General features: G+C 47.4%; 55 protein-coding genes, 1 tRNA gene and 1 pseudogene (1 of these 57 cut by a window edge). 14 read left to right on the top strand and 43 right to left on the bottom strand.

Annotation, left to right across the window (positions count from 1 at the left end; all coding sequences use genetic code 11):
- Positions 1 to 499, bottom strand: partial view of an SGNH/GDSL hydrolase family protein gene (locus tag KJS63_RS06935; protein ID WP_244862520.1) — the start only. Its footprint begins 524 nt before the window's first position; only the first 499 of its 1,023 coding nucleotides appear in the window; it begins with the start codon at positions 497 to 499; its stop codon lies beyond the left edge, outside the window.
- A gap of 261 nt (positions 500 to 760) precedes the next feature.
- On the opposite strand from KJS63_RS06935, the gene KJS63_RS06930 reads away from it, so the two are divergent.
- Positions 761 to 1,822 (top strand): GntR family transcriptional regulator, encoded by a 1,062-nt coding sequence (locus tag KJS63_RS06930; protein ID WP_213618496.1) that lies wholly within the window; start codon positions 761 to 763, stop codon positions 1,820 to 1,822.
- Positions 1,823 to 1,862: 40 nt separating this feature from the next.
- Positions 1,863 to 2,870, top strand: coding sequence for an SGNH/GDSL hydrolase family protein (locus KJS63_RS06925; protein ID WP_213618495.1), 1,008 nt, complete (start codon positions 1,863 to 1,865; stop codon positions 2,868 to 2,870).
- Between the two features lie 149 nt (positions 2,871 to 3,019).
- Here the strand turns inward: KJS63_RS06925 and KJS63_RS06920 are convergent, their stop codons facing one another.
- Positions 3,020 to 3,379 (bottom strand): winged helix-turn-helix transcriptional regulator, encoded by a 360-nt coding sequence (locus tag KJS63_RS06920; RefSeq protein WP_213618494.1) that lies wholly within the window; start codon positions 3,377 to 3,379, stop codon positions 3,020 to 3,022.
- A 133-nt stretch (positions 3,380 to 3,512) separates the two neighbouring features.
- Here KJS63_RS06920 and KJS63_RS06915 point away from each other — a divergent pair, with 133 nt between their 5' ends.
- Positions 3,513 to 4,145: an FMN-dependent NADH-azoreductase gene (locus KJS63_RS06915; protein WP_213618493.1), complete on the top strand. Its 633-nt coding sequence runs from the start codon at positions 3,513 to 3,515 to the stop codon at positions 4,143 to 4,145.
- A 188-nt stretch (positions 4,146 to 4,333) separates the two neighbouring features.
- Here KJS63_RS06915 and KJS63_RS06910 read toward each other — a convergent pair whose 3' ends face one another.
- From KJS63_RS06910 to KJS63_RS06900, 3 genes are all read right to left on the bottom strand, one after another.
- Positions 4,334 to 5,872: an extracellular solute-binding protein gene (locus KJS63_RS06910; RefSeq protein ID WP_213618492.1), complete on the bottom strand. Its 1,539-nt coding sequence runs from the start codon at positions 5,870 to 5,872 to the stop codon at positions 4,334 to 4,336.
- Between the two features lie 72 nt (positions 5,873 to 5,944).
- Positions 5,945 to 6,856, bottom strand: coding sequence for a carbohydrate ABC transporter permease (locus tag KJS63_RS06905; RefSeq protein ID WP_213618491.1), 912 nt, complete (start codon positions 6,854 to 6,856; stop codon positions 5,945 to 5,947).
- Between the two features lie 45 nt (positions 6,857 to 6,901).
- Complete coding sequence (locus KJS63_RS06900; protein ID WP_374706271.1) at positions 6,902 to 7,807, bottom strand: ABC transporter permease; 906 nt, start codon at positions 7,805 to 7,807, stop codon at positions 6,902 to 6,904.
- 305 nt (positions 7,808 to 8,112) lie between these two features.
- Here KJS63_RS06900 and KJS63_RS06895 point away from each other — a divergent pair, with 305 nt between their 5' ends.
- Positions 8,113 to 10,368, top strand: a complete 2,256-nt coding sequence (locus tag KJS63_RS06895; RefSeq protein ID WP_244862519.1) for an AraC family transcriptional regulator — start codon at positions 8,113 to 8,115, stop codon at positions 10,366 to 10,368.
- A gap of 161 nt (positions 10,369 to 10,529) precedes the next feature.
- On the opposite strand, the gene KJS63_RS06890 is transcribed toward KJS63_RS06895, so the two are convergent.
- The 6 genes from KJS63_RS06890 to KJS63_RS06865 all read right to left on the bottom strand — a co-directional run bounded on the left by KJS63_RS06890 (position 10,530) and on the right by KJS63_RS06865 (position 20,102).
- Complete coding sequence (locus KJS63_RS06890) at positions 10,530 to 12,155, bottom strand: hypothetical protein (protein WP_213618489.1); 1,626 nt, start codon at positions 12,153 to 12,155, stop codon at positions 10,530 to 10,532.
- Between the two features lie 95 nt (positions 12,156 to 12,250).
- Positions 12,251 to 15,316 carry an alpha-mannosidase gene (locus KJS63_RS06885; protein ID WP_213618488.1) on the bottom strand — a complete coding sequence of 1,022 codons (3,066 nt, stop codon included), beginning with the start codon at positions 15,314 to 15,316 and terminating at the stop codon, positions 12,251 to 12,253.
- A 97-nt stretch (positions 15,317 to 15,413) separates the two neighbouring features.
- On the bottom strand, positions 15,414 to 17,036 hold the full coding sequence (locus KJS63_RS06880) for an ABC transporter substrate-binding protein (protein ID WP_213618487.1): 1,623 nt from the start codon (positions 17,034 to 17,036) through the stop codon (positions 15,414 to 15,416).
- A 97-nt stretch (positions 17,037 to 17,133) separates the two neighbouring features.
- Positions 17,134 to 18,030, bottom strand: coding sequence for a carbohydrate ABC transporter permease (locus KJS63_RS06875; protein ID WP_213618924.1), 897 nt, complete (start codon positions 18,028 to 18,030; stop codon positions 17,134 to 17,136).
- Positions 18,031 to 18,041: 11 nt separating this feature from the next.
- Positions 18,042 to 18,956: an ABC transporter permease gene (locus KJS63_RS06870; protein ID WP_068619808.1), complete on the bottom strand. Its 915-nt coding sequence runs from the start codon at positions 18,954 to 18,956 to the stop codon at positions 18,042 to 18,044.
- A gap of 297 nt (positions 18,957 to 19,253) precedes the next feature.
- Positions 19,254 to 20,102, bottom strand: a complete 849-nt coding sequence (locus KJS63_RS06865) for a helix-turn-helix domain-containing protein (protein WP_213618486.1) — start codon at positions 20,100 to 20,102, stop codon at positions 19,254 to 19,256.
- Positions 20,103 to 20,255: 153 nt separating this feature from the next.
- On the opposite strand from KJS63_RS06865, the gene KJS63_RS06860 reads away from it, so the two are divergent.
- Together KJS63_RS06860 and KJS63_RS06855 are read left to right on the top strand one after the other, a co-directional pair.
- Entirely contained in the window at positions 20,256 to 21,197 is a 942-nt protein-coding gene (locus tag KJS63_RS06860; RefSeq protein ID WP_213618485.1) for an MTP-1 family protein, read from the top strand.
- Between the two features lie 348 nt (positions 21,198 to 21,545).
- Positions 21,546 to 22,625 (top strand): substrate-binding domain-containing protein, encoded by a 1,080-nt coding sequence (locus KJS63_RS06855; protein WP_213618484.1) that lies wholly within the window; start codon positions 21,546 to 21,548, stop codon positions 22,623 to 22,625.
- Positions 22,626 to 22,686: 61 nt separating this feature from the next.
- Here KJS63_RS06855 and KJS63_RS06850 read toward each other — a convergent pair whose 3' ends face one another.
- The 8 genes from KJS63_RS06850 to KJS63_RS06815 form a co-directional block, all read right to left on the bottom strand.
- A complete protein-coding gene (locus KJS63_RS06850; protein ID WP_213618483.1) occupies positions 22,687 to 24,729 on the bottom strand; it encodes a GxGYxYP domain-containing protein in 2,043 nt (680 codons plus the stop codon).
- Positions 24,730 to 24,911: 182 nt separating this feature from the next.
- On the bottom strand, positions 24,912 to 26,912 hold the full coding sequence (locus KJS63_RS06845; RefSeq protein ID WP_213618482.1) for a glutaminase family protein: 2,001 nt from the start codon (positions 26,910 to 26,912) through the stop codon (positions 24,912 to 24,914).
- Positions 26,913 to 27,081: 169 nt separating this feature from the next.
- Positions 27,082 to 28,740 carry an extracellular solute-binding protein gene (locus KJS63_RS06840; RefSeq protein WP_213618481.1) on the bottom strand — a complete coding sequence of 553 codons (1,659 nt, stop codon included), beginning with the start codon at positions 28,738 to 28,740 and terminating at the stop codon, positions 27,082 to 27,084.
- 80 nt (positions 28,741 to 28,820) lie between these two features.
- Positions 28,821 to 29,717 (bottom strand): carbohydrate ABC transporter permease, encoded by an 897-nt coding sequence (locus tag KJS63_RS06835; RefSeq protein ID WP_068619817.1) that lies wholly within the window; start codon positions 29,715 to 29,717, stop codon positions 28,821 to 28,823.
- 12 nt (positions 29,718 to 29,729) lie between these two features.
- On the bottom strand, positions 29,730 to 30,644 hold the full coding sequence (locus KJS63_RS06830) for an ABC transporter permease (RefSeq protein WP_213618923.1): 915 nt from the start codon (positions 30,642 to 30,644) through the stop codon (positions 29,730 to 29,732).
- 44 nt (positions 30,645 to 30,688) lie between these two features.
- Positions 30,689 to 33,766: an alpha-mannosidase gene (locus KJS63_RS06825; protein ID WP_213618480.1), complete on the bottom strand. Its 3,078-nt coding sequence runs from the start codon at positions 33,764 to 33,766 to the stop codon at positions 30,689 to 30,691.
- Positions 33,767 to 33,790: 24 nt separating this feature from the next.
- Entirely contained in the window at positions 33,791 to 36,010 is a 2,220-nt protein-coding gene (locus KJS63_RS06820) for a hypothetical protein (RefSeq protein WP_213618479.1), read from the bottom strand.
- Between the two features lie 159 nt (positions 36,011 to 36,169).
- Complete coding sequence (locus KJS63_RS06815) at positions 36,170 to 37,312, bottom strand: GntR family transcriptional regulator (RefSeq protein WP_213618478.1); 1,143 nt, start codon at positions 37,310 to 37,312, stop codon at positions 36,170 to 36,172.
- 303 nt (positions 37,313 to 37,615) lie between these two features.
- Between KJS63_RS06815 and KJS63_RS06810 the strand changes: the two genes are divergently transcribed.
- Positions 37,616 to 38,188 carry a PadR family transcriptional regulator gene (locus KJS63_RS06810; protein ID WP_213618477.1) on the top strand — a complete coding sequence of 191 codons (573 nt, stop codon included), beginning with the start codon at positions 37,616 to 37,618 and terminating at the stop codon, positions 38,186 to 38,188.
- Positions 38,172 to 39,152 (top strand): BtrH N-terminal domain-containing protein, encoded by a 981-nt coding sequence (locus KJS63_RS06805; RefSeq protein WP_213618476.1) that lies wholly within the window; start codon positions 38,172 to 38,174, stop codon positions 39,150 to 39,152. Before KJS63_RS06810 ends, KJS63_RS06805 begins: the two co-directional genes overlap by 17 nt.
- A 243-nt stretch (positions 39,153 to 39,395) precedes the next feature.
- On the opposite strand, the gene KJS63_RS06800 is transcribed toward KJS63_RS06805, so the two are convergent.
- The 18 genes from KJS63_RS06800 to KJS63_RS06715 form a co-directional block, all read right to left on the bottom strand.
- Positions 39,396 to 39,468 (bottom strand) — tRNA-Ala (locus KJS63_RS06800).
- Between the two features lie 632 nt (positions 39,469 to 40,100).
- Positions 40,101 to 40,565, bottom strand: coding sequence for a phBC6A51 family helix-turn-helix protein (locus KJS63_RS06795; RefSeq protein ID WP_213618475.1), 465 nt, complete (start codon positions 40,563 to 40,565; stop codon positions 40,101 to 40,103).
- Positions 40,562 to 41,155 carry a hypothetical protein gene (locus KJS63_RS06790; protein WP_213618474.1) on the bottom strand — a complete coding sequence of 198 codons (594 nt, stop codon included), beginning with the start codon at positions 41,153 to 41,155 and terminating at the stop codon, positions 40,562 to 40,564. The genes KJS63_RS06795 and KJS63_RS06790 overlap by 4 nt, the downstream gene beginning before the upstream one ends.
- Before the next feature lie 61 nt (positions 41,156 to 41,216).
- Positions 41,217 to 41,762 (bottom strand): hypothetical protein, encoded by a 546-nt coding sequence (locus KJS63_RS06785; RefSeq protein WP_213618473.1) that lies wholly within the window; start codon positions 41,760 to 41,762, stop codon positions 41,217 to 41,219.
- A 71-nt stretch (positions 41,763 to 41,833) separates the two neighbouring features.
- Positions 41,834 to 42,907 (bottom strand): hypothetical protein, encoded by a 1,074-nt coding sequence (locus KJS63_RS06780; RefSeq protein WP_213618472.1) that lies wholly within the window; start codon positions 42,905 to 42,907, stop codon positions 41,834 to 41,836.
- 224 nt (positions 42,908 to 43,131) lie between these two features.
- Positions 43,132 to 43,392, bottom strand: a complete 261-nt coding sequence (locus KJS63_RS06775) for a hypothetical protein (protein WP_213618471.1) — start codon at positions 43,390 to 43,392, stop codon at positions 43,132 to 43,134.
- Positions 43,393 to 43,854 (bottom strand): hypothetical protein, encoded by a 462-nt coding sequence (locus KJS63_RS06770; RefSeq protein ID WP_213618470.1) that lies wholly within the window; start codon positions 43,852 to 43,854, stop codon positions 43,393 to 43,395. It abuts the gene before it with no gap.
- The gene (locus tag KJS63_RS06765) at positions 43,851 to 44,483 is read right to left on the bottom strand and encodes a hypothetical protein (RefSeq protein ID WP_213618469.1); all 633 of its coding nucleotides are present in this window, start codon (positions 44,481 to 44,483) and stop codon (positions 43,851 to 43,853) included. The genes KJS63_RS06770 and KJS63_RS06765 overlap by 4 nt, the downstream gene beginning before the upstream one ends.
- Positions 44,484 to 44,538: 55 nt before the next feature.
- Positions 44,539 to 44,910: a hypothetical protein gene (locus tag KJS63_RS06760; protein ID WP_213618468.1), complete on the bottom strand. Its 372-nt coding sequence runs from the start codon at positions 44,908 to 44,910 to the stop codon at positions 44,539 to 44,541.
- Positions 44,907 to 45,233 (bottom strand): cold shock domain-containing protein, encoded by a 327-nt coding sequence (locus KJS63_RS06755; RefSeq protein WP_213618467.1) that lies wholly within the window; start codon positions 45,231 to 45,233, stop codon positions 44,907 to 44,909. The genes KJS63_RS06760 and KJS63_RS06755 overlap by 4 nt, the downstream gene beginning before the upstream one ends.
- A 49-nt stretch (positions 45,234 to 45,282) precedes the next feature.
- Positions 45,283 to 45,420, bottom strand: coding sequence for a hypothetical protein (locus tag KJS63_RS06750; RefSeq protein WP_213618466.1), 138 nt, complete (start codon positions 45,418 to 45,420; stop codon positions 45,283 to 45,285).
- The gene (locus KJS63_RS06745) at positions 45,390 to 45,881 is read right to left on the bottom strand and encodes a hypothetical protein (protein WP_213618465.1); all 492 of its coding nucleotides are present in this window, start codon (positions 45,879 to 45,881) and stop codon (positions 45,390 to 45,392) included. Before KJS63_RS06745 ends, KJS63_RS06750 begins: the two co-directional genes overlap by 31 nt.
- 133 nt (positions 45,882 to 46,014) lie before the next feature.
- Positions 46,015 to 46,233 (bottom strand): hypothetical protein, encoded by a 219-nt coding sequence (locus tag KJS63_RS06740; protein ID WP_213618464.1) that lies wholly within the window; start codon positions 46,231 to 46,233, stop codon positions 46,015 to 46,017.
- Positions 46,234 to 46,335: 102 nt separating this feature from the next.
- Positions 46,336 to 46,560, bottom strand: a complete 225-nt coding sequence (locus KJS63_RS06735) for a helix-turn-helix transcriptional regulator (protein ID WP_213618463.1) — start codon at positions 46,558 to 46,560, stop codon at positions 46,336 to 46,338.
- A 102-nt stretch (positions 46,561 to 46,662) separates the two neighbouring features.
- On the bottom strand, positions 46,663 to 47,091 hold the full coding sequence (locus tag KJS63_RS06730) for a hypothetical protein (RefSeq protein WP_213618462.1): 429 nt from the start codon (positions 47,089 to 47,091) through the stop codon (positions 46,663 to 46,665).
- Between the two features lie 11 nt (positions 47,092 to 47,102).
- On the bottom strand, positions 47,103 to 47,690 hold the full coding sequence (locus tag KJS63_RS06725) for an RNA polymerase sigma factor (RefSeq protein WP_213618461.1): 588 nt from the start codon (positions 47,688 to 47,690) through the stop codon (positions 47,103 to 47,105).
- Between the two features lie 221 nt (positions 47,691 to 47,911).
- A complete protein-coding gene (locus tag KJS63_RS06720) occupies positions 47,912 to 48,088 on the bottom strand; it encodes a DUF5659 domain-containing protein (protein WP_213618460.1) in 177 nt (58 codons plus the stop codon).
- A 441-nt stretch (positions 48,089 to 48,529) separates the two neighbouring features.
- Positions 48,530 to 49,099 carry a hypothetical protein gene (locus KJS63_RS06715; RefSeq protein ID WP_213618459.1) on the bottom strand — a complete coding sequence of 190 codons (570 nt, stop codon included), beginning with the start codon at positions 49,097 to 49,099 and terminating at the stop codon, positions 48,530 to 48,532.
- Positions 49,100 to 49,373: 274 nt separating this feature from the next.
- Here KJS63_RS06715 and KJS63_RS06710 point away from each other — a divergent pair, with 274 nt between their 5' ends.
- The 5 genes from KJS63_RS06710 to KJS63_RS06690 all read left to right on the top strand — a co-directional run bounded on the left by KJS63_RS06710 (position 49,374) and on the right by KJS63_RS06690 (position 52,014).
- Positions 49,374 to 49,598: a helix-turn-helix domain-containing protein gene (locus tag KJS63_RS06710; RefSeq protein WP_213618458.1), complete on the top strand. Its 225-nt coding sequence runs from the start codon at positions 49,374 to 49,376 to the stop codon at positions 49,596 to 49,598.
- Between the two features lie 117 nt (positions 49,599 to 49,715).
- The gene (locus KJS63_RS06705; RefSeq protein WP_213618457.1) at positions 49,716 to 49,859 is read left to right on the top strand and encodes a hypothetical protein; all 144 of its coding nucleotides are present in this window, start codon (positions 49,716 to 49,718) and stop codon (positions 49,857 to 49,859) included.
- Positions 49,860 to 50,511: 652 nt separating this feature from the next.
- Positions 50,512 to 51,198 carry a hypothetical protein gene (locus KJS63_RS06700; RefSeq protein WP_213618456.1) on the top strand — a complete coding sequence of 229 codons (687 nt, stop codon included), beginning with the start codon at positions 50,512 to 50,514 and terminating at the stop codon, positions 51,196 to 51,198.
- Positions 51,199 to 51,259: 61 nt separating this feature from the next.
- Entirely contained in the window at positions 51,260 to 51,454 is a 195-nt protein-coding gene (locus tag KJS63_RS06695; RefSeq protein ID WP_244862518.1) for a hypothetical protein, read from the top strand.
- Positions 51,455 to 51,480: 26 nt separating this feature from the next.
- Positions 51,481 to 52,014: a hypothetical protein gene (locus KJS63_RS06690; RefSeq protein WP_213618455.1), complete on the top strand. Its 534-nt coding sequence runs from the start codon at positions 51,481 to 51,483 to the stop codon at positions 52,012 to 52,014.
- On the opposite strand, the gene KJS63_RS06685 is transcribed toward KJS63_RS06690, so the two are convergent.
- The 3 genes from KJS63_RS06685 to KJS63_RS06675 all read right to left on the bottom strand — a co-directional run bounded on the left by KJS63_RS06685 (position 52,011) and on the right by KJS63_RS06675 (position 54,874).
- Positions 52,011 to 52,874 carry an ATP-dependent DNA ligase gene (locus KJS63_RS06685; protein ID WP_213618454.1) on the bottom strand — a complete coding sequence of 288 codons (864 nt, stop codon included), beginning with the start codon at positions 52,872 to 52,874 and terminating at the stop codon, positions 52,011 to 52,013. The two genes, KJS63_RS06690 and KJS63_RS06685, sit on opposite strands and share 4 nt — an antisense overlap.
- A gap of 67 nt (positions 52,875 to 52,941) precedes the next feature.
- Positions 52,942 to 54,198: a fibronectin type III domain-containing protein gene (locus tag KJS63_RS06680; RefSeq protein WP_213618453.1), complete on the bottom strand. Its 1,257-nt coding sequence runs from the start codon at positions 54,196 to 54,198 to the stop codon at positions 52,942 to 52,944.
- A gap of 190 nt (positions 54,199 to 54,388) precedes the next feature.
- Positions 54,389 to 54,874, bottom strand: coding sequence for a hypothetical protein (locus KJS63_RS06675; RefSeq protein ID WP_213618966.1), 486 nt, complete (start codon positions 54,872 to 54,874; stop codon positions 54,389 to 54,391).
- A gap of 62 nt (positions 54,875 to 54,936) precedes the next feature.
- Here KJS63_RS06675 and KJS63_RS06670 point away from each other — a divergent pair.
- Positions 54,937 to 55,086: pseudogene (locus tag KJS63_RS06670) on the top strand (restriction endonuclease); the annotation flags it as partial.
- Between the two features lie 198 nt (positions 55,087 to 55,284).
- On the opposite strand, the gene KJS63_RS26150 reads toward KJS63_RS06670, so the two are convergent.
- The 3 genes from KJS63_RS26150 to KJS63_RS06660 form a co-directional block, all read right to left on the bottom strand.
- Positions 55,285 to 55,752 (bottom strand): tyrosine-type recombinase/integrase, encoded by a 468-nt coding sequence (locus KJS63_RS26150; protein WP_244862517.1) that lies wholly within the window; start codon positions 55,750 to 55,752, stop codon positions 55,285 to 55,287.
- 10 nt (positions 55,753 to 55,762) lie between these two features.
- Positions 55,763 to 56,191: a phage integrase SAM-like domain-containing protein gene (locus tag KJS63_RS26145; protein ID WP_244862554.1), complete on the bottom strand. Its 429-nt coding sequence runs from the start codon at positions 56,189 to 56,191 to the stop codon at positions 55,763 to 55,765.
- Positions 56,192 to 56,743: 552 nt separating this feature from the next.
- A complete protein-coding gene (locus tag KJS63_RS06660; RefSeq protein WP_068619824.1) occupies positions 56,744 to 57,271 on the bottom strand; it encodes a C40 family peptidase in 528 nt (175 codons plus the stop codon).
- Between the last annotated feature and the right edge of the window lie 400 nt (positions 57,272 to 57,671).

Raw genomic sequence — 57,671 nt, 5'->3', positions numbered from 1 at the left:
CGTTCAACATTCTGGCGCTGATTCCAACATAAGACATGTACCCATCATCCAGATGCGGAGCTTCAGCGAGCTCATGCGGATGGCCGATCCCGGCTCCATCCGTGATAGAATCGCCAAAGTATTCAAGCCTGACGGGCTTTGCGGTTGGAGGGGCAAGGAAGCTTCCGCCGTCAGGCAGAGAAAATTGATGAAACACAACACTGCCGGTCAGAATCCCTGTACGCTTGTGAATCTCCAAAGTATGTTCACCATCCGGCAGCCCCTGTTCAATGATGTATTCATGAACCCCCTTCTTCAGATTGATCCAATTGCGGGCAACACCATCCAATACAATTTCAACGTAATCCTCACCGCCGGAATCCTCGGCCGTCATCGAGATGGCCGTACCCCGGAAGGCAACAAAAACGGCGCTGTTTACCCATCCGCATTTCGGATTTTCCTTCTCGGCGAGATCAAATCTCCCCATCAGCCTGGCATATTTGGCAAAGCTAAACTCCAAAGCAGCTCCTCCTCTCAACTTCTGTAAATAGAATCTTTGAATTCTGTTACATAAATAAAGTATACTTTAATTTGTAAATATTATATATTAATACTATCACCACCTATATATTAGGTCAACAAAACCATGAGTATTCTGTTATACTATTACATAAAGAATAGTTATCGGGTCATATCCTTGAGTCACCCTAAATATTAAAGTATACTTTAATTAATCAATTATAATGCCAGATACTGATTCAAGAGAAAGAGGAGAGTTTTTGTGAACGAGCCGAAGTACGAGACGGTAAAACAAGCGCTGCAGCAGCAGATCCATGCAGGCGAGCTTCGACCCGGCGATAAATTGCCGAGTGAAGAGGATCTGATGAAACAATTTCAGGTAAGCGGAATAACGATTCGAAAAGCGATGACGGAACTGGCCAATGAGGGTGTGATCACGAGAATTAAAAGAAAGGGCTCCTTTGTCAACGGAGCGACAGCCGCAGACCATTCGAGCCGTTTGATCGCATTCATTTTATCGGCAGAGGACAATTACGATGTCTCTTATCTGAAGATCATCAAGGGCGCGCAACAAGCCGCAGCCGAATTTGGTTACTCCTTGATCGTGGAATGGAGCAGCGAAAATTTGGCCGTTGAACAGGCCTCCATTCAGAAAATGCTGGACCGGAAGGTCGACGGCTTCCTGATTTATCCGTTCGATCCGATCCAAAGCAGGGATAACTTCCTGCTCATCGAACAAAACAATATCCCCTACCTATTGGTAGACCGCTACAATGTGGATCATCCGAGCCATTTTTCGGGCTGCAACAACTATGATGGGGCGATCCTGGCCACCCGGGAGCTGATCCGCCTGAAACACACCAAAATAAAATTCGCAAGCTACCATTTCTTCCTTCATTCCGAGCAGGAGCGGTTCGCAGGCTATTGCAGCGCTATGCGCCAGGCAGGACTCACGGTAACCGACGATCATTTGTTGACCCACATGGATTATGATGCATTGGCTGACAGCGTGATAAAGCGGGATGTCACCGCTTTGTTCTGTTCCAACGACAAGCTCGCCATTGAAATGATCGAGCAGTTGACCAGCCGGGACATTAAAGTCCCACAGGATGTTTCCATCATCGGATTTGACGATTGGGATCATGCTGGCAATCTATCGATCGGATTATCCACCGTTCGGCAAGATTTCGAAGAAATCGGCAGAAACGCCGCGAATTTACTGAACCAGGTTATTCAGGGCAGTACCCATGGTGGCAGCACAAAAATATTGTCTGGGGTTTCATTGGTGCTCCGGGATTCTACATGTGAGAACCCTTACGCATAACTTCTTGAACTCAAATAGTTCCATGAGAGGAAGGTGTTTTATGAAATTCGACTTTTTAAACTCAAGTCTGAGACACGGGCTCTTCCGTCAAGAGCAGGATGGGATCTCCTGCTTTCTTCCCGGCAGTGCGATAAGCGTGCGCTTTCAAGGACGGGAAATTAGCGCCGAAATTGAGGACGTCAATGGCGAAGGGAAAAGCTGGGTTAACGTCTATATCGACGATCTCCCGGTACGGGTGATGAGAATCGATCCGGATAACCGGCTGTACCAGCTTGCGGACGACCTGGAGGATGCGCCTCATACTTTAACGCTGCAGAAACGTACGGAGGCGGCATTCGGCAGCATCAAATTTACCGATTTAACAGCGGGAGGCGGTACTTTTCTAAATCCGCCGTCCCCTCTGCCTCACCGGCTGCTCATCATTGGCGATTCGATTACGTGCGGGTTCGGCAATGAGGCACAGATTCCATGCGACTGTGATGCTTCACGGGAAAATATCGCGCTTGCTTACAGCTCGCTGACCGGTGAGCTGCTGAACGCCGAAACTTTAATTGTAGGCGCGTCCGGCACTGGCTGCTATCAGAATTTCGGCGGTGCCAAGGAAGGCCGTATGTCAGATTATTTTATGGAAACCATCTGTCCTTATCTCGATCAAGAAGCCATGGACCCGTTTCATCCTGAAATGATTGTCATTAATCTGGGGACCAATGACTGGTCCGCACCCATCCAGCCTTCGGATTACATTGAACAATACCGCAAATTGACAGGTTTCATACGTCACCGATATCCGTCCGTCCCATTGTTCTGCGCAATCGGTCCGATGACGCTTGATCCCGCTCCCCATTTGAAGGCTCTCGTCCAGCAACTCAACGAGGAAGGCGACGACAACATCCATTTCGTGGAATTCCCACTCATCAGGCGGCCGGAAGACGGTATGGGTGGCTGCGGACATCCCTCCGTCAAGAAGCATCGGCAAATGGCCGAACAATTGGCCGGGACGATCCGTCAGATTTGTTTCAATCCAACCTCATCTACCGGCAGCCGTTAGAGCATAACTAACCCGCAAAAAGGTATCCACGATTTTAGAAGAGAATTCCGCAGAGACCACCTCGTCGGCATGGTGAACGAGGTGGTGCGTGGTGAATCGCATCGGCGGTTCTCGATGCAGAAAGAAACGGACTAGCGTAATGTCAAACGCTAGTCCGTTTCTTTCTGTTCACTACTGGCCTTTTGGAGCTGCTTTCGCTTAACATGGGCCACTCCCCATTGATGTAAGGATTCCAGAATCGGAGACAGGCTCTTGCCGTATTCCGTGATAGAGTATTCTACTTTCGGCGGGATTTGCGGATAGATGACTCGGCTAACAATCCCTTCCTCTTCCAATTCGCGCAGATGAAGCGTAAGCATCCTTTGAGTGATATCGGGCAGCAATCTTCTTAGCTCATTGAACCGTAAAGGTTCACCTTGAAGCAAATGATAAAGGATAATCGGCTTCCATTTGCCGACGATCGAATCCAGTGCCACAACAAATTGACATTGGGCAGGGTTCTTTTCCATACGCTTCCCTCCATTACAGTACCTTTTTTAATACTATAGCACATTTATGTGCGTACTTCTCAAACGAAATATATATTATATGATTAACCCATAAAATAAATTTAATATAACTACAGAAGGGAAGTTTCCATTCATGGCAACCGTATTGTATATCACCGCACATCCCCTGGATTCCAAATCCTCTTACAGTCTCGCGGTAGGGGAAGAATTTATTGAAGCTTATCGCCAAGCCAATCCAACCGACGAAGTGGTTCATTTGGATCTGTATCAAGAGGATATTCCGCAGATTGATGCCGATGTTCTACGTGGTTGGGAGAAGATCCGGTCTGGTTCTTCCTTCGATCAGCTGTCTGATGCCGAAAAATCAAAAATAGCCCGTCATGAAGAAATCCTTGAGCAATTTGTGGCTGCTGATAAGTACGTGTATGTTTCCCCTATGTGGAATTTCTCGATTCCACCGGTTATGAAAGCATATACGGATGCGACTTCAGTTCCGGGCAAAACTTTCAAATATACCGAAAATGGTCCAGTAGGGCTGTTGCCCGGCAAGAAAGCCTTACACATTCAAGCTAGCGGTTCCGTTTATTCGGAAGGTCCTCTTGCTTCGATTGAAATGGGCTACAGCTATCTGAATAAGATCCTGAGTTTCTACGGGATTCAATCGATTGAGGGGATTTTTGTTGAAGGAACGGCCTCCTCGGAGCAAGCTCCGGCTATTAAAGAACAAGCAATCGCCCAAGCGAAGGAAGTTGCCCAGCGATTCTAATAAAGGAAAGGGATTCCCCACCATCCACTAGAAAATAATAATTCAAGAAATCCAAAACCAACAGCGATGGGAGTGGGCGTTTGTTCTCGGAGCCTTCCGAACACAAACCCAACTCCTAAACAAAATCAGGGGCCGTCTTCTAGGACGGCCCCCTTTGTGCGGACTATTATTCTGATGAACAGCAATTTCTATTTTGCCAGGAAGGCATCAACCTGTTTCTGCAGCTCAGTCTGGATTTTACCCAGCACCGCTTCGCCTTCTGTTTTAAACTGGGCGAAATATTGGTCCGGGTCAAGCGCACCGTTGAATAATCCGCTATAATATTTGGCCTGAATGGTCGCGAACTGGGCCACTTCATTCTTCACTGGCGTTGGATCAAAAGTAAAGCCGGTGAGGATGTCCTTGGTGAAGTTGTCGGCCTTCGTAATGAATTGACTGTACTTCTGAGTCTCTTCGTCCGTACCGGCCCATTCCCGCTCTAACGTAGGATTCAGCATGAGCTGGAACGAGACGATCCCGCCATCGTTGTTCAGCGTTTCATACTGATGCTCGCCGGTTGGTTTCCAGTTGACACCTTCGATACCGTGCTCCAGCAAATCATAATTCTCCTGCCGGTTCGCCCAATCGAGGAACATCATCGCACGGTCTTTATGTTTGCTCGTCTTGACAATACAGATGAAGTTATCCATCTTGAAATTGGACAGGTTCTTTCCAGGAGTTAGATCAAACAGACGAACGGCTTCCAGCTTGCCGTCAGGCACAACCTGCTTCAGCTGGTCGTTGAACGATTGGGGAATTCCAAAAGCCATTTGGGGCGTAGCCGCTACTTTATTCTGAAGCTGCATTTCCGCCGGACTGCTCTTATTCGTTAAAACGTCCTGCGACATGACTTTGTCCACAAACAGCTTGCGGACATCCTGGATGCCTGACCATATCTTAGGTTCCTTGGTTTCAAAAAAGTTGTAGACCTTTCCATCGTTGCCCTTGTAATACAGCATCAAACTAGCTCCAGCAAAATTCGTCGGACGAATGTTGACGCTGGTATCGTCCCGGATCAGCCAGTTGACCCAGCTGTAGGTAACGTCATCTGCGCCTGCAAGAAGAGGCGTAATACCGGACTTACCATCACGAACGGCGTAGAGATAAGCTTTCAAATCCTCATACGTTTTGACGGGCGGCAGGTTCAACTGCTCCCTCAGGTCCTTTCGGATGAACACCGATCTCTGCTGGGTATAGGCGCTTCCCAAGGGAACGCCGTAGATGCTGCCGTTAATTTTGTTCGCGTCCCACATTTGCTGCGGCCTTGTCTTCTTCACATTGGGGCCGTATTGGTCCAGAAGTCCGCTTAGTTCTTCGTAATATCCCTGGGAAGCCATCGTGTCCAAATGCAGCCAAGGGGCGTCGAACATCAAATCCACACTCTCTCCCGACGCCAGCATGACGTTGGTCTTTTGATTTAGATCAGCAAAGTCAACGAATGTAAATTTAACCTGCGTATTGATCTCGGCTTTTAATCTCTTGTTGACCTCTGCCAGCACCTTGTCATAGTTAGCCCCCTTCGCCCCTGGAATGACAACCTCCAAGGTGACCGGCTCAAGGGATGAAGCCCCGGTTCCTCCGGAATCGCCCGGCGCGGATGTATCCCCGCCGGCGCCAGCGCAGCCGGATAAAGCTACGGCTAATCCGAGCAGTACCAGCATCAAGAACTTGCGTTTTGATTTGGCCATATCGATTACTCCCTTCAAATCATCATCTTATAATTTAAGCTCAAAATGTCAGGTTTTCAGAAATTCCTACACTCAGCCTTTCACTGAACCGAGGGTCAAACCTTTGACAAAATATTTCTGAACCATCGGATAGACAAGTATAATTGGACCGATCGTCAGACATACCGTTGCCAGCTTGACCCCTTCTGCTGGCGGCAGCGTCAACACATTGCCGTGATTGAGCGACGTAAGCTGCATCTGTGACATGAGCTGCCGAAGAAGCAGCTGGAGCGGGTACATATCGCTGTTATCGATGAACAGAAGCGACAGCCACCAATCGTTCCAATATTGCAGTGCATAGAACAAGCTGATCGTTGCAATAACCGGCGTCGAGATCGGCCGGATAATTTTGAAGAAGATCGTCCACTCCCCAGCGCCGTCAATGTATGCCGATTCGTTCAATTCATAAGGCAGCGAGCGATAGAACGAAACTAAGATAAACGCAAAGAACGGATTCATAACGTAAGGCAGCACAAGCGCCCACAGCGTATCCTTCAAATGCAGCCACTGAACGACCAGAAGATAGAAGCCGACGAGTCCCGAGCCGAAGACCATCGGCACATAGGTCATAAACGAGAGGAAGCCGCCGTATCGGTTCTTCGGATGAGCCAGCACGTAAGCAAACAACGCGGTGACAACGAGGCCGATAACGGTTCCGATGGCCGTTACCACCATGGTGATGCCATAGCTGGCAAACATTTGCTTGCCTTGAAGGAGGAACCGATATGACTCCAGCGTAAAATCATCCGGCCATATGGAATATCCGTTCACCGCCAAGCTTCGGCTGCTTGAGAACGAATTGATGACCATCAGCCAGAAAGGAAACAAACAAACCAGCGCAAATAGAATCAAAAACAGTCCGAACAACCACACCACCATTTTATCGGAGAAACCGCTTGTTCGCCGGACCCCTGCGGGCGGAATCAGAGCAACCGGACGATTCATAAGGAATTCACCTCCCTTTGTATATTGTGAAATTTGAACAGCCTCTTAAAATAATCTGGAGTCCTTATCGATTTTTCGAACTAACGCATTAAACGAAACGACCGCGATAAGCCCCATGATAGACTGGTAGAACACGATAGCCGAGGACATGCTGAAATTGCCAAGCTGCCTTAAAGCCCGATATGAATACGTATCGATGACATCGGTCGTCGGGAATAGAACCCCGTTGTCCCCGATAATTCCATAGATCATGCCAAAGTCTCCATAGAAGATCCGTCCGACTCCCAAGAGGACAAGAATGATAATTTGCGGCTTCAGCAAGGGCAGCGTTATGTATTTCATCTGCTGCAGCCGTGTCGCCCCGTCCAGGCGGGCGCTCTCGTAATATTCGGAAGAGAAACCGGTAATGGCAGCGAGCAGAATAATCGAGTAATAACCGGCGCTCTTCCAGATTCGCGTTAAGGTTAGAATAATCGGCCATACCCATGGGGTCTGGTACCAATCAACGGCTTGAAGTCCGCTCATGCTGAGCACGCGGTTAATCATGCCGTCTGTATTGTTGAATAGAACGAATGTCATATACCCTACAACAACCCAGGAAATGAAATAAGGAAGGAAAACGACGGATTGGATTGTACGTTTAAACCATTTCAAGCGAATCTCATTCAAGAAGAGCGCAATAAGAAGCGCAAAGACCATCTCGAAAATAATAAACAGCGCATTTAAATAAACCGTATTGACTGTCACTTGTATCCAATCCTGATTGGAGAAAAAGAAGCGAAAGTTGTCCAGCCCCACCCAATCACTGCCCCATATGCCTTTGCTGATCTGAAAGTCCTTAAACGCCAGCAGATGTCCGGACAGAGGAATATAGGAGAAGACAACGAGAAAGATGATTCCCGGTATCGCCATCGAATACAAGCCCCGGTTCTTTGCAAGATCCCTAAGCATTCTCAATTTATAGTATCCCCCCATTCTATCTGGTCTGTCCGATGTGGCCATACCTGACAGTGTTCATTATGTACGGAAAGACTAGCTTTGGAATAGTCCTCAATGTGTCACAAGGAGTACTAAAGCGCCTATATCCGGCTTCCGGAGCCATCTTAATTTGTACTTTGTCAAAATGAGGACTTCACACGGAAGTCAGGATATGATTATGTAGAAGAGTGTCCCAGTCCATTTTTTCTATCGAGACAAGCTTAAGGTACACCCATAAACAGTCAGTCCATCAATGAGGCACGGGGTGCAGGTATTATATGAAGAATATGAAGATCAAACCTTTTCTGCAGAAGACCTATTTTCGTACCTTTCTATTACTAACTACCGTTCTGATCTGTTCCATGATTCCCTTCGTTTACTTTCTGTCTGCCGAATTCGCGAAATACACTATGCTGGAGGTGCGCAGCAATTCGCAGAACGAAGTCAACAATCTGGCTTCGAAGGCCGAAATGATTCTCGGTAAATTGAAAGCATACGGGCTCAGCATGTACGCCGATCAGAATATCCAGAACTGGTTCTTCAGTACAAGCAAAGATCCGCTCATCGACCATGCTGCGCTCGTTGCCCAATCCAACTTCATGTCAACCGAGTCGCTCATCCAGCGATCCTATCTAATTAATTTAAAACACAATCTTGTCATCGATTCCAAAGTCGGCATCGTTAGTTTTGAAGCCTTTGCTGACCAGAGCATGCTGGGGCAGGTGAAATCAATCCACCGCCATTATTTGCGCTTCTTTAATCATTCGCCGGATGGCTCGGACTGCCTTGCCCTTATTCTGCCTGCAGCTCCGGAGAAACCGTCCGACTTCTATCTCGTGCTCCTGATCGATAAACCTCAACTGTCCAAGCTTCTATTCGGCCAATCGGTCTCCTCGGAGCAAGACATCCGGATACTCGACAGTCAAGGAACAGTCCAATTAGGCGCGTTCAATCCTGCGTTGAACGAACAGCTTTATCAAGCAGGACGCGAGCAGCAAACGAGCGACTTCCAAGTTCGGCTCCCGCATCAGACATGGTTCGTTAGTACAGCCAAGCTGACCACCGAAAACTGGTCGGTATATTACTCAACCGAGTATCATATTTTGACCCGCCATATCTCCTTATACCAGCAAAAATTGATAGCGTATACATTAATGCTGTTGGGAATCGTTTCAGTGTTATTCTTCTGGAGTTCGCGCCGCACTTTACGTTCCATCACCTTCTTGTCGGAGAAACTGAAGAAGGTGGCTGTTGTAAACTCCACGTCCGATGGCAAGCCGGATATCCAATGGATCAATGACGGCATCGATATGCTGCTGAACAATATGGAGCAGCTTCATGCCTCCATGAGAAATCAATCAGAGCTCGTTCGAACGGAATTTCTGGCCCAGTGGATGCTCCACGGAACGCCGGGTACCCAAAGCTACGAATATATTCAGACCCGGACCAAGCTAACTTCCTGCAAAGTCCTGTTTTTGGCAGTCCTGCGAATCGAAGCTTATAAGGTCTTTTGCGAACGTTATGATTTCCCTTCCCGGAAATTGATTAAGTACGCTATACGAAATATTAGCGAAGAAGTGATTGGTGCCGGTTCTTATGCGGCGGAAGGCCTCGATATGGGCGGTGACCATCTCATCCTGGTCATTGGCGGCCATGAATCGTGCCAGCTTCAACTACAGCATCTTCTTGAGGAAGCGCACAATCAGGTGGCGCGCATTCTACGCGTCGATACAACCGTCGCAATCAGCAATGCCTATGACTTCGGCGCTAATTTCCGAAATGTATATGATCATATCTACGAGTTGACGATGCTGCGATTCCTTGACGGGGAAAAGCAAATTTATCTGGAGAGCGACTATGAGGAGTTTATGGCAGGGTATCCTTCTGCATCCGAGGCACTTGAGACGGCCGAGATCATCAAAGCGATCCGTCGCGGCCGCCCGGAGACCGCCGTTGTTCTCCTGCGCCAGCAGATGAAACACATTCAGGAGCTTCCTTATCGCGATTGCAGGCTTAACTTGACCTATTTCACCTACGATCTGCTCAAAAACCTTAACAAATCCAGCGCCCTGCATGAGATCAGCAGCATTCATCAACTGTTGGAACGGTACAGCACGCTGTCCGAGTTTCAAGATTGGCTGGAGGGCATCGTCACAACGCTCGCGTCCGAGACCGAGGTTCCAAAATTTTTGAACCGCAAGGAAGAGATCGTCCTGGAAATCAAAGAATATGTGGACAGCCATTTGCAGGATACGCAATTATCGATCGAACAGGTAGCCGACAATTTCTCCTTCTCCGTGAGTTATATCCGGCAGTTATTTAAGGAGATCATGAACGTGTCATTGTCCGAATACATCCTCCAGGAACGAATCGAGAGAGTGAAAGAAAAGCTGGTATCCAGCCAGCTCTCCGTGCTGGAGATCGCGGATCAATGCGGCTTCATATCCAAAGGGCATTTCTTCTCTGCTTTTAAAAAGTTCACAAAACTTACTCCGAAGCAGTATCGGGAAATTCACGGAGACTCTCCAACATAAATAGATATTGCTCCTCCCTGCTTTCCGGTTATCATAGAGAACCGGAAGGCAGGGATATTATTTCCCAGGACAAACCGCAGTCAAAAAGGACCTTTCCGATGAAGCCACGAGCGCTTCTGGAAAGGTCCTTATTCGGTTATTTCATTGTTGGGTTAGGCGCTCTATTGACCGGTTGTTCCCTGAACCGGCTTAAGCCCCAGCTTTGGATTCGCCAAGTCGAGTTTATACATAACTTGATTGTAATTATACCGCGGTGTCGGGACTTGATTCGTGAATGTATTCGTATAAGTCCCCTCGAAGTAGATAATCCGGCCGCCATCTTTGCTGAAATTTTTGTGCTGGGCCACGTTATAAAAAGTATAATTATTATGCGTCACGATCTTTTTGGCATTCGTCCAAGGACCTTGAGGCGCCGGAGCTTCCGCATACCAAATTTCCCCGAGCACCGATGTCTTGCCCTGCATCTGCTGCCCGATCATCACGTAACGCTGCCGGTATTCATTCCATTCGATGGAGCTTGAGGCGATTTCCACCGCTTCGCCGGTATCAGCATCTTTCAACTGATAATAGTGCGGGTCATTCGCCTGGATCAGGCCTAACTGGATCAGCTCCTTTTCTTGATTCTGGGTAAGCGGCGGAGTGTTCTTTTTCCAGCCCCAAACGAGTTTGCCATCTGCATCACGTTCCAGAGACGTTTGAGCCCCGTTGTATGCCGTTCCCGGAGTCAAGCAAGTAAATGATTCGTATTGCGTATAGTCGATGATGGCGTTATAGCTGGCGGAAACGCGCAAATTCGGCACCCGGTGTTCGGTAAAGAGCCAGTAACCTGCCCCCTTTTCCTCATAATACGTGGCCTGGCCGCCTGGGTGGCGCCAATCGTCTTTCGATGGAAACTGTACGACCTGTTCGAACTCCTTCGTGTTGTCGTTAAAGGCGAGAATGCCAAAAGCGCTAAGATCGGGATTATGTGTACTGTAGCCGGCGAGCAGACGCTCCTTCCCGGTGCTGTCCTTGGCCGTCATCAAACCGAACACCCAGGCTATTCCCGCACCGTCGGGCAGCTGGGGCACCAAGCTTTTGACGAAGCCGTCCGCGTTCTTGAAATAGTTCAGATTCACGCCAACATCCGGGTCCAATCCACCGTTTTGCGGCTTCTTAGAAGTTGCTCCTGTTACGCGAAAGTTCCCCAGTGGATAAGCGGGTCTGTCGGTATCGCCCCAAAACCAGTACAGTTTATTGTTGTACTCTATCGTCTGCACGGAATCCTGTCCCATAACCAGACCGTTGATCAACGGCTCCTGAATCGGCGCACCCAGACCCAGCAGCATGCTGTCGCGATATATGCCCTGTCCTGTAATCCGGTACAGCCTTTCAGCGATGTTGACCCGGTTCATCTTGATTGTAATCGTGCCCCCAGGTGTGGTCTGTACGGCCTGCCCACGATTGCCGAACATGTCGGCAGGGAAGTCGTAACCGTGGCTCGACAGATGGAAGAAAACCGACTGATCCATCAAACCAGGCTCATCGAAGGCCACGACACCGGCACTATCCGTGTAATACAGAACGTTGTTCGTCGTCTTTAGTTCAACAAGAGGAATTCCCCGGCCCGTCTCGGCATCCACAACCTTGATCGTGAACGGCTTATGAACCACCTTCTTCGCAATGTTCACATCTTGTCCAGCGCTGCTCTCCGCCTCCTGCGCCGCCATCGCAGCACCGGGTGCCGTTATGGCCATCACCATGATGCAAGCCCATATTCCTGCACTTTTCCACCGTTTCATTTTCATTTACTTACCTCCCGACCCTTGTCGTTTTGATAAAATGAAATCGTTGCGCCGTCTAACGACGTTCTCTATTCAAACCACCGATGATGCACTCTCCCCTACAAACCACCTCCTTGTCTATGAATCTGCCTCCCATTCAATTCGAGCCTGATCGTCTTCACCTCGAACGGACGGAACTGAAGCCGTACATCTTCGCCCTCGTGCGACAATTCCGCAATGTTCTCCTCCAGCATATTTGCTTCATAAACGGCCTTAACGGACAGCCCGAAGTGAAGCACGCACACTACGGAGGCTCCCTTGCTCTCGTACAGCCGCACAATAAGGTCGCCTGATCCGTCTTCGGCAAGCTTAATCGTCTCCGCGATCACATTGGCTTGATCAATGCGCAGCAGCGAGTACGCCTCGCGGTTTCCTCCGGACACAAGGCTGACAGGATAGTTCAGCTCGTAAGCTTCCCGCACGACAGGACTGTCCAGGAACGCGCCGTTCCAGAACGTAAATCCGTAAGTAAAATGGTGCACTCCTTGATCAGACGTCTCATCCGGCCACGTCGGAGCCCGCAGCAGCGTCAGACTCATCGTATTGTCGCTCACAGAAATCCCGTACTTACAGTCGTTCAGCAGTGCGAAGCCGCGGTTCGTCTCCGCAAGCGCCGACCATTTATGCTGAACCACCTCGTAACGATCCGCATCATGCGGACGCGAAGCATGATTCGGTCTCTTGACGTAACCGAACTGAATTTCCTGCAGCGACTCGTTCGTATGAACGCAAACAGGGAAATCGACCTTGAGCAGCTTGTTCTTCTCGCGCCAGTGAATCGTCGTAAGAAATTCCACCCGGCGGCTGTCTGCACGCAGCCGGATATCCTGCACCATGGTCGATTGGTTCAATTCGCGTTCAACCCGAATGCTTGCGAAGAGCGGGCCGTTCGCAGTAACGGATACCGTGGCCCTTGCATTCAGCTCGACAGGTGCCATACGGTAGCGCCGATCAATCTCCCAAGCATCGAAATCCGAATTTTGATCCCGGTACATCCGCATGACATTGCAGTGATCCGCTGCCCATTCCGTTCCGGTCTCCTTGTCAAAAATACTCGTTAACTCACCCTGTTCGTTAATCCCAAGCGAAATCCATTCGTTCTCCAGATGCGATTCCGTTGCCCAGACCGCAGACACAGCAGAAGCCTCCGTACCTTCCGCTTCAGCCTTGTACGTCGACCAGCCCATAGAAGGAACCTCCACCTCGGCAAACACAACGCCTTCGAGCAATTGCACCGGCATAACTGCTCCGCTCCCGTCCGCAAGGCCATGGACATCAGCAGGCAGCGCAACCAGTTCCTTTCTCGGCCAGGACAGCGAGTTAAAGACAGTAACCTGGGAGGCATCGTCGTCCGTGAGCGCGTCCCTTGTATCTGAAGCCAAGTCGTATACGTTCTCATTCAATGCCTTCAACTCAAGCTGCGCCTCTTCATGGACGCGGTGGATGGAGGAGCCTGGCAGAATATCATGGAATTGGTGCAGCAGCAGAGTCTTCCATAGCAGGTCCAGCTCCTCGTAAGGATATGCCCGATGATTCAGAAGCTGCGCCGCTGCTCCCCATAGCTCTGCCTCGCGGAAGCCGATTTCCGCCTTCCGGTTCAGCTTTTTGATGATCGCTTGCGTTGTATAAGTCCCGCGGTGAGCGGGATAATAGAGCTCTCCCACATATTTGGCATCTGGAATGCCTTGTTCGATCTGATTCTCGAAAAATTCGATCGGCGAGCCATGCTTCGTCTTGGGTACACCTTCCAAATTGCCAAGCCTGCGCATAAATTCGAGATCATCCCGGTTGGAGCCGCCACCTCCGTCACCGTGTCCGAACTGCGTGAGCCGTGTAGAAATTCCTTCAAGCTGGACGCGATCATTCCACTGATGGATTAAGAACGACGGATTAATCCGAATCGGATAGTAGTCGCCGTAGTTGAGCAGATGTGTCAAGATTTGCGAACCGTCGATCCCTTCCCAGAGGAACGTATTATGCGGGAACGGATCTGCTATATTGTCGTAAGTACCAAATAGTTTTGTAGATGCGAAATACTTGATCCCGCATCCCTTCATGATTTGCGGCAGGTTCCCGGAATAGCCGAAAACGTCAGGCAGCCACAGCATCTCATTGTCCACGCCGAATTCATCCTTGAAGAACCGCTTGCCATGCAGCGCCTGGCGGATCAGGCTCTCACCGCTGGGCAGATTCGTATCAGGCTCTACCCACATGGAGCCTTCGGGAACGATTCTGCCTTCCTTCACCGCCAGTTTGATTCGCTCATACAGCTCCGGATACAATGTCTTGACCAACTGGAACAAATATGGCTGGCTCTGGGTGTACGTGTATTCCGGATATTCATCCATGAGCGCCAACTGATTGGACATGGTCCGGGCAATCTTCCGCTTTGTCTCCCCGATCGGCCACAGCCAGGCGACATCCAGGTGGGATTGTCCCATAAGGTATAGGGTCGGCACCGTTGAACCGTTCACGCAGGAGAGGAGCGGCTCCATAATCTTCCGGCACAACTTTGCGTTCTCTCCCAACAACTCCTGACGAAGGGTCAGATCGATGGTTGCGAACACCTGAGTCAGACAACGATCAATCTCCGCAACGCGGAGGGACTTGGCATCAAGATGATTGCGAAGATCGTACAAACATTCCAAATCGATGAAAAATTGATAGACTTCCTCTTCAAAAATGCAGAGCTGCGACTCTCCGAACGTCGGCTGAGAGTTATTATGACCGGCGTACGCTTCTGCGACAATTTCAAATAACTCGCCTGCTTTCGCCGAACGGGTTAAGGTTACGTAATGATGGTTAAGGTCTTTTGCACCGCTTACGATACCGTTTATGTATACGGTCGCTTCGGATCCAAAATCAAGCATGGCCACAAGCCGTTTGCCTTCAGCTTCTTCGGGTACAACGATGACCGAGCGGAACCAGCCGTATCCCCAGTTTTCCCCCCACCGCTGGCCCGGAGCAATGCTCTCGAACGGCTGCCCATTCATTTCATGGATGAACAGTTGCTTCATGGTCGTAAAACCGGAAAAATCTATAGAAGAGACCTTCGTAATCATGAATTGATTTCTTTTATTTAACAGTTTTTCTACATGGAATAAAATCTCTTTTTTTTCACTCAAGGTTTCTCACATCCTATGGTTTCGTTATCTTTAATCCTGCCGCCTTGTGAAATACCGTCCCTCCGCGGCGGCAGGCAGCAGAGGGACGATTTTTCTATTAGTTTCCTAAAGCTCTTTGTGCAGCGTCATTATAGATTTTCAGCGCTTCATCAATGTTGCCCATCTTTTGGATCTTATCCATAAAGGCCTGCCAATTATCAAAACTGTTCTTGCCTGCAACGAATTTGGCCTGTTCTTCCGTAACAAACGTCTTGATCGGGTTCATAATCTCCGAGACCCGCTGGCTTTCACTGCCGGAGAGTTGAATCGACGGCTCACTCAACCAGGAAGGAACATATTCGTTCTCCGGCATCGGCAGACTCGTCAGGAATTGCGCCTTCTCAATCGGCACCTCTTCATATTTGCCGTTAAATACCGTATAGTCTGTCGCGGCAAAATCCACAAACGCTCTTGCATCACTCACCATCTGCAAGCCTGGGTTGTAGTTCCGGCTTGCCCGCATGCCGTACTTATCGCCCTCCAGCCATGGATCCTTGGCTTTTTTCAGCGAGTCGACAAAGGTCGGAACTCCATCCTTCCCGATCGTATAGGTAGTGTCCTTAATTCCCCAGGTAATGAGCCTGATCATTTCATCTGAATATTGATAATCGATGAATTTGATCAATTCTTTAGGGTTTTTAACCTTTGAGCTTATGCCGTAGGCTCCCCAGCCCAAGTCAGGGGTATTGCCGTTTACAACCTCCTGCCAGGCCTTTCCGTACTTCGGATTATCGGGATACAGGGAAACCGCAAATATCTTTCCGTCGTTGGCTGTTCTCGTATACTCGGCTGGCGTTGTAAACCACTGCGTCAGCCACATGAAGTTGTCGCCGTTCAGCGCTTTTCTTTTCAGCGTATCGTCCGTATCAATGGTGTACTCTGGATCTAACAGCTTCTCCGCATACAGCTTATTCGCGAATTGAAGCGCATCTTTATATCCTTCATCCAGAACCCCATATACGTATTTCTCGCCATCCCAGAAAATTTCGTCGCGGATGTGGTTCGCGGAGAACAGCGATCTCAAGCTGTTCCATTTTGTCGCAACGGGATATTTGTCGGGATAGAGCTTTTTAAGTTTTTTGGCAGCCTCATAAAATTCGTCGAGGGTTTCCGGAATTTTGATGTTATTAGTCTTGAACACGTCATAACGGTAAGCGGACGTATTCTGGATGAGCATTCCGCGATCCTTGGGGAATCTCGGTGTGGAGGTTTCTTTAAAGGTGTACATTTTGCCGTCGGCATTCGTTACCCTTTTCATCCCGTTCTTTACCTTGCTAATGTAATTCATATAGTTCGGCATTAAATCTTTATATTGGCTTAACTCTAGAAGCTGGCCCTGTTCGGCCATTTCGCTCGTATCATAGAATAAAGGTGTCACGAAGAAGTCCGTCAGATCGTCGCTTGCAATCATCAGCTTGACCTTCTCGTCATACTCGGAAGACGGAATGTAGTTGTATTTAATTTCTACCTTCTTGCCCATATAGGCTTCCATGCGTTTGTGCCATTCCTTGCCTACCAGACTGTTCGGATTGTCCACGCCGTTCGAAGGCAGCGTCACCGAGAAGCGCACCACTTCTGAATCGTCCCCATTGGCGGCAGAATTTTTGGAATCATTCGAACATCCGGAAAAAACCATCAGTACGGCCAACCCAAGGAACAGTATTTTTGCCAGTTTGTTCATTCAACTTCCCCCTAATTCGCACGATAAACCGCTTTCAAATCTGCAATCCACTTGCAATGAACCGTCTGCGCACTCTCCTCCCTGCACCACCGCCCTCTCAGCCTTTGATAGAGCCGACAAATATCCCTTTGGTGAAATGCTTTTGGAAGATCGGATAAATACACATGATCGGAAACATAGTTATAATGATGACGCTCATTCGTACCGCCTTCGGATCAAGCGTGTCTCCTGGCGCATTGACGGCGACCGCGCCGCCTCCGATCCGGCCTTGAATCGCAGTTGTATCCAAGGTGAACAGGTAGTTTCTTAACACCATCTGCAAGGGATACTTATCCTGATCCCGCAGATAAATCAAAGCTTCGAACCAACTGTTCCAGCTTCCGACCAGACCGAACAAAGCAAAGGTTGCAAAAAGTGCTTTGGACAACGGCAGGATGATCCTGAATAAAACCACCATATCATTCGCCCCATCAATATAAGCAGAGTCCTTCAATTCAGAAGGAATATTCAGAAAGAAGGTCCGAAACAAAAACACATTGTAGGCACTGACCGCACCAGGGAGAATCATGACCCAGACCGTATCCAGCAGGTGCAAACTACGCATAAGCAGATAGGTCGGAATTAAGCCGCCGCCGAAAAACATCGTAATCATGAGAAAGATCGTAAGAAATTTCTTGCCCGCAAATCCCGGAATCGTCAGCGGATAGGCCATCAGCGCCGTAAACAGCAGCATAATACCGGTGGAGCCTGCCGCATAAATGATCGAGTTCAGGTACCCTTTAAAGATGTACGGATCATTAAATACCGTAGTATATGCCTCCAAATTAAGTCCCTTAGGCCAAATCGTTACGCTCCCTGAGGAGATGTAACGCGTGCTGCTTAGCGATGTCGCGATAATATTCAGAATCGGATATAACACGACAATCAGGATGAACAACATGATAAGCAGATTTATTACATCGAAGGTTCTGGAACCCAAGCTAGCCTTTTTCAACATCCCACCACCTAGAACAAACTCGTCTCTGATACTTTACGGCTTAACCAATTGGTCAAGTAGAGGATCGTAAAGGAAATAACCGACATGAATAATCCGATTGCTGTCGTATACTCGTACTGTGCGCCTAATATACCTTGACGGTAAACATAGGAACCGATGACATCTGCTACCTCGTACGTCTCAGGCGAATAGAGCAGAATGATCTTCTGGAAGTCGTTCCCGAGGATTCCACCGACGGCGAATATCAGCAAAATAATGGTGGTCGGCTTGAGCGACGGCCATGTGATGTGCAGAACCTTCTTCCACCGGCCTGCGCCGTCTACTTCGGCCACGTCATACAGCGTTGGATCAATGCCGCTTAATGCAGCAAGGTAGATGATCGTGCCAAATCCGACGCCCTGCCATATGCCCGAAGAGATGAAGATGGTCCGGAAATAGTCGGGTTCGAGTAGGAACATGATCGGGTCCCCGCCGAGGAAGCCAAGAATGTGGTTAAACAAACCGTCTCTCGCCGTAAATTCCTTAAGCAGGCCGGCAACAATGACAACCGAAATAAAATGCGGGAAATAGGAAACCGTCTGCACAAGCTTCTTGAATCGCTTGTTTTTCAGTTCATTAAACAACAGAGCCAATATAATCGGGGCTGGAAATGACCAAAATAAAGTATACAAACCTAGAAGCAAAGTATTCTTTAAAACCCTGAACGCCATCGGATCGTTAAAGAAAGAAGTGAAGTACTTGAACCCCACCCACTCGCTTCCCCATATCCCTTTAGAAGCGTTGAAGTCTTTGAAGGCGATTAATATTCCGTACATCGGAAAATAGTGAAAGATTAACAGCGTCAGAAAGCCGGGAAGCACCATAAGGTAAAGATAGCGGTGCTTGATGATCCTGGCCGCCAGCCTGCTATTGGTTGTTTTCAAAAAAACACCTCCTTGCTGTTATCCTGTTGTGGTTGGGAATGTGTATACGGCTGGCACTACGGAAAGCGGATGCAAGAGCCCCGCCATGGGGGTTGTTTTCTGTGTAAGCGCATTCATTTTCACCTCCAGGCTGTATCCTTACGTTCGTCGAAAACGCTCTTCGCCCCCGGCTACCGTCCCCTACAGCTATAAGCATCGTGATGTCTCACAAGTTGTTATGCTAGGTAGAAAATAACACATACTATTTAACCCGTCAATACATAATAACCAAAATAAAAATCAACTGATTTCAGTATACTATCTTCGAACAACTCCAAACTTGCGGTATCGATGCGGCGTCAGGTTATGCCTCCGCTTGAATAAGTCGTAGAAGTAACTGACATTGTCAAGTCCGATCTCAAGGCTGATGTTCACGATGTCCATATCCGTGTTTAACAGCAAATTCTCGGCATAGGACATTCTCAATTCGTTAATATACTGGGTCGGGGACATTCCGAGATGTTTCCTGAACATTCTGCATATGTAGGCATGCGACTTCCCCGACAGCTGCACAAGCGCAGCCGTTCCCCGCGTAAACTGCTCCTTCTTTCCCGCCTCTCTGCATAGAGACTTAAACCACTCCGGCTGTCCGGTCAGATCAATCGGATCTGCGTCAGTCTTGATATACCTGGAGAACAGGTCGGTCAAAATGGCTCTTACCTCTGCTTTGACGGCCAGCTTCTTCTCCTGCGGGATTAGATTGATCTGCTCCAGCCGGTACCGCACATATTCCTTCTCTGTTTTGGACAGCAGGGTCGACGGAGGCATGGCCGGTCCAAGCAATCTTTCGCTTGGGAACCCTTCTCCCAGGAAAGCTATGAGGTCGTCAAGGGCCTCCCGATTAAACGATAAATTGATGAACTGGCAATCGCTATCCGCCGTCTGCTCATAGTAATGAACGTCCCGGTCCCGTATGAATACGAGTGTATTCTCCTGCAGCAGCTGCCGGCTGCCGTTAATGACATGCACGACGCTTCCCTTCAGGATAAGAAACAATTCAAAGAAATCGTGGGTATGCATACCGATCGTATCGCGCACCGAAGCGATCAGCCGATAGTGGGCCTGAATTTCAGAATCAATGCCGTCTGCCGCAAGAAGCTTCAACATAAACGTGATTCCCCCTTATTCGTATATTGACCATGAAAGGTTCCTTGAGATGTCAAAACACCATAAATGCATTTAAAAATGGAGCAAGATTTAGGGCAACGCTATTGATTAAGATAGAATTGTGATTGAAGCCTGAAAGGAGATTTGTCAGAAATGAACTTAATGGAACTGCGTCAGCAATTCGAGGCCAACAAACGCATCTATGAAAGCGCCAAGCTTGTCTTCCACGGAGTCGATGGCTTCGATGTCTACAATCCTACGATTCCATTCCAATGGAACGGCAAGCGATACATTTACGGACGTGTAGAAAAACGCCATGAGTGGGCCAGGTCTTGGGTTCGCCTGTTCGAGGAGAGCGGTCCGGATGAGTGGACAGTTGTGCCGGATACGATGATTTATCAGCTTGAAGATCCTTATATTAGCGTGATCAACAAACAGCTTGTATTGGGCGGCACGCATGTTCGTTACAAGCAGGGACAGCTCGACACCTTCTACGGTTATTTCTACAAAGGCAGCGATCTTCACGATCTCTACTACTTCACGACGGGTCCGGATTATATGAAGGACATTCGGCTCGTGGAGCTGCACGGTGGGAGGATCGGCGTCTTCTCCAGGCCGCGTGGCGAAGCGATTCGCAAGGAATTTGGAAGTGAATCCTTGGTGGGATTCACCATCATCGACAGCCTTGACGAGCTGTCTGCGGAAATCATCGAGAGCGCTCCTTATACCCGCGGATTATTCCGCAAGGATGAGTGGGGCGGCTGCAACCAGGCCTACTTGCTTGAAAGTGGAAAGATCGGTGTCATCGGCCATATCTGTTACGCTCAAGGAGATACATCGACTTATATGAACATGGCCTTTGTACTGGACCCGCAGACGAATCAATTCTCGGATTTACAAATCATCGGCACCCGGCCTTGTTATCCGGATGGCCCTGCCAAGAAACCTCATCTGACCGACTGCGCGTTCACCGCCGGCATCGAAATGCGTCCCGACGGCAAGGTCAATCTGTACAGCGGCATCGGGGATACTGAAGCGGCGCGCATCGTTATCGACTACCCGTTCGAGAAGGAAGGCGCCATTGTAACCTTCTAAAGGAACAACTCAAATATCGAGCTGCTGGATAGCCTGGCAGCTCGTTTTTTTGTCCGTTGGCGGCCCGATGTGATGCAAGTAGTGTGTATCCTTCATTTTCCCAAGATACTTCTCTCTCGAAGTTATTATAAGAGGTTAGTTAAAAAACATACTTTATTTGACCCCATAGTAATACATATATTCATGAAATTCAAACCATTTATCTCATTTCACCCCTTTTTCTGCCTGATTCTTAAAAATCACCCACCTATTCGACAAATTCATTTTTGGGGATTCGCTATAAGTAAGTATACTTTTTAAAGCAATATGCGCTATAATTGAGGAAATGTTGATACGAGGTGAACCCACTTGAGCAAGAAGGACTTGGCTCTGCCAAAGTACCAAATGGTGAAAGATTATGTCTTATCCCAGATCGAGAATCAGGAATTTACGAAGGATGACCGGATTCCCAGCGAATCGGAATTTTCCAAGCTGCTGGATGTCAGCTCTATCACGGTCCGTAAGGCGCTGTCGGAGTTAGTGAACGAGGGTGTGATCTACCGCGTCAGAGGTAAGGGAAGCTTTGTCGCCAGCCAGGCAGCCGCCCCGGAGAAGACCTCCAATCTGGTAGCCTTCGTCATCTCCGGCATCGACCTGTATGATAGTTCGTATATGCAGATTATGAGGGGCATACAATCTTTTCTGGGCAAGCAGGGCTGCAAGCTGATCATTGAATTCGTGGAGAATGACTTCGAACAGGAGCGGGAGCTTGTACTGGAGTTAATCCAAGCGGAGCTACGAGGAATACTGATCTATTCCTCTAATCCTGAAGCAGCCAAGGGCTATCTCGGGGAAATTCGCAAAAAAGCGATTCCGTTCGTGATGCTCGATCGTTCCCCTTCCGGCTATCCGGTCAACGTCGTCACCTGCAACAACCACGATGGAGCTTATGAAGCAGTAGAATACTTGATTAACCAAGGCCATCGCCGAATCGGATTCGCGGCTTACGACTACCACCTGAGCCCGGAGGTAGACAGATATAACGGCTATTGCAACGCCATGTCGAATGCGTCCCTTCCGGTACCCGAGTCGCTCCTATTCCTGGACAAGGAATTGGACTATACTGCGCTTGCGCGCCTCATCCATGCCGGAGAGCTAACCGCCCTGTTCTGTGCGAATGACAAGCGGGCCCTTGAGGTCATTGAACAGCTCACTGCACTTGATATTCGTATCCCCGAACAAGTCTCCCTCATGGGCTTTGACGATTTCGAGAGCTCCAAATTCGCCAAGGTCGCCTTGAGCACGGTGAAGCAATATTTTGACGTCCTCGGCTACGAGAGCGCCAAACTGCTGTTCGAAATTACCGAAGGCTCGTCCTACGGTAACAAGAAAGTCATGCTGCCTACGAGCTTGGTCATACGGGATACAATCAAGCCGATTCAAGGTTAAAGTGCACTACCATCATCAACAAAAAAGCCTTCCAATAAGGAAGGCTTTCATACTTATTTTCTCAATTCTTATTAGGCAGTCCATAGGCTTTTCGAACAAGTGAGAAATATTCATCAGCCTTAACGATCTTGTATTCTGGCCCAAGAGATTCAGTGATAGCTAGAACATCTGATGGTGACATACTCCACGCGTTGATTCCTATTGAAATAAACTTAGGAGATTTGCCATCCCAGTCTTTCTGTGCAGCAGTTAATACATTTTTCCCGTCCTGAACAGTGGAGATGCCTCGCATGATAGATACCGGCAGACTCCCATTTATAATTTTAATATTGTCTTTATCTTCCCCTGCCAAGAAAAGACCTGGAAGTTTATAATTTTTCTCATATGCAGCTGCCGTCGACTCGTTAAGCGGAACGTCTTTTCCAAATTCACGATTCAGTACATAAGGGTACGACATGCCGGTCTTCTTAAGATAGGAATAGGATTGCTTCAAGTAATCCGTAAATGTCTCCTTCGGCCAGACCTGCGGATAGAAGTAGCCCGCTCCTGATGGTCCTGCGATAAGAAGGTCATTTGTCGTCGCAGTTGAACGGTAATAATTGAGAATGGCAGGTGCTGCATCATATAACAGCGGACTTGAGGTCCAGTTTATTGGCACTTTGCCCCGAGCAGGATCATTCCATAAGTTGCGCATATGGTTCTGGTCGTATTGCAAATTGTCCCCTTCGCCAAAGGTATATGTCACGTAAATTTTATTCTCAAGCTTCGAATTCACTCGTTTAGGCTCTGGTTCTTGTTTGACTTTTGTTCCTGAAAATACGGTCATGTTATGGAACCAGTCCGAAGGCAGCACATACACACTATGGCGGGACGTTAGTTCGAGACCAGCGACCTCTCCTTCGAAATCATTGTCAAACCATCCCATATAAGGGGTCCCCGGCTTTACATCAGATAGAATCTTCTCGAAAAGCGCCTTTTCCTCAGGTATGCTGGTTGACAGCCAGAAGACCATGGCTTTGTTAGCTACCGCATAATCCCGCAGAAAACCAAAAGGCTCCTTCTCCTCGGATGAAAGTGGTTTGGTATTGCTTGCTGATACTTTGTATTGGTTCCACATTTCAATCGAAACTGTTAATTGCTTTGTATTGGCCGAAGGTTTAAATTCGTATACAAAGTAATTACCGTTATCAGCGAAGCGGTGATCGCTACCAGGTAAAAATTTGGAGTTATGTTGGTCATAGAGAAAAGGTTCTTCCTCTGAGGTACCCGTTTTAAAATCTGAGATGACCTGTCCATCTGCCTTTACCGTCACTTGATGAACGGCTGGCCCCCAGCCATCCTGAGGAAAGGCATCCTGGAAGCGGAGGTAGACCGCCTCTTGCCCCAAATAGGAAGATAAATCATATTCAAATATTTGCCGGTTACTTGCGTCACGAATCTGTTCTTTCTCGACGGCAATCGTCTGGAACGAATCAAAATTTCCCGGCGGGATCGGGATGGATGTGTTCGGACTCAATCCGACCAGCATTCTTTGAGTCGTTTGGCTCCAGAGATTTTCATATTGCCAATTGTATGCATCCATGCGGCTCTTAAATTTACCCTGCAAGTCTTCAAGTACCGCAAGATTGTACGGTGAAGCCGTTAATTGCTGTGCCTGCTCAGGGCTGGCGACAACAGCATCCTTCAGTCCAGCAAGCGTAGTTGCCACATTAATTGAATCCGGCATGTCAGGATCATATACAATGATGCCTTTAATTTCTTTGGCATATTTCTTGAGAATCTCCATAGCGTTGTCATACTGCTTGTAAGGAACTTTCAAATCCTCCAGCCATGGGTCAACTTTATTCTGGAGCACATAAATTCGAGGTTGCTGCCTGTTTATAATCCCTTCAAGAGTTGTCAAAAGCAATTTGATATCCCCAGGTGCCTCATATACATTGGCAACATCCAGATGCTTAGCCTTGCCGAAATTCGGAAGCGCTTGATTCTTAGGCCATTTCAAAGAATCCGCTTGCATAGAAGCATCATCAGCAGCAAATGCGCTGACCGATAACACGGTTGTACAGACTAGAGCAATACACAAAACGGCTAACTTGCGGATCATAATTTACATCTCTCCTTTTAATGATAATGGGATGTAACGGATCAAACCGCGTTCTGTTTTTCGTACTCACTCCTCCAAGCTCCTGCTTCTCGAACTGCTGTTTGCAGCTAGCTGTATCAGCTCCTTTCGAACTTCTTGGATAGCGTTAGACATTCATCGCCTGTTATCATATAAAATTGTCTTTAGGCTTCTTGCATAAGTAATTGAATAAAGAAGCCCCCAACAACAGAACGATTCTGGAAATTCAGCTGCTTTGCCGTGATGGTGTCATACCAATCCGTTACCGGAACACGGGCCGTTGTCTCATTCATGAAATCCCATAGGGGTGTGAGCAGTGACTCAAACTGAGCTGGTGTCGAACTCATGGAGGCACACCATACCAGCCAATCCGATTTGGTATACGTATCCCGGCTATCCAGTGGGAGGCCATAACGATTTTGTTTAAGCCTGTAGTATTCAAGCTCTTTGGCTGCGATGTCCTTTGGGAACAGGTGCAAGTCCAGGAGACGATCCCACACCAGGTTGTATTTCATACTCCACGAATCGTCCGGACTATCAAAAGTCAGCTTATAGTGATCCCCGGCATCTGCCATGGACACCCACTCATTCGCCATGTTCTGAGCAGCCGCAAGATAAGAGGCCCCAGTCTGCATGCCGAGCTTGTCACACATATACGAATAAGCGGCAATGCCTAATATAGCCTTAATGGACAAATTAGCATTGTGCGCCAAATGTCCGGCGAAGTCATCGGTGCACAACTGATTTTCAGGATCAAGTCCATTTTGCAGTAAGTACTCTGCCCATCTTGTAAGAGGCTCCCAGTGCTCCCGGGCAAAATCCGTGTCCCCCTCATACTTGCATATGGCAGCAGCCATCAAGAGCATATTGCCGCATTCCTCAATCGGCATTTGATACTCCAGCTTGTTCTCCCCATACACCTGACCATTGGCTTTAGGGTAAGTTCCCACGTCATGAGGTGCAAAATCAAATGTCCACTCACGGCTCATCGCATACTTATAAATCGGACGCATCATGCCCTTGATCAGCTCAGGGTTATATCTCAGGAACAATGGAATCGACGGATAACTGACATCGACCGTAGCAATACATCCATTACTGAAGTTCTCTTTGGAGAAAAATAAAACATTTCCCGCTTCATCGGCAACCAATTTATGGGCGGCAATCGCCTGTCTGTACGTAAGCGCCAGGATGTCCCGGTACTTCTCACCGCCTGCGGTTTGGCTTTCGGCCAACAGCTCCCGATTAAACCGCTCACATCTTTGCAGAATCTCTTCATATTGATCCGTTGCCATTAAGAGCATTTCATGAAACGTCAATCCGTTTCGTTTCCAATACGCATCCAGCGGTTGATGAAAATATTCGATCGCATGAATGTCGTCATACGCAAGCATCAGGTAGTGGGTTACCGGCGCTTCCTGAACTAAACCCATATCCAGCTCTGCCGCCATGACCGGCATATTATCGGAAACCGCTCTCGGATGGTTCTGGTCATCTTCTGACGGTAATTGTCCCTTCTCAACGTACGACCTGCGGCTTGCTGCAGAATGAATCACCGTCTGAATGCTGGACGTTCGGGGAACTGCCAGAACCATATACCCCCAATCGATTCTTGTATCATCTCCTGCTCGCTGCAATATTGGCTGTTCGACTGTCCCCATGGACATCACATCCAGTTGTCCACCAATCACGTGGTGTTCCCAGACCACTTGCTGATCCGGTGTATGTACACACCACTCGCCCGTCACATCAAGGTAGATCTTAACTTGATGTGACTCCCCATCCATAGAACGAACTTGAAAAGTCACATAGGTTACAGGCCTGGATAACAAATCGAGATCATCCAGCAATAAAGGTGTGATAAACTGAACCTTCAGTTCAATTCCTTCCCCTTGAAAAGAATATCTGGTCGTTACAGGCTCAACTGTCAGACCGGTTTGAACGAGTGTCTCCGGCTCCGGAAATTCAGCTTGATCCTGCAAGGCAATCTTCCCCATAAATCGTCTGGGCTTGCCATCAATGATCACAAGGCCAGTCATGCCATGAATCTTGTTCGTCCAATGTCGGGTATGATCATCATACAATTGATCGGCAGCGGACCAAACGCTAAAATAAGGATCTACGGTTACAAGAGGCACGGACGGAGGTCTGAAATTTGTTGTCATTTGTACAACAACTCCTTAAAGAGATAGGTGTCAAGAATTACGACTACTAATGCATTTTTCTAAGATGAGTTGGCCATGCGATGAAGCCAAACAACGTAAGGCTTCGCTTCCTTGTTCCCAAGGTGCTGCGAAGCCTTTTTTTTATCAGGCTCCAATGATTATAAAGTCATTAGTTCGGCATCTGAACGGTTACGACATCCTTACCTTTCAAATTCTCATTCGTGAACTGCATCGCTTTCTCATATCCCGTCTTTCGGAGCTGCTCCCGAAGGTCGTTGATAATGCCCATCGCAGCTTCATCTGATTTCGCAAAAACAGCTTCCTTCCACGCATCCCCCATACGATCCATTGAAGGCTTCAGCATTTCCCATTCCGGCGCTTTTGTAATGACGTCCCCCGGATTATAGGCCGTAATGACTTGAATGCCGTTAGGACGGAGGATTTTGCGAGCCTTCTCCATGGCATCAAGCCGTTTCTGTTCAGCCCAGATGTCTCCGCCAGCTGCGGAGTTGATGCGATCAAGCCCAGTAAGCGATTCAAGGCCGATGCTAATGCCTTCGTTCCTGCGCAGCTTCATGTTGGTATCCGTGCTGAATTTATCGAACCATTCCTTCTTGGCAGCCGGCTTCCCGTCCTTCATCTCCCAGTGAACACCCTGAACTCCGTACCGCGCCAGCATGAATCCTTCGTCCGAAGCCATGAAATCAAGAAACTTCAGAGCAGCATCAACGCAGGCACCTTGGCAGTTCTTCGTAATTGCCGTCACGTTGTTGCCTTGAATCCCGAGATCAACCGGCCGGTTCGGCTCAACGTCCGCCCGCTCCAATGGGCCAAGAGGAACATAGTCGCTTCCTGGATGCGAGCTTGCATAATCCTTGGAAGCATCCAAAATGGCCGGATAGTGTGCCGCCAGGACGGCGATACGTCCTTGATTGATTTTCTCCTTGGCGATAGGATCTGTCTGGGTAAAGACTTCCGGATCGAGCAGTCCTTCTTGAACCAGCTTGCGATAGAACAGTGTGTATTCTTCATAACCCTTCGTGAAGAAGTCACGCTCAACAGTTCCATCACCTTTATCTACATAGCTGGCCCCAGAGTAGAACATGGTGTTGCCAATGCCTACGGCCCAGCCATTACTGAACCCTCCCAGCGGAAAGACCGGCTGGCCGTTCTCCTGTAAATTGGCCTCCTTAATCTTTTTGAGAAAGTTATAGAAATCCTCCTTCGTCACGACAGACTGAGGGTCCACACCGACCTTCTCAGCAATGTCTTTGCGGACATAGAAACCGTAGAGCCAGTCCATGCCGTCTTTGTTCGTGGCAGGCTGATTCTGAAGAAGCAAATATTTTTTGCCCCCGTAGGCATCAATCGCTTTTTCATATAATGCAGGGGGTATATTTTCTTTTGCAATAGATTTGGAGAGGTTTGGATAATCCTTCAATTTGTCGGATATATCCACCAACTGGCCTTCTTTGGCAGCCTTGACGATGCCGTCCAGCTCGCCTCCCCATGCGGGTCCAGTGTAAATGTCCGGTAAATCCTGCGTTGCGAAAATTTGGTTGACCTTCTCCGTCTCACTGCCCTTCGTATACTCCCACTGGAGGGTTACCCCGGTCTTCTCCTTGATCACTTTTTCCACAGGGGTCATTCCATTATCAGATCCGCTTGACCCGTTCCAATTGTGTAATATTTTGAGTTTCTGTGAATCTCCTTCGGCACCTTGTCCGTTCTCTCCATTCCCTGATGAATTCGAGCAGCTGACCAGCATTCCCCCAACCATGATGGACACGAGTAATATGGATACGCCTTTCGACCAAATCCTGTTCAAACCAATCGCCTCCTGGAATCTGAATATTGATGATCTTGATGAAGCTTGGTGAAGCTCAACAAATTCCGGGTCAGGATGACCTAACCTTTAACCGAACCGATCATAACCCCCTTTACGAAATATCGTTGTAAGAACGGATAAATACATAGAATCGGAAAGACCGTGATCACCAGCAAGGCCATACGGAGGGATTCAGGCGTTGCTCCTGCACCGGCTGCACCGCCAATCGTTTGCCCGCCCTGTTGTGCGGCGCGCTGCATCGAATTGGATAATGCCTCCGCTTCCGTCAACATTTCCTGCAGCAGGGTCTGCACCGGGATCAATTCTTTGTTGGATACGTAATAGGCACCAGAGAACCAGTCATTCCAATGCGCCACCCCAATAAAGAGCGAGATGGTGGCCAGCACGGGTCCCGAAAGAGGCAGGATGATCCGGAGAAAGATTTGAAAATCGCCATACCCGTCAATGTAAGCTGACTCCTCCAGTTCCTCTGGAATGCCTTGTAGAAAGGTGCGGATAATGACGATATGCATGAAATTGAACAGCATCGGCAGAATGTATACCCAGAAGCTATTGATCAAATGCAATTTCTGAAGCGTAATAAACAACGGAATGAAACCGGCACTGAAAATGGTAGGCAGGAAAATGTAAAAAGTGAAAAACGAGCGGCCGGGCAGCGTCTTTTTGGAAAGCGCATAGGCCATGAGCGTACAGAGGACCACGTGAAGGAACGTTCCCAAGACCGTGCGAATGAGTGTAATTTGGTAAGCCTTCCAGATGCGGGCGTTATCAAATACCTGAGCATAGTTCTCTAGGGTGAACTTTCGGGGAAGAAAATAGATCGCGCCCTGCATTGAATCCTTACCGTCATTTAATGAATAAGCCAAAATGTAAATAAACGGGTAGATCATAGAGAAGCCAACCAAAGCAAGAAAGGTATAATTGACCACGGAGAACAAGGACCATTTCCGCTTCAAAACGTCACCTCCTTAGAACAGGGATACATCACTGACTTTGCGTGCAATCCGATTGACCGTCAGAACCAAGATAAGACCAATGATGCTCTGAAATAATCCAACAGCTGCAGCGTAACTAAGGCGCCCTTCCCGAATACCGGAATTGATGGCATGCACATCCAGCACACTGCCCATGCTGGCGGTCGCCGGTCCATTCAAGAGAAGCAGCTGCTCATAACCCGCGCTCATCAAATTACCCACGGCAAGAATAAATAATATAATGGCCACATTACGGATACCTGGAAGAGTGATGTGCCACATCTGCTGAAAACGTCCTGCGCCATCCATCTTGGCAGCTTCATACTGCTGCTGATCGATTCCCGCAATAGCAGCCATAAAGATAATGGAATTCCAGCCGATATTCTTCCAGATATCAGATCCCAGAATCATCTGATAGAACCAAGTGGGATTGTTAAGGAACTGGATTGGCTCTGCTCCAAATAACCCCAATAAATCATTGACCGGACCGCCATAAGGAGTAAGCAGTCTCTGCATCAAGGTGACAACCACGATCCAGGATACGAAATACGGTAAATAGGATAAGGTCTGAACGGTTTTCTTAAATCTCAGCTTCCGAACCTCGTTCAACAGTAGAGCAAGAATGATAGGCATGGGAAAGCCGATAAGCAGTTTCATGAGGCTGATGATGAGCGTGTTGCGGATGATATCCCCGGATTGATAATAGTTAAAAAATTGTTCAAAGTACTTGAAGCCAGCCCACGGGCTTCCGCTGAAGCCGCCAACGAAGGTGTAATCTCTGAAGGCAACTTGAATCCCATACAGGGGCACGTAGGAGAACAAAAAAAACCAAACGATGCCGGGAAGCATGAACAAGTAGAAGAGCTTATGTTTCCAGATTCGTTTCATTAATCGATGGTTTGGCCTCATCACATTCCCAACTCTCCTTTCTTATGGGGGACAATAAGCCGCTTTTATACCTGCTGCAGTGCTTTTAATCGTAACGTTATGATTTCAAATGGCGTGAAGGAGAGGGCTAGTTGAGATGGTTCGTCTATGGGTACTGGTGAGATGATATGTTCCATCAGATCAGTCGTCCAGGCTTCGGTTACAGCTAATCCGATATGAAGATTGGTCTTGACCTGTGTTCCAGATGTCTCATACAGACGCACGATGATGTCGTTGTTGTCCTCAGCTTTTTTGACCGACTCCACCATGATGTGCGGATGGTCCAGCTGCAGGAAAGCCTTGGTATGAGGCAGCTTTTCTTCAGGCATATCAACCAATGATGACAAGGAAATCATACGAAGCGGAATATTCAGTTCATTTCCTTTTCGATAGATTTCAGCCTGCACATGATTTCCTTGGTGCGGATATAACGAGTAAGTAAACCTATGCTCTGCACGATCCGCCTCAGGATCCGGATACGAACTGCTGCGAAGCAAATGAAGGTCAAGCACGTTATGGAGAGCCCGGTGTCCGTATTTGCAATCATTGAGCAGTGCGACCCCGTAATCCGGTTCCGATAAATCAATCCACTGGTGAGCGCATATCTCATCTTTCGCAAAGTCCCACATCGTATTGCGGTGGGTTGGTCTGCTCAAGCTGCCGAATTGGATTTCACAGTGAACCTGATCGGTACGGATATGAACAGGGAACGAAGTACGTAACATTTTACCGTTCTCTCTCCAATCTGCGGTGGTCTCGAAATCGATACGCCGACTGCCCTCCGTTAGAACGACCGTCTGGGTTAATGTGGATTCCCCATAGTTGTATTCGAAGATTAGACCGGTTCTTGGCCCATCCCGAAGCTCCCGGATGTTGAGAAGGGTTAACCGCATGCCGGGGTTCGCCGAATAGTCATGGCGGAAATCCCAAGCGTCCCCGTTGTCATGATACACACGAAGATCGTTACCAAGTCGGCCTTGCGCGATGACTTCACGAGCTTCTGCCTTATCCAGGATCGAGAGGATGGCACCATTTCGATCAAATCTCACAATAAGTTTGTCGTTCTCAATACTGCGTTCGTCAGCTATAACCTGAACACCCGAATCAAGTGTCTCCATGTCTATTTCAATGCTGGACGCTACTTCCTTCTGAACGCCGTGGTCGCCATAATCGGATACTACGGTGTACCCCATAGATGGAACCTGCACCTTACGCCATCGCCCATGGATATGCAGCCACTCCTGGCGCTCCCAAGGCAGTGAATTGAATACCACAACGCTAGTGGAATCCACCTCACCCGATGAGATATGGTCTGCTAAACAGCGGTAGGTTTCAGTGATCATAGCTTCTGTCTGCTGGAGCAATTGTTCATACCGTATTAACGACTCATCGTACACCCTTTTAATTGAAGAGCCCGGAAGTATGTCGTGGAACTGGTACAGAAGGACTTCCTTCCAGATCTTCTCCAGCTTCCCGGACGGATACGGCTTGCCAAGCTGGGCAGCAAGCACAGAAGCGAACTCCAGTTCACGCAGGGCTTTCTCCATCTTGCGGTTATAACGCTTGCTCCGCGCCTGACTGGTAAGGGTTCCTTGATGCTTCTCCAGATAAAGCTCGCCGCGCCAGGTCTGAAATTTGTCACGTTCTTCATTCAGCCGCTCGAAGAATTTCCAGGAAGGCTCCTGTATAACAGGGGACAAGCCAAGCAGATTTTTCTCACGAGCCAGGCGCTCCAAATGCTCCTCTCCCGGGCCACCGCCCCCGTCCCCAATGCCAAATAACATCAGTACATGGTTGGATACATTCTTATCCAAGTACTCCCGCTCTGCCTTGATAATAGAACGCGGAGCCGCCGGACTGTTGTAGGTATCCTCAGGTGGCATATGCGTTAATACCGAGGAACCATCGATTCCCTCCCACAGGAAGGAGTGGTGGGGATGGCGATTGTACTCACTCCAGGAGAGCTTCTGGGTCATCATGTAATCCACACCGGATTTTTTCAATAATTGCGGCAAGCTTGCGGAGTAACCAAATACATCCGGCATCCACAGAGACTTCATCTCCATCCCGAATTCCTGTTGAAAATAACGCTTGCCATACAGGATCTGGCGTACAAGGGATTCACCACCTGGCACATTGGTATCCGACTCCACCCACATGGCCCCTTGCAGTTCCCATCTTCCTTCTCGCACCCGTTCCTTGATCTGCTCATACAGCTTGGGATAATAGGACTTCATCCAATCATATAGCTGAGGTTGACTTGCACCGAACACATAATCGGGATACCGTTCCATCATGCGAAGCACAGTCGAAAATGTTCTTGCGCCCTTTCGGATCGTTTCACGGATCGGCCATAACCAAGCCAAATCAATATGTGCATGACCAACGGCGCTTATGCTGAGCACAGGATCTCCACCACGAAGGGATAATTGTTCCTCTAATAACCCCTTCGCACGGCGAATAAGGTCTGGAGTGAATTCCGTTAATATTAATGAAACGTCATATAGCGATTGAAGAATCTTTTCTCTTCGCGCTGTGCCGGTAGGAAGATGCTCTGCTGTTTCCAGAAGCACCTCTGCATCGTAATACAGACTTCGGATATCTTCATGACAAATCGCAAGTACTGCTTCTTTCAAAGTACCACCACGGTACTTGCCAAATAAGTCATTATTACCGGCATCAGCCCATAATTCAAATTCGCCACCACTTATCGATGAGCGATCTACTTCAACTACTCTTTTTCCAGGGAGGCCCAGTGTAAAATCAAATTCAGAATTAATGGTAGTTAAGCCCTGCACAGGTGTTCCTTCGTTATCCACGATACAGAGCTCGCCGTTCACATCCAGCAGAAGAACAACCTTTGTATCAAGACTAAGCTGTGGAAGATGAACCGTAAAACAAAACCAGGCACAATCCCATAACTCCCCCCATTGCGCACCAGGCGAAAGTGTAATTTTTCTCCCTGACGTTCTTTCTTCAAATGGAACAGGCTCAGGGGTAACCCATGCCGTAACTTTCAACTGGGCCACCGGCTCATAAATGGCTTCGCGGAGTTTAGACAGCATTTGATTCAAATGTCCGGATCTTATCGGCTCATAGGGCATGATTGTTTTCTCTCCTCTCGGTCATCAAGCTTTTACAGTCTCACTATTCCAGCTTGCCCGAATCTCTATCTTGTTCCCGCTGCCATGCTCATACTGCAGTAGTACGGTTTGCGATTTCGGATCCCATTCCCATACGACAGATGCTGTCTTGTCTTGGCTCACGAAGATGACTGATATGGGTTCGACTGGGCAGTAAAGTCTGGCTGTTGCCTGTATGCTTGCTGGACCCCTGGCTGCAAATTGAAAACCTGTATTGGTTATAGTCAAGTCTTCAACTCTAGAAGAGGCAGAGATTAGCTTAACTTCGCCTTGATGCGGTCGTCCGGCCGTAACATCGTATAACAGGGCTTGCTCCCCTGGGGCTAAACTTACTTCTTGCCGAACGAGCAGAGTCGGATCGAACAAGTCAACAACTGGGCCAGTGATAACTAAGGGTGCTTCCGATATCGATTCTTCTAGAACAGAGGCAATGATATAAGGCCCACGCTTGATTTTGAAATAATTTTTTGATTCAAAGCGGAACGCTGAATCATCCATTTTCTCCAACGTTTCTCTAACCAACTGCCGGAGCTGGTCTGCACCTGTCTTCGTTAAGGAACAAGCCGCCGGATGCACAGCGAGCCAATTAACCAGTCCTTTGCCCGAGTAATGAATGCCTTCCTGCTTTGTTTCAAGACCAAGCTGCTCAAATAAGTGCTCCCTGGGAGAGTGATGAACCTTGCTTCGGCTTCCATAACAGTGGTCATCATTCCACCATGCCCGAATGCTGTGGTACGGGTCGCTGTCATCACCGACATAGATCAAAGCTCCGCCATCCTGTACCCACTGGGCTAGTGCATAATGGATATCAGAGTACTCCGGCTTCATAAACTCATAACTCAAAAGAAGAACACGGTATGGAGCCAAATAATGCGGATAGCGCCTCACATTATCAAGTTGGACAGGTCTCACAGGTATCCCATGTTTAAGCAATGGCAGTGCCAGTCCGTAAAATGGAGAGAAATCCAGCAGCTCTGTATCGCCATCCTCATGGAACCCTTCTGGATCTGTTCCGTCATACTTTCCGGCATCGGGTGCTTCTAGATCTGGCTTCATGCGCTGAAACATCGCCGAGTCGGCAATGAATACACCAATCTGGAGTGATTCATCCTCTGTTTCGATATAGTCCTGATCCATGTTTCCAAGTGTGTGCATCACGTGCAGCAATGTCGTTGCATAGTCAGGAGGAATCCGCTCTTTACCTGTACCCTCATCAGAGGGATAAGTCCCTTTAAAGATTCTTTGCGGCCATGGGGCGACCTCGTAATGGGAAACTCCGGGATGAAGAAGTGAAGCCGCAACTGTTTTTAGGTAGTTCATCTTATAATCGGCCCATGTATGATTCGGATTGTCTTCGATAGGATCATGAAGAAACCACATTCGTCTATCTGTTCCTCTTACCAGCTCCTGCATAACCCCATATTCCAAGTATGCGGTTTCAAAAGTTCGTTCCTTGCGTACCCCCTCATAAACGTTCGGAGTCCGTGAAGTCCCGGTCCAGATTTGCGCAATATATCCATCTACAGATGGAAGCTCAATCAAGCGAGACTGCGGACTAACAATCCGCCACTGCGTATAATTAATCAGGCTGTGTGTGGGAACGTAAAATCGAAGCACGCGATTATAGCGCTTGAGAGCATAGTCTTTCATTTCAGTACATAACCTGTCTAACACACGTGTGTATAAAAACGCTTTCAATTTGGCGGAGCGAAATTGCGCATCAGGCGAAGCATGAGGCGGATTCCAGGGTTCTTTATAATACAGCTGCCATTCTCTTTTAAAGGCTTCGGAGTAACCACCGTTTACCCAGAATTCAGGCTCCTCCAGATGGATCGCTTCCACGTCGGAATCGGCAGCTGAACGTATTCGATCTGAGAGAAATCTGCCGAACGAGACTGTAGGTACCATGTAAGGGATAACAGGCTCCTTGCCATGAAGGATCATCTCCCCATAACGGTCTGTTTGTGCTTCATCCCAATGCGTTTCTCCATCTACTTCACCGTCCAAGTAGCTGTTATAGGTTCCCCACGCTACCCCGGTCATTAAATGCACAATATACCCTTTATCCTTCCATTCCTTAATACGCTTGGGCATGGTTTCATCAATTCCGTAGACCATCACAAAATCAGTTTGAAGATCATAATCAGGATGATAGGGTGCTGATTCCTGGAACCCGATTCGTTCTTCTTTGCGATCTCGAAGCATAGTTATAACCTCCCTTCCCTTGGATGATTTGTTTTTCAATGTAAGTTTTAACTACTCCTAAAATATAATATACATTAACAATATATTCAATATATTTTACGAAATAAAAAAGTCCTTTCCGTTTCGTATCCGGAAAAGACTTTAATCAAAGCTCCAAATTTAAGATAAGGGACAGGTTCCTGAGGTTTGTCTAATGACAAGCTCAGGCTGAATTAGAATCTTGCTAAACCCTGTAACAGCAGGACCCCCACGAATGACTTCGAGAAGCTGGCTGGCCGCCTGATTTCCCATATCCTTCTCAAACTGCTTAACATGCGTGAATATACTGAACTCCTCCACGACGGAAGTTGGGTCATCAAAGCTTACAATGGATACGTCTTCGGGAATACGAAGTCCTGCCTGTTTGGCCATTTGATAAATCTGAACACCCAGCCTGCCATTAAGTGATATATAAGCCGTGGCCATTTTGTTACGGATATATCGATACAACGGATGGACTTCGGCATCCTTCAGAACAGGCAGTGGCTTGAAATCCGTAATCATATGAGCTGGATTAATAAGCGCCCCTTTATCTTTCAAGGCTTCAATATAACCATCAATTCGCTCCTGAACCGTGACAGTTTGCAGGGGTGAATCCGAACAGATAGCTATATCACGGTGTCCTAACTCCCACAGATGTTCAACGGCCAGCTTCGTGCCTAGGTTCCCATCGGCCGCAATGAAATGGGTCTCCACTCCCGGCAAATACCGGTCAATTAGCAAAAAGGGAAATCCCGACAGCTTCATGCCAAGAATTTCCTCGTTATAATTCTCCTCATCCACAGGGAAGATAAGCAACCCCTCTGCTCCAATAGCTTTTAGCTCCTTGATTGCATCCTTCTCTTTCTCAATCTTGCCATCCGTCAACATGATCATGCTGCGGTAACCTTCTTGATTCAGTGTTTGTTCAATCCCCTCAATCAGCCGGATAGCAAAGTAGTCGTGGATCGAAGGCATGATAACACCGATCATCCCTGTACTATGCCCTCTTCTCCTAGGGACTGAAGATTCAGACAATGCTGTGGAAGATGAGTCTGTCTCTTCTGCAACAAAACTTCCTTTACCAGGGACACGATCGATCAGCTTCTCGTTAGCCAAGCCTGTTAAGGCATTTACAACCGTAATTTTGCTAACATTAAATTGATCCATTAGTTCCTTCTCTGTCGGTATTCGATCACCCGGCTTCAGATTTTCCGAGTTAATTATTTTGCGGATATAGTCCTGGATTTGCTGGTATAACGGTATTCGATCGTTAGTGCTCATAATAATCACATCACCAATTCATTTATTATATTTTTATATATAATATATATTTTTAAAGCGCAATAAACAACTCCTGGCGAGAGAGATTCGGGGCAGTATTAACAAAGCATACAGAAAATCCTTGCTCATTATAGTAGTTCAATCAGTGAAATAATACATCCAATCTTTCCAGCGGTCACCATAAATACAAGCAGATCGAATAGCACCACATGCGCCTGTATTATTTACCTGGTATTCTCGGTTATTGACCTTTTATTACACCGGTGATATATTACATACGTGAAATATAAAAAGGAGGGCTTCATGCACACCATTTCGAATGTCGAATTCATGCTCCTGCAAATGTTCGCGGAATGTCGTCAAGCTTCCGGGTACGATATCAAGAAGCTGATCGATCAGCGAGGTTATAAGGAATGGGCTAATATCGGTACAACTTCGATCTATACAGGACTGAAGAAATTGAACGATAAAGGATGGATCGTCCCCGAAGAATGCGACGGGAAATCCGGCAAAGGACCCATGCCGTCCCGTTTTTCCCTCACCGAAGCTGGTATGGCCCAGTTGAGAAATGAAATCCTGGACAGTCTGTCTTCCACGAGGGAACGCGACAACCGCTTTGATCTCGCATTGGCTGCTTTGCCTCATATCGGGAAAGACGAAGCTATCACTGCATTACGGAAACGGTTGGATTTCCTTGCACAAATTTCAATGAACCTTAACCAAAAGTACGAATCACAAGGCGGTGCCAGTCTGCCCCTGAACGTAAGGGCGCTGTTCTTGCATCCAATAAGCTTAATTGAGAACGAGCAGGCATTCGTTGCCCGTCTAATAAATGAAATGATGGAAGAGAGAGGATTATATGACAAAAATCATTGAGGGTTTTGTTCCTTATCAAGGCGAACATTGCGAGACGACCACCATCGGCAACTTACTACAGCATGCTGGGGTCCAACTGTCTGAACCGATGCTGTTCGGACTTGGACAAGGGCTTGGATTCATATATTGGGACTCGAAGGGAATGGAATTTCCGTTTATCGGAGGAAGGGTCAAACCGGATGAATTGACCGCCAACCTTGCCAAACGGCTTGATTTGACCGTCAAAATTCAAGAAACGTCGTCCGTGGACAAGGCTTGGCAGAACGTACGGAGCTACATCGAACGCGGAATTCCGGTTGGGCTGAAATTAGACTCCTATTACCTGGATTATTTTACGAACAAGGTGCATTTTGCCGGTCACTATGCAGTCCTACACGGCTTCAGTGATGAATACGCCTACATGGCGGATACTAAACAACAGGGCGGACAGGTGAAGACGAGCTTGACAAGTTTGGCCGAGGCCAGAAACGCAAAGGGGCCCATGAGTTCCCGAAATCGTTCCTTTACGCTTGAGCCCATCGGCGAATTACCTCCGCTCGTTCCTGCCATACGCGAATCCTTGACTAAGAATGCGTATGACTATCTGAACCCACCCATTCGCAATATTGGCATTAAAGGCATTGTAAAAATGAGCAATGAAATCTTGAAGTGGCCTTCCCGCAGCAGCAATATCGAACATGATTTATGTCTGACCGCGCTGCTGATGGAGCGTGCGGGCACCGGTGGGGCTTTATTTCGGAATTTATACCGGGATTTTTTGAGAGAATGCGCCGATCTGTTGGAAGATCAAAAAATCGAACAAGCCCACGGTATGTTTTCGGAAATAGCCCCGTTGTGGGTCAGCGTGTCTGAGTCGATCGACCGTGCGGGCAGAACAGGTGACTACCAAGAGCTATCGCAGGCGTCGAAACTTTTGCTTGAGATAGCGGATAAAGAACGCACAGCCATGGAATTATTGTTGTGAGACCTATTGTGATGAAATATTAAATTTGGAGAGTGAGCCCTGTCTTATCTTTGAAGTGAATGGCATCGGGGAATACAACTGCGTATACGCCTTGCATCCTCGGTGCCGGTTAGGATGGACTGAGTTCTTTATACCTTTATTTTATAGACTCTATCCTCTCTTCAAGTACTTGGTTCACAAATGAAACAAGCTCAAAAAATACAATAAAAAAAACGACATTTCTGCCGTTTGTGTTAAGTGTTATGGAGCCTAGGGGGATCGAACCCCTGACCTCATCGCTGCCAGCGATGCGCTCTCCCAGCTGAGCTAAGGCCCCGTAAATTTATCGTCAAGTCAACGCATAAATCCGCTTCTGTCAACGGTTTGTCAGCGTACATTCATTTCGTCGTTTTCTTTCCGCTTGAATAATATAACACACGGGAGCGCATCGCTGCAACTATTAATTTCAGATATCTGCGCAAAGATGCATAAGCAAAAAGGGCGCAAGCTCAACGGAATTCCCGTGAACCTGCGCCTATTTTAAATCGGACTCTCTTCGATAGACTACTGTTAAAACTGACCCCCAAATCAAATTTTTATTTGTCGGTTATATGTGCACTTGATGTAGAGGTTAGCGGATACCGCCTTGGGGTAATGCGTTATTGTATTAAATCGATATGCACCCGTATTCATTTTAAAGGGCGCATCGCTGATTGCTATGCGTAAAGCTAGCGGCCGCCAACCCGTACCACTGCGCCATTCTTCCGAGTATATGCGGATATCCCGTTATGCACCGTTTATGCATACGCCAGAAACCGCGTCGTTATGCGGCTCACTTTAGCGGAGTGAATAGTCGTAATCTGTACGATATGCATCCGTTTATGCAGCGGTGACCCCCTGAGTTTTAGCGCGTCCGTCCGTCGGGAGTCGCTAGTAGGTGAAACGCAATCTTAGTCCGAAATAGTCGCCTTATCCCGCGTGTTTACCGTTAAGCATATCGTCAAGCTCCGCGATCTCATTACGGATCTCGTCGTCAGTCTTCCGTCTCTCTTCGATCACGTTACGCGTATCCTCCACAACTGTTCTATCGGTAAGCAATCCGTATCTACGCATATACAAGTCGAGCGCCTTAACGGAAGGAATCCCGTTCGCTCCACCGCGGATCGCACGCATGAGTTGAACGTACACTTCCGATCGCATGGCGTCAAGCTGACGTTCAGTTAGGTAGTTAACGTAAGCAGCGAACGCTTCTTGTGCCTTCCATTCGAAGAAGGTTGAGCGTGCGATCCCGATCTCATCCGCCAGTTCTTGCGCTGTTTTCTTCTTCCCGTCCTCGTTAAGTAACTCCGCCCACTCATTGTTTACGATAAGCTGTGCGGCCCGTTGTTGTTGTGGTGCTAACTGCGCCTCTAATACTTTACGTTGTCTGCTCATTCTATATCGTCCCCCTCTTTATTTATATGCGCTAGTGCTTCATGAATCTCCGCCTGTAATGCTGCAGGATCGGATAACAGGCGATCTGCCTCTGCCTTCGGAGGTACGCCATGCTCGTTACGGTATTCGTACGTGTCATGACGCGTCCCTTCGTTCCTATCCCGTAATAGTTCAATTGCCCAATGTAAGCGCCGCATACACTCGTTTATATCTAGGCTGTCTGGGCCTTCTTCGAGCGTTTTGTTAACGTGCCGCATCGTATCCAGAATGCCACGAACACCGAGACCTATCATTGTAAAGAAGAATCCCTTAGACCGGCCCAGTAGTTTAGCCGTTTCTGCGTACTCCTCTAGCTTACTAAGGTCGATCCTCTGCGCATGTCCTTGCGCCATAAGTGACGTATATTTAATCGCAATCACCTCAAACCGATGCAGCCGATCAACTAGAGCCAGTGATAGCGGAATGTCTACGGAGCGCTCTCGTTTTGGCGCATCCGGCGGCAGTCCATTCTCTATACGTATCTGGCGCAATCTCTCCGTTAAGTCTGCGATGCTAGTACGTAGTTGATCGTCTGTTTCGTAGCGAGCCATTTACGTTTTCCCCCTTTCGAATTAAAAAGACCGCCCTATAGAGGACGGCCGTTATTGTGTATTACTTATTCAATTGCGCTTTAAGTGCGTCTATCTTCGCCTGTTTTTCCGTAACACTCTTACGCAGGCCATCGACGTAATCCTGGCGCTCCTTTACCTTCGCTTGAAGCGTCTCGATTCGGCCCGGGATCTTATCCGTCTTTGCTTGCTCTTCTTCGATACTCTTTTGTAGCGGCGCTATCTCGTATGCCTCCGAGTATTTAATATCATTATTAAGAGAAAGCACACTATTTTGGAGTGTTGTAATCTCATTCAATATCTCTAGTTCTTCCTTCGTATATACTTTTTCAGCAGAGGCAGGCTCGGCCATAGTTATCGTTTTCCCCTTTACTGTTAACGGAATGCCTGCCGCATCGGATATTGCCCTAACAGGTACATATGCCTTCTCCCCGATCACAGCCGCGTCCCCTATTTTCTTTCCGTTCTTCACTACCTCATATGTACCACTGACTTTCATGCCAATTAAGCCTTTGATAGAGTCAGCGAAAACAGAGGTTCCCGCAAACAACGCGGCTCCAACAACTACACCCGCTACAAACTTCTTCATCAGACTTCCCCCTTATGGTTGTTATATCTATTATGGTCTGATTTGGAAGAATGTTTCAATAGGGAATGACATTAGATTGAGTGTTGATGAGTAAATCCACCGTAAGCACTCCAGGTATATATCTTTCCATCAACGGACTTGAATTGCGTACCATCAGGGAACCCGTGATTATGAGCTCCACCCGATACAGGAGTAGTGGAGGCCCCTTTGTCAGCCTTTCCACTAAGAAGAGCCGACAGCCCAGTTACAGACGTCGGAGTTAATCCAGCTACATTCGCTCCCGAAAAGTCTACTCTTCCGCCTTGATTCCCGATGTATACAGTTCCTCCACCGACAGCAGCGATAAGCATATCTGCGAAAGAATAAACCTGAAACGCCGCGTCCGACCCGTTTAATGTTCCCGCACCGGAACCGTCAGACTTCGCGAAAGAAATGGCGCTCATTCCGTACGTATCATTGGCGTTAATAGAAATCCGTTCGTGCCCGCTTTGGTCATAAGTTCGCCAGCCCCTTGCGTCAACCTCCACGCGGGCACCTGACGCAGATGTCCGGATAAGCGCCCCGGTTATCGTTCCGCCCGTTATGTCGGAGCTGTACATCGAAGAATTATCGATCTGCCCTGTGAGCGTAATTTTACGCGCAACTACGCTACCGTCCATCGTCGCATTGTATGGAATCGTTAAATCACGGAATTTAGGTAAAGGCTTTCGATCCCTGATTACGCATTTACTAGCTACAATCCCTTCCGCCTGTACAACAAACATCGTCAAGTATCCGCCAACTATCTCATCCGCTACGTGCTCGAAAGTTCGACGAGCAGCCTTTTCGATCGGCAGGCCCGAATTAATCTTACGCACAAATAAAGGTAACGCTATGTCAGAGTGCGCAGCTACCCCGAAGACTTCCGCCTCCTTTGGCCCCTGTTGGTTAATTTTGAAGTTATCACGATACGCAAATTGGACGTATAAAGGCTTACCATCTACGATTTCGTGCAGGTAGACACCGAACTCAATACCATGCTTGGATTCCGTATAACCTGGATCGTCTTTGTGTTCGGCAACAAAATCATTGTACGTTGTCCTGGCTACGCTTTGGATGTCTTCATAGGTACTGTCCGGCTTAATTCGAGCGAATACGTCTTCCACTATCCCAGTCATCCCGGACATAAAAATAACGCGATTACCAACCTGTCTTATCTTTTGATATTCATCCGTTACAACATATTTCCCGCTCCCCACCTCCGCACTAACACGACTGTCAGCCCATACAAAAATCTTATTGTCGTGAAACAGTGATAGACACAAACTCATACCGCTTCCCCCTCTATAATTAAGACCGACGCGTTTAAACGCCGGCCCCTTCCTTTCAATTATTCGTAGCGTTCTCCGTTTAGTCTCCGTTGTGACCAGGCGATCATTCGGTCTTTGTGGCGCTTGTATGCGTCCGTAGCGGCTGGCGTCCTCCTAAATTGAGCCTTGGTATAAAGAGCCGCGAGCTCGTCCATATCCAAACGTAGATTAGAGATGTCGATCGGCTCGTATGATGCCGGGTCAACTCCGACCAGATATTTTAAAACATCCTCGTCACCAACAATCTCCATTTTGCTATTTTCCGGGTAAAATGCTCTCATTTAATTACTTCCTTCCTGAGTCCCAAATTTTTGTTTAATCTGCGAATAAACCGCTAGGTTCTCCATAGTCGCGTTTAGTTTGGCAATCCTATGCGCCTCGTCAACGTCTTTCCGTGTCACCTTTCCGCCCTCAACTAGAAGTCTTCGCAGATTTTGGCGAGAAACTTGCCAGGCGATATGTTTAACGCGATCCTTTTCGTAGTGCTCGAATTGATCACGTGCGATAATCGCGCGCGCTTTGTCGTCATCATTACCGGTCTCTGCGGCTTTGGCCTCAAGTCCCTCAACGTAGGATTGTGATGGATTTGCCATAAACTTAACGCCAGACTCCTCGTCAAAATAATGCGCCACCGTGTCGTCATATCGGCGCTGGGCGAGCGTGTAAGCCGCGATACGCTCCGGATTACCCCAAGACATGGCTTTCATTTCTACGAGTTGGGAGTAGTTAGTATCTAGTTTCATTCCGCGTCATCTCCGATCTTCAATCGCTTAACATCTGCCGGCAGTTCTTTACGTACGCCAACTTTGTGCAAGTCCTCGGATGTAATAAGGGATAAGTCACTCTCGCTCACAATTTGATGCACTGCTATTCCGTCTCCGGGGCGCGCATCAGATAGTTCCAACTGGCGCATGTCTAGGTAAGCTGGTTCATATTTAGCCACCATGTCATAATAATCAATAATTCCGTTAAGGTACTCGGCCCTCGCCTTTTTAACGCGCTCCAATATGGCCGGAAACTCCTTTGTTCGGACCATCGGGGCGTAGTTGGTATTCCAATCGACCGTTAGATCGCGAATAGTGATACGGCCGTCAAGAGATGCGCTTGTCGCAAACTCATAGGCTTTGGCGCGGTCTTCCTCGGCTTGGGTTTTCGCCTCCTTGGCGGTCTCAATTGCGGCGTTAATCCGTTGCTTATCCGCGGAAAAGTCCTTCCCAGTCTGGAACTCCTGACGGAGAATAGCGTCTTTCTGGGCGATCAGGTCCGCTAGGTGCGTACCGGCCTCAATTACTGCTTTATCGTACCGAGCGCGTATCTCATGAAATCGTTGATCCTGTTTGTCGTATTTTTCTTTTAGTTCCCACTTAATCATTAGCAAACATCCCCTTTAGGTATTTAATAAGCTGGCGATACCACGGCAATTGAAGCTATACCTCCGGTTCATCTTGTATTGGCTTCACTTCCTCGACCGCATATATCTCAGCAATTAGCGGGTACACCGGCGATCCAGGCGATACATGCCGATACAGTGGTTCGAGCGTTTCTGACTCTACGTAAGAAACATTAACGCCCGGCACGCTTAGAAACGTTTTGAAAAGCAGCTCATCGTCCGTTTCTATGTCGACCGTCTCGTACCTATGTGCGCTCATCAAGTCGAGTACCGCATCAAGAGCGCTAAGTTCCTCGTACATCGGCTTTATTATTTGATCCGCGTGTGCTCCGGAATCATTAAACACGTTGACTGCTATCAGCCGAACAGGTCCGACACTCGTTGTTATTGCCTGAAACAACGGTCTCACAGCAGACTCACGTTAACGGCTAACTGCCGGCCACTACGAGGATCGCCCATAACGTCATAGTTAACGACATCCCCACGTGAAAAGGATTCGCCATTCGGATTGTTTCGGATGTGCAAGAAGACATCCTCTCCGCCATTGTCCGGTTTTATAAATCCGAAACCTCTGGATCTAATAGGATCTATAATCACTCCGGTGAACTCTCCTTTACGAATTGGCTGCGCTGACTTTTTGACCGGTGATCTACGGATGGATGGACCAATAACCGCGATATCTTCTCCGGTACCCTCTTCGCTGCCTGCCCACGTTTTTGACTCGATAAACATATCGCTTACCCCCGTTTAATGTGTTGTTTTGACGCTAATAGCGGCGCCCTCATGGAATGACCCGCTCACTTACTGAACATCCGTACAGGATTTCGTATTCTAGACTGGCAGCAGCATCGATCATCATAACGCGCCGTCTGTGGAACTCAATCGGCTCTATTGCGGTGACGATAATCCCGTTAGCCATTCCATCGCGCCTCCTTCGGTAATGTCGATTGCTTCTATGATGCCGCCGCGAATTTCCGCCTGACCAACGCCGTAGTTCCTCTTTGGCGAAGTTTCCTTACAGAACTCAATTGTTACTTTCTCAATCAGCTTGCAGCGTTTAACGTCATCCATCTTGCGCCAGGTTTCGATCACGATTCCCCGGCTTGCAAAGTCTATTAGCCTATCGTATAGCTCCGGCACTTCATCGACCGGAAACGGTACGAACTTGATCGGCCACCGAGCGCCGTAATCTACGCTAATCATCCCGTTACCCCCCTCGTCTCGATACACATAGATCCAGATAGCGACAACGGATTGATTCCGCCGGGCGCGAGCTACTTTGCAGCGAATTTCCGTTTTATCCATCGCAGCAAGCAACGCGCAGCTTGAATCCTGCTTGTAATATCCACAGTAAAGACGGGCATCTTCGTGTCTGTCCATCAGCTTCCTCCCCTCGATAAAACTCGTGCATATTCGGTAAGTAACACGTTGATTTCGCCTGATTTAAGGCACGACAAATAGGCCGCGAAGGTGTTTGTACCTGCGACAACTAAACCGCTCTATTTCACGTGAATTATACGGTTAACTTACATCCGAATAAATTACGTGCAGACCGTTTTCTCGCGTTAGGAATCAAGTATTGAAGCGCGTACGGCTTGTCTTCTCCCGGCGCATAATATCGGGCTTGAATCATAATGTCCGGATATGATCGACGTATCTTGGTCCAGACCGCTTTGTCTTCCGTATATCCGAGTAGCTGGTCGTCATTAATCCGCCAAATAGCATCTTCCATGCGTGTGTCGTCCTATTGCGTGGCGCCTGCCGTGAGCCCACGTCCATTATTGTTGATCCGGCGTGTTCCCGGGGTTATTACCGTCCCGTTCGGTTGGTGTATCTACGCGAGCATGGAGGAGTAACGAGCCCGCTCAACCGCCTGTACGATATCGCTATTAATGCCCACGTACTGCGCTATCTTAATTTGCAACTTAAGACTGACCGCACGGAGATCGGCTTCAACGCTCGCAATTAATGAGCGGCTTACACCAAGCTCCGCGGCAAATCGCTCCTGCGTCAAGCCAAGTTTAATGCGGATCGCCCTTACCGCCGTCGAGTCCATCATATATAATTGCTCCTTTCTGTACTTAAATGTCACTAATAATAATCTAACTGGGAGAATATTACCCTCTCCCTCTCACCTATCTAAATTGTCGCCAGCTAAATATCAGTAATCAATCTCGCGGATCGGCTTACGTCTGCCGCCCATTTGCTCGTATCTTTCTCGTGCCGCTTGGATGCGCTCTAACTTGTCCGGATTAAAAGGCTTTTCATGCCGCCATAGTCGTAAGAGGTAACTTTGCTCGTCATACTTCTTAGCCTTTTTCGGCTTGGGCGGATTTTCCTCTGCCTTCTTGGCCCGTTGTTCTGCCTTCTGTGCCGTTTTCCGGACGGTCTTACACGCCAGGCTGCATACTACTGCGTTACAAGGCCGTGTCTTATCTCGAAACGGGAACCCACAGACGGCGCAAAATTTAATCCGCTTATCGCCCGGCAACTGAGCGCGCAGCTTAGATATTACGATAGCCGCTTCTGCCTGCGTCATTCCTTCCGTTAATTGCCGAGCGTACTCTATCGCTCCCTCTCCCGGGTACATCCGCTCATCTCCTATCCCTCTATGTATTTTCGGAGTTTGTCTGCCATACGCCGCCTTACCCGTTGTGCTTGTTTTCGATCACGAAGACCGAGCGCATCGGCTATTTCTTGAAGCGTTGTATCCGGGTCTACCCGTAGCAGGTCAAGTACAGCACGTTCCTGCTCGTTTAAAGACTGATCCGCGGCCATTTCTGCGATCGTCGCCCTATTTACCGCTACAGACTCCGCGCTCGGTACCGGGTATTTTCGTTCTACCTCCCGTAAGACTGTTTCATCCTCTATACTTTGCGCCAGGTGATTAATCCGGTTTTTCTCAGTTAAGGCGCGTCTGACCATATCGCGGCCTTTGTTCCGCACTGAGGTACGGAGGAGGTCGAAAAACGAACCTCGTCGGCCGTCATAAGCGAGCGCCGCCTTCGCAACAACAAAACGGAACTCACTCTCGAAATCGTCTTCATATATACGGTACTTCCGATAAGTTACGGACCAGCGATGCGCCTCGCGTAGGATAAAGGATTCCGTCTGTGCGTTCAGCTTTTCAAAGGCGTGACGGTATGGCTCTTCGTCTCCGTCTTCGGTCCTCTTGAGGACTTCTAGCATATACGTCGCCCATGCGTCATCAACATCGCGTCGGCGCTGTGAGTAATAGTTCCGACGTGCAGTTTCGAGCTGGGACTCGTGCCCTTTTCTTAGAATAGTGGACATAATTACGTCCTTTCGAAAATTTATTTTATTTTTTTCGATTTGCCTGCCACAAACACTATGAAAATTTCGTTATTAATAACGTAAGCCCAGTTGGGCGTCCGTATATACTCCGCCTCCTATGTAGTACACTTCGTATACTCCGTCATATCAATATGTAGCTTATCTGTATCAGCAAAGATAAATATGTGGTAGCCGAGCTGCCTTTTGTTCTGAGCGGTCTTAATCATCTTGTTCCCTTTGTACATGAGCCAGCCGGCCATCTTCTGAGAATGAATAACAAACTGCTTTTCCACGTTTCTCCTCCTCTTTAGGGTAAAAAATAGACCGCACGCATCCCCGATAACCAGAACATACGATCCCTTTTCTCCTCTCTAATTACACTACCACAATATATAGTGTTTGATTAGTGGTTGAAAAAATATATCTTGTGTTTGTAAATTAAAATATTATTTTTCTAGTATAAACGGACCGTTTGTTCCCAACTTGTCATAAGACGCAAAAACAGGCGGCTGCCTCTACCGCCCGTGGCGTCTTCAAAACCCGCAGCAGGCTGCACGAGTAAAATGTAACCCCTGTTAGCATCTGATTATACGGCCGGCGTCTCCTGATACTGGAGCAAACCGCACGCTTGGCCGTCTGCATCTATTGTGAACGCGGAGCCATTTCGGGCGTTGCCGCGCCCGTCCCGCGGAATAATCGAACGCAGGCCGGTATCGTCGGAGCGCGACGGTTAATTACGCAAGATACTCCGCGAGGCCGCCGTCAATTTCCGGATTATAGTAGCGCCGTAGCCGCCGGAGTGACCGGAATGCCTTGTGATGATGCGTACCAGCCCGGTCGGCGAGTGAGCTGATCGATTCCTTTCCATCGGTTTTTAGTGCCATATCAGCTATAAGTGCCGCTACCGGTTCGTTACTCCGCTTGACCAGCGATAAGATAAAACCGGCCCGGTCCGTTTCTTCTCGATCGTTTGTCCCTCCGAACTCTGCGTCCGATTCCGGATAATATATACGACCGCTCCAGCTCGAGTTCTTCTTATATACGCGGAGACGAGCATAACGGAGACTCACGTAAAGCAGGCGGCAAATGTCCGTAATTCCGTCCCTATTAGCGATGACGAGCAGCACGTCGTCAAACGATGATTCCGCATCATACACGTCACCGGCGCCCGTCGATAGTACCTTCGCCCGATGCCACGACTTAATATCCTTCAATACCTCGTATAAGTCCGTGAAGCTTTCGTTATCACGTGTCTGTCTATACCGCAAATAGCATTCTTGCGCGTGTTCATCCAATACGTTCATTCGGAATCCCCCTCGATTTGCATTAATAACCGTAGTGCGATCCAATTTCCGCCATACGTCCGGACGTAAAGATGTCCGTTCATCCGTTTGCCTCCCCGAAATATGGCTGACGCCCCCTTGTCCTAAAAATTGGCATAACAAATAAGCAGAAAGTTGTGGATTTTTCTGTAAATGAGTTGTATACTATTCGTTGTACGCTTATGCGTACGATGATTGTGATTTGATTATACTGTACGTTTATGCGTACAGTCAATACTTTTTGGGAGGATATTTTATGGGAGTAAAAGTCATAGTTGCATTTGGGAAGCTTTTGGAAGAGCAAGGGATGTCTCTGAATGAGTTGTCAGAGAAAGCAAATGTAAGGCGTGCAGCTCTCTCTGAACTGGTGAATGGAAAGCGGGAAAATATCAATTTCGAGCATATAGCAAAAATTGCGGAAGCTTTGGGGACTACCGATATAAGCAAAATAATCACTTTAATTGAAACCGAGGAAAATTAATAATACATACCGGCCGCCCATCATTAGGCGGTCTTTCTTATGCGTTGAATCAGCGATTTTGAACGTGGAATTAGGCGATTTAGCCTGCGATGAGTAATTACGGTGGGGTACAGAGGAATGACGCTTGTAACACGTGGAAAATACGGAGAATTGACGTTCACCGAGCACAATACACCGGCCGTTATCGCTGTTCCGAGCGACCCAGTTGCGGAGAAAATACCCAGAGCGGGGAATACGAACGCTGCCCCAAGTGGTGCCTGAAATAATTCTTCCTGCTGTTTTGCCTTACTCTTCCGTCTTGCCATACTTATCCCCCATAATCCCTAGTTATTTATACCTAATAATTCGATATTTGGGTCTAATTTCCTCCATGAAAGAAGGATTTTCAGAGATTTTATCGAAGAGAAACATAATTATTTTTTCAATTTCACAATTACAATGGACAATGTGGTAAAGGAGCAGCTTTATGAAGGATATTTTTTTCGCAGTGGGGAGTTTTCATTTTTACTGTACTACTTCGGAGACATCAAATATTAATTCAGTTTATACTAAAGACGTAGAAGAACTTTTAGGCACTTGCAGTAATATTAACAATATCAAAATATTAGATAACAAGGTTTTCAAGATAAAACATCCTCGTAATATTTTGTACTATAACGATAATGAAGACGAATTCATGAATGATCTGTCATATAACAACTTAAATGAAATATTCCCACATCCCAGCCTACTAAGGGTTGAGTTCGACCTCTTTATTCCGCAGAGGGTATAGGAGGAATATTTTAAGGGGAGAAATGTAAAAACTTACACGGATAACTTTAAAGTACATATTATCTATGACACCGGTTTTCCTGTTACCATCATTGAACTCGTAGAGCCAAAAGGCGAATGCTTACCTTCCGACGGAGTTCTCGTGGTTTGGAATTTTTTATCAAAAGAGCTTAATAACAAATCAGAAAATTATAAATTTATGCGCATGGGACCTAGTCCTTTCTATGTGAATTTTAAAATCACAAATAAATTTACAGAACCATATGAGGAAGACTTTACAGTCAAATTATTAAAACAAGAGAGAAGAGGACGCCATAATTATACTTTTGTTCTAAATACCGATGATGAACTAGAGTATGAAGAAATACAAAGGGATATTTATTTGAGTACAGCTCGTGAACTTGGCTTTTATTATGAGCTTCAACAAATTGATAATAGAAGAAACTACAGTTGGACTAAAATCGAAATCATGGTTGACATGCTACTTGAGAGTCAAAGTTTAAGTTTTTGGAAATTTAAAGGTAGATTTTTACAATCTCGTGCTCTTCTAAACGAATTATTTCATGCAATTTCAAAATTTGAAAGAGATGAAATTGTTTTTAAGCAACGATATAACAACGACATTAAGGAAGTTTATACTGACGGCGAGTTCTCATTTTTCAGAAAAAATATCGAAGAGTTATATGCAGAGTTTATGGAATTTCCAACCGAACAAGTTTTGAGGTATATTAATACGTTTGAACAAAGAAGACTTAACCTAAACGGGGCTTCTTCAGCAATTATTGGCGGAAGTATAGGGGCCCTTTTAACAATTTTATTCGCAAAGTAAAAAAGAATTGTTCTTACGCTTCTTTATTTATGGGCGCTACCAAACGAAAGGAATAACGCAAATGAGCCGTTTTATGAGGACGCTGACCCATAACGTTCACTTTTACACCGCGCAGCTCGAAGGCACCCCGATCGTCATATTTATCGCGGATGAACTTATGGTGAGCGGAGTAATCGAAGATATAACGGCGGTTTCCGTTAAGGTGCGCGGAGAGTATTATATGCGCGATGTATGTGCGTTTAAGTACGTCATTTAAAACAGAGAGAGGAGAATACTAGTGAAATGGATTTTCTTACAGTAAGAAGCTACATGGCAGAAATGTTTAACGATGCTTTATTTTATCTACAAGAGGCAGAGCGTGAAACTGACACGTTTGTAAAGACCCGTTTTTATAGGTCGTCTATTATTAATTTTTGCGCATCTGCAGAGGCTGCTATGGCTTTTCTAGCAGAAAAACATTTAAAAGCACAGAATCGTTCGAGGTTGGGTAGAGTCGACCGGGAAATACTAGCTTATTTAAACAGAGTGGACAAGCAGCCACCACAAGAGTTTAAAAGTATACCAAGTAAAATTTCAAAAGTGACTAATTATTTAAAAGTTGAAATCCCTTCACAGGTAAGAGAAGACTATCTCGCCCTTACTTCGTTTAGGAATAGGCTGATTCACTATAAAACTACCTTAAACAATGAGATTTACTTAGACGGCCGTCTGAATAAAATGGCGCAAAATGCTCCACAAATCACAAGGAGCTTTCTTTCTCATCTATCCAAAGACCATAATTTAGGCTTCTATTTAAATGAAAAACCTAATTACTAAACAATAAATTCTGTAAACACTGGACTCCGCAGCATCCCCGCGCGAGTCCAGTTTCGCATTTTCACGCGAGCTCTAATCCGCGGCTCCACGTATACGAAATCGCGATCCTCACCGGTAATCAGCGGCTTCACCACGCCATAAAACGCCTTCTTGTGCGTTGGGCTAGCGCCATGCTCGATAATGCCAGCCGGACGTACCTTCGCGCTATTTTCCGCTTGCACAGACGCAAGCCAGCCGAACTCCGCCTTGCGGTAGCCGGTCAGCCATACGTCGGCATACGACCAGTTGATAACCTTTAGCCACGCGGCCGACCGTCGGCTGACGTACGTGCTATCCGTTCGCTTCCCGACCATGCCTTCGAGCGATCGCGCCTGCATCTGCGTGAACAAGGCTTCGCCAGCTTTCTCTACGTAAGGAACAATACCGAAATGAGCGTTCGGTAGCGATAGGCCCGCAAGTATTTCTTTGCGTTGCATGAGCGGTAATTGGCGCAAGTCTTCGCCCTTGTACCGCAGGATGTCGAAAACAACGAACGTAACCGGTAACTGGGCGCTGAGCTGCGTTATCTTATCGGGCCGACGCGCCTGAAAGCGGGACATCACGGACTCAAAGTCGACTACGCCGGTTTGCGGATCATAGACCGCGATTTCGCCGTCCAGAACGACGTCATGCGGGAACAGATTGGTTGCGATCTCAGGGTACTGGCGTGTACAGTCGTTGTGGTGACGTGTGTAGAGGCGGACGGTTCCGCCCTCTTGCGTATATATTAAGCGGTGGCCGTCGACCTTAGGTTCGTAAATGTAGCGCGAATCCGAGAACGGAGCGGCTGCCGTTTCGAGTAACATCGGGGATATAAACATAAAAACACCTCTATACGATTATAGCGCGTAGCTACTACGGATAGAGGCGGTAATTGCTGAGAATTGCTTACTTGTCTGTATATTCACTTACTTCGAAAGTTAAAATCTTATCAAAGATTAAGAAATCTTTTCGGGCACTGAATGGGCCTTTATTATTGTTCCCTTTGTTGACTGTAAAGAGTGATGGTCCTCTTCCTGAATCCTTAGCGTCGTACCAACTAATGAAGCTGCTTATTTCGCTTGCAGATAGGTCATATTCCTTCTCTAAACCATTTGTCATGGTGACTGTAAGGATAGCACGGTCCCCAGTTGGTTGTGGATTAGGGTTAGTGGCTTTATTTGGCGTTGCAGAAGCTTCATTTGAATTTATGCTTTCTGCTCCGGAAACAGTGGCAGTAACCACGTAATAGTATGTCGTACCGTTTATAACATTTGTATCTGTATAAGACTGATCAGTTACGTTTGAAGCAATGGAAGTATACGGACCATTCGCAGTAAGAGATCGCTTGATAGTATACGTAGCTCCAGTGGACCCAGTCCAGTTTAGTGATGCTTTGGTATCTCCAGCAGTGGCTGTTAGATTTGACGGTGCTGGAGTTGGTTGTGGGTTGGTGGTTCCGGTAGGTGTTGCTGAAGCTACGTTTGATTTTGGTCTTTCTGCCCCCGCAACAATAGGATTGATCACATAATAGTAAGTTGTTCCATTTGTCACGGTTGTATCAGTAAAGTTCGTTTCTATGACGTTACTTTTAATTACTACATAAGGACCGTTCTGTGTGGTTGCTCTTTTAACATTGTAACCAGTAGCATTAGGGAATGGGTCCCACGATAGATACACTTTTCCATCATCACCAGTTGCTGATAATGTATCAGAATAAACTTCTAATGAGAATAATTTTAAATTTGTATTTTTTCGTCCATCTATAAGTACATATTTCACTTTTTCTGCTGCATCAATTGTTATTGTCTGATCGGTTGATGTTAACCTAACATCAGCTATTACGCTACGATCGGTGTTATGTAGAATTACGCCCGGATACATACTATTTAAATTATCTACTTTAATTCTAATCTTTCGAATTGTAGATGGAGTAGGAAGAACAAATTTATATTCATAAGGCTGATCAACTAAGTTGCTCTTTGCTTCTGCATATGTGCTATCATCCCCATCTGTTGCATTGCCTACTGAATTAAGAAATACTGTACTCCCGACTGCTTCAGGTTGCAACCCACGTAGAAGGTCGGTTTGAGCTGCTGAAGCATTGGAAATCGGTAAGCATAATAAAAAGAGTGATAAGGCTAGGAACGCAATAAACTTTTTCAATGTAATTCCCCATTTCTATTAAGTAAGAACATTTTAATTTTACTATTATTTAAATAGAAATTCTAAACAAAATTGTCTAATTATGTAGTTAAATGTTAGTGAATGATTTTTTTTTTGACTTCGCGACCATATCCGCGCGAACTCTTAGCAAAACTTTGCGTTTATTTTAACGTTGGCATTGGCGAACTCCTTACGCTGCAGCCGAAAGAGTAAGCGGAGTCTCCTCCGCCCTTTCCACTATTACCTCGTTCATCGCGCCCATATCTTTCGCCCACCTGCGCCCGAGTCCGATGCACTGCGTAAATGGCTCGCTTACCCTTCGCAATACTGGACCTGCCGCGGTGTCCCGCTTATACTGCGCTGACCTTTGCGCATTCTTCTCCACGCAGTAATTTTCGTAAGCCGTCCGCTTCCTCTTCGTCGGCTCCCGGTAATCCTTGCCGTCAGTGCCGTGAGCCTTCGCAGCCCCTTCGGATGCTTCCCGTGCCTCCTTCTCCGCCTTGAGTGCCGCCTTTACCTCACGTAATTCACGTACTGTCATTTCGTCGACCGTTTTGATTTCGCCAGTTGACGGGATTGTGTGCGGTTCGGCTACGAATTTGCCGCGGTCGACGTCAGAATTTTCCGACCAGCAAACGGTCCGACGTCGGAACCTTCGAAAATTGATCGTAAACACGAATCATATTCCATGCCACTGTCTTAAAAAGTGCCGTCGCACATTAGAGGGCTTCTGCGGGCTGGGTCGTGACTAACCGGGATTACACGGACCAGGCGTATAAGCTTGCGAAATCCAATGGAGTCCGCCTTATTGGTAGGGACGAATTGGTCGAGATGCTGCTGCAGATGCGGGAAAAGACAGCCGCTACTAAACAGAAAACTAGCGCATAAATTATGTACAAGTGACGAGTGAGATACTCGCAATGGGTGCGCGTGGGTACCGCCACATGATGTATGATAACGCAGAAAATAACCGTCAAAGTAGCGCTCTCTCTTCGTACCCTACCGTTCCATTCCGGGCAAGGTAAAGACACTAATTTGACGGTGAAAATGCGCTGGAAACGAAGGATATCCGCCCAGCGCATCGCTTTATCGTGTTATTTTCCTTGAACGATCGGATTTACCAACTACCGCGCTCAGTGGAGAAAACTCTTCGTGGTTCTTTTTCACGTTTCTATCGGAAAGGTGGGTATAATGCGCGGTCATTCGGCCATCGGCGTGGCCTAGAATCGCCTGCAAATGGCGCTCGGAGCCGCCTTCTTCGAGAAAGAGTGTTGCCCCTGAGTGTCGAAGTAGATGTGGATAGATACGTTTCTCAATTCCTGCTCGGGCTGCGTACTTCTTTAGTTGGTGTCGGAAGTGATTTGGAAGCAATCTATCACCATAGTTATTAAGAAACACATACTCACTATCAAATTCGGTTGTCTCACGAATAAGCTCCTGTATTAGCTTAGCTGTGCGCTTAGTAATAGGAACGATCCGTGGCTTACGCGTCTTTGTTATCTCGCGTCTAAGAGATGCGTAACAGGCCGATAAATCGAGGTCTTCTTTCCTCAAAGTCAACGCCTCATCTATGCGGAACATTCCATCTATTAGTAAGTTTAAGAACAACGAAATCCCGGAAATCGCTGTATTTACGCTGATTCGGAGCACTTAGCAATCGTTTTAGCTCGTCCGTTGTTAAGACATCTATGTCCCGCCCAATATCCTTAACGTTCTTCAAGTACGCGAAAGGATCTGAGTCTATAACCCCCTCTTCGTATAGAAATTTAAACATGGTTTTCATGTTTTTGATTCGCGTGTTTATTGACTTTGGCAAGAGCCCAACCGTACGTACCGAATCCGGCACATTGCAGGCGTCGCTAAACTTTGTTTTCTCGTCCCTAAGCCAAATTATGTACTCCCGCCCAACCTCGACGGTTATATTACGCACATCGCGTATTATTCCCTTAAGATCAAGAAATTCACAAAAGTACCCATAATTCTGAGAATACACCTTCAGCGTATTAAGGGCGCGCCCCTCTGACTTCCTCGCTTGGTAATAGTACTCAAAAAGGTAATCGAGTGAATACCGCAAACGTTCCGAAGTTCTTTCGTTTTTAACCGCTCGGCCCTTACGTTTATCTTCCGCCAAATCAAAAAACTCCCTTCCGCATATTAACGGAAAGGAGCGAACTTATGTACACATATCAACGTTTAGTCGGAGCGTATATCTGCGTGTGTCAACGTACAGTCGACGTGGCTGTCATCGTACATTCAACGAGTAAATTACGGGCAATTGCGTGGCTTAGCTGCCAGCGATGCGCTCTCCCAGCTGAGCTAAGGCCCCAAGTTATATGTATCGGATGTGCTCGAAACCATCCGTTCCATTTTTCCCGACCAGATTAATATAGCATATACAAACAAGATGTGCAAGCACTACCTCAATATTTTTAACAAAAAAGGACCCAAACGGGTCCCCATCTTCCTCTATTCCCTGCGCTCTCTATCTCCCGCACAAGTTACTCTCTTATGTTTCCTTATACAGTTAGTTTACAGCCTCTCACTACTACAGTACTCGGCGGGCTGTGACGTAAGTTTTATCCCAAGTGCTTCCCTTAAACGTGGAAATAGTCACACCGACACCTACCCGGTAGGTATGAAGCAGCTTGCCGTTCCCCATGTAGATGCTCACGTGATTAATCACACCATCGCGGTTCGTATCCGAGAATACTAAGTCACCGGCTCTAAGCTGGCTCTTGGAGACATATTTGCCTGATTTGGCCTGGTCTCTGGACGATCTTGGCAGCTTGATTCCATGTTTCTTATAGACATATTGAACGAAGGAGGAGCAATCAAAGCTGCTGGTTACCCCGCTCTTTGCACCGAATTTATAAGGTTTTCCAAGATACTTTTTCCCTGTTGCAATAATTTGGTTTGCTTTTGTGCTGCTGGTCGCCGCGGCACTGACTGTCGACTTGCTTGCTGCATGCACTGAACCAGAATGAATTAACGTACTGCCAGAAAAAGCAACCAAGAGGCTAAGACCGATTCCCACTAATTTTTTACCCATACGGCTATTCTTCGTGTTGTTCATGCTTACTCCCTTGTGTGTTGGTATAGTGTGGGGTGAACCACCATAACCAAAGGTAACATATTTGTAACTTCCATTAAGTACCTGAAAGTCAGCAAACTACCATCACAGCAAGGGTTATCCCAGTTTATGAAAAGTTTATTAAAATTTCGGAGCAATTTTTTCTTGACAGGATATTTATAATCATATGACCCCTGAGTAGTTAAAAAAGCACTCTAAAAAGGTGGCCCGCACCGAACCTATGTTTTTGCTTTTATACTTCCAAGTATCTGATTCGTTATAGTTTCTAAATCTTGTAGGGCCATGTTAGAAGTAGTAATATCTGCTGTCGTCTCCCCACGGAGCCGCAAAGCCCGTTTGCGGTCTGGATTGTAACCGATCACCTAAGCTGGTTTGTGCACTA

The organism is Paenibacillus sp. J22TS3, from assembly GCF_018403205.1.
GTDB classification, from domain to species: Bacteria; Bacillota; Bacilli; order Paenibacillales; family Paenibacillaceae; genus Fontibacillus; species Fontibacillus tuaregi.
Note: the sequence above shows the minus strand (reverse complement) of the source record. Positions and strands in the feature narration are given on the sequence as shown.

Coding starts and splice junctions, on each gene's coding strand:
- KJS63_RS06925 (WP_213618495.1), top strand. CDS start 1,863: ATGAAATTCGACTTTTTAAACTCAAGTCTGAGACACGGGCTCTTCCGT.
- KJS63_RS06920 (WP_213618494.1), bottom strand. CDS start 3,379: ATGGAAAAGAACCCTGCCCAATGTCAATTTGTTGTGGCACTGGATTCG.
- KJS63_RS06915 (WP_213618493.1), top strand. CDS start 3,513: ATGGCAACCGTATTGTATATCACCGCACATCCCCTGGATTCCAAATCC.
- KJS63_RS06910 (WP_213618492.1), bottom strand. CDS start 5,872: ATGGCCAAATCAAAACGCAAGTTCTTGATGCTGGTACTGCTCGGATTA.
- KJS63_RS06905 (WP_213618491.1), bottom strand. CDS start 6,856: ATGAATCGTCCGGTTGCTCTGATTCCGCCCGCAGGGGTCCGGCGAACA.
- KJS63_RS06900 (WP_374706271.1), bottom strand. CDS start 7,807: ATGCTTAGGGATCTTGCAAAGAACCGGGGCTTGTATTCGATGGCGATA.
- KJS63_RS06895 (WP_244862519.1), top strand. CDS start 8,113: ATGAAGAATATGAAGATCAAACCTTTTCTGCAGAAGACCTATTTTCGT.
- KJS63_RS06890 (WP_213618489.1), bottom strand. CDS start 12,155: ATGAAAATGAAACGGTGGAAAAGTGCAGGAATATGGGCTTGCATCATG.
- KJS63_RS06880 (WP_213618487.1), bottom strand. CDS start 17,036: ATGAACAAACTGGCAAAAATACTGTTCCTTGGGTTGGCCGTACTGATG.
- KJS63_RS06865 (WP_213618486.1), bottom strand. CDS start 20,102: ATGTTGAAGCTTCTTGCGGCAGACGGCATTGATTCTGAAATTCAGGCC.
- KJS63_RS06860 (WP_213618485.1), top strand. CDS start 20,256: ATGAACTTAATGGAACTGCGTCAGCAATTCGAGGCCAACAAACGCATC.
- KJS63_RS06850 (WP_213618483.1), bottom strand. CDS start 24,729: ATGATCCGCAAGTTAGCCGTTTTGTGTATTGCTCTAGTCTGTACAACC.
- KJS63_RS06845 (WP_213618482.1), bottom strand. CDS start 26,912: ATGACAACAAATTTCAGACCTCCGTCCGTGCCTCTTGTAACCGTAGAT.
- KJS63_RS06830 (WP_213618923.1), bottom strand. CDS start 30,644: ATGAGGCCAAACCATCGATTAATGAAACGAATCTGGAAACATAAGCTC.
- KJS63_RS06825 (WP_213618480.1), bottom strand. CDS start 33,766: ATGCCCTATGAGCCGATAAGATCCGGACATTTGAATCAAATGCTGTCT.
- KJS63_RS06820 (WP_213618479.1), bottom strand. CDS start 36,010: ATGCTTCGAGATCGCAAAGAAGAACGAATCGGGTTCCAGGAATCAGCA.
- KJS63_RS06815 (WP_213618478.1), bottom strand. CDS start 37,312: ATGAGCACTAACGATCGAATACCGTTATACCAGCAAATCCAGGACTAT.
- KJS63_RS06810 (WP_213618477.1), top strand. CDS start 37,616: ATGCACACCATTTCGAATGTCGAATTCATGCTCCTGCAAATGTTCGCG.
- KJS63_RS06805 (WP_213618476.1), top strand. CDS start 38,172: ATGACAAAAATCATTGAGGGTTTTGTTCCTTATCAAGGCGAACATTGC.
- KJS63_RS06795 (WP_213618475.1), bottom strand. CDS start 40,565: ATGAGCAGACAACGTAAAGTATTAGAGGCGCAGTTAGCACCACAACAA.
- KJS63_RS06790 (WP_213618474.1), bottom strand. CDS start 41,155: ATGGCTCGCTACGAAACAGACGATCAACTACGTACTAGCATCGCAGAC.
- KJS63_RS06785 (WP_213618473.1), bottom strand. CDS start 41,762: ATGAAGAAGTTTGTAGCGGGTGTAGTTGTTGGAGCCGCGTTGTTTGCG.
- KJS63_RS06775 (WP_213618471.1), bottom strand. CDS start 43,392: ATGAGAGCATTTTACCCGGAAAATAGCAAAATGGAGATTGTTGGTGAC.
- KJS63_RS06770 (WP_213618470.1), bottom strand. CDS start 43,854: ATGAAACTAGATACTAACTACTCCCAACTCGTAGAAATGAAAGCCATG.
- KJS63_RS06765 (WP_213618469.1), bottom strand. CDS start 44,483: ATGATTAAGTGGGAACTAAAAGAAAAATACGACAAACAGGATCAACGA.
- KJS63_RS06755 (WP_213618467.1), bottom strand. CDS start 45,233: ATGTTTATCGAGTCAAAAACGTGGGCAGGCAGCGAAGAGGGTACCGGA.
- KJS63_RS06750 (WP_213618466.1), bottom strand. CDS start 45,420: ATGGCTAACGGGATTATCGTCACCGCAATAGAGCCGATTGAGTTCCAC.
- KJS63_RS06745 (WP_213618465.1), bottom strand. CDS start 45,881: ATGGACAGACACGAAGATGCCCGTCTTTACTGTGGATATTACAAGCAG.
- KJS63_RS06740 (WP_213618464.1), bottom strand. CDS start 46,233: ATGGAAGATGCTATTTGGCGGATTAATGACGACCAGCTACTCGGATAT.
- KJS63_RS06735 (WP_213618463.1), bottom strand. CDS start 46,560: ATGATGGACTCGACGGCGGTAAGGGCGATCCGCATTAAACTTGGCTTG.
- KJS63_RS06730 (WP_213618462.1), bottom strand. CDS start 47,091: ATGTACCCGGGAGAGGGAGCGATAGAGTACGCTCGGCAATTAACGGAA.
- KJS63_RS06725 (WP_213618461.1), bottom strand. CDS start 47,690: ATGCTAGAAGTCCTCAAGAGGACCGAAGACGGAGACGAAGAGCCATAC.
- KJS63_RS06715 (WP_213618459.1), bottom strand. CDS start 49,099: ATGAACGTATTGGATGAACACGCGCAAGAATGCTATTTGCGGTATAGA.
- KJS63_RS06710 (WP_213618458.1), top strand. CDS start 49,374: ATGGGAGTAAAAGTCATAGTTGCATTTGGGAAGCTTTTGGAAGAGCAA.
- KJS63_RS06705 (WP_213618457.1), top strand. CDS start 49,716: ATGACGCTTGTAACACGTGGAAAATACGGAGAATTGACGTTCACCGAG.
- KJS63_RS06695 (WP_244862518.1), top strand. CDS start 51,260: ATGAGCCGTTTTATGAGGACGCTGACCCATAACGTTCACTTTTACACC.
- KJS63_RS06690 (WP_213618455.1), top strand. CDS start 51,481: ATGGATTTTCTTACAGTAAGAAGCTACATGGCAGAAATGTTTAACGAT.
- KJS63_RS06685 (WP_213618454.1), bottom strand. CDS start 52,874: ATGTTTATATCCCCGATGTTACTCGAAACGGCAGCCGCTCCGTTCTCG.
- KJS63_RS06660 (WP_068619824.1), bottom strand. CDS start 57,271: ATGAACAACACGAAGAATAGCCGTATGGGTAAAAAATTAGTGGGAATC.